This is a genomic window from Streptomyces sp. NPDC046876, from assembly GCF_040645035.1.
Lineage (GTDB): Bacteria > Actinomycetota > Actinomycetes > Streptomycetales > Streptomycetaceae > Streptomyces.
This window is the reverse complement of sequence record NZ_JBEYXK010000004.1, coordinates 1-56,006: the sequence shown is the minus strand read 5'-3', so window position 1 is coordinate 56,006 and position 56,006 is coordinate 1. Positions and strand designations below refer to the sequence as shown.

Here is a 56,006-nt window from a genome sequence, read left to right as displayed (position 1 = left end):
GGCGGGCCTCGGACCCCGCACCTTGTCCACAGGAAACCCCCAGCCCACCGACTTGTCCACAGGCTGTGCGCCGCATCTGTGGACACGGAATGAGATCAATCCCGTTCACCTGGGGGCCGGAACGAATCAGGGTTCAAACCGCCTCCACACACTCATTCGGGTGGGAATGCCTCGCCCCAAAGAGTTCATCGGCGATACGGGGGTGACGCCGTTCACCTTCCGCTCTTCAGCGCGAAACCTGGGTTCCCCGACCGATTTGTCGACCTTGTGAGGGCCAACTGTCGACTAGTCCACAGGTCCGCATCTCGCCCTGTGGATAACTCTGTGGACGGGGGAGAACCGTCGGAGCCGGCTACGGCCGGCCGTCGAGGCAGCGCGTCAGCCAGTCGGAAGCGGCCGTGAAGTCGCCGTCCGACGTCCCCGGCCGCGGAGTCCGGACCTCACTGCGGGTGACGCCCGCCCGCGGATAGGAGCCCAGGAAGCGGACCTGGGGACAGGTCCGCTTCAACCCCATCAGCGCCTCGCTGACCCTGCGGTCCGAGATGTGGCCCTCGGCGTCCACGGCGAAGCAGTAGTTGCCGATGCCCTCCCCCGTCGGCCGCGACTGGATCAGCATCAGATTGACCCCGCGCACGGCGAACTCCTGGAGCAGCTCCAGCAGCGCACCGGGGTGGTCGTCGCCGAGCCACAGCACCACGGAGGTCTTGTCGGCGCCCGTCGGGGCGGCCGGCCGGGCGGGGCGGCCGACGAGCACGAAGCGCGTCTCCGCGTTCTGCGCGTCATGGATCTCCGTGACCAGCGGGACGAGCCCGTAGGTGGCCGCCGCGAACTCACCCGCGAAGGCGGCGTCGAAGCGGCCCTCCTGGACCAGACGGGCCCCGTCGGCGTTCGACGCGGCCGACTCCCACACCGCGTCGGGCAGGTTCGCCCGCAGCCAGTTGCGCACCTGCGGCTGGGCGACCGGGTGCCCGGTGACGGTCTTCACGTCCGACAGTGCGGTGCCCGGCCGCACGAGCAGCGCGAACGCGATCGGCAGCAGCACCTCGCGGTAGATCATCAGAGGTTCGCCGGAGGCCAGCTCGTCCAGCGTGGCGGTGACACCGCCCTCCACCGAGTTCTCGATCGGCACCAGGGCGGCCGCAGCTTCCCCGTTGCGCACGGCGTCCAGGGCGGAGGCCACCGACACCATCGGGACGAGCTCCCGGGTCGCGGCTTCCGGCAGCGTGCGGAGGGCGGCTTCCGTGAAGGTGCCCTCGGGACCGAGATACGTGAAGCGGGTGGCCGACATGCGATCAGCCTAATGCCGGGGCCCCGGCCCGAGGGGTGCTGTTCACCCTTCGAGCAGCCGCTGCCCCACGTACTCCCCCTCGCGCGGACCGGGCGGCACCGCGTACAGGCCGCTGGACTCGTGCCGGATGAACGCCGAAAGCGCGTCCCCGCGGTCGAGCTTGCGCTGCACCGGGACGAAACCACGCAGCGGGTCCGCCTGCCAGCAGATGAACAGCAGCCCCGCGTCGGGGGTGCCGTCCGCTGCTATCCCGTCGTGGAAGGAGAAGGGGCGCCTGAGCATGGCCGCCCCGCCGTTCTGCGCGGGCGCGGAGATCCGGGCGTGCGCATTGGCCGGGATGACCGTCTTCCCGTCGGGGCCCAGCTTGTCGAGATCCATCTTGCTGGTCTCGGTGCCGCCGCTCAGAGGCGCTCCGTTGGCCTTGGTCCGGCCGATGACCTGCTCCTGCTGGGTCTGGCTCTGCTGGTCCCAGGCGTCCAGCAGCATCCGGATGCGCCGCACGACGGCGTACGAGCCCCCGCCCATCCACGCGTGCGCGGCAGGGCCCGGCCCGGCCGCGGGCACGAAGATCCGCTTGTCGAAGTCGGGATCCGCCGGCTTGGGGTTCGCGGTGCCGTCGACCTGCCCCATCAGGTTGCGGGCGGTCATCGGGGAAGAGGTGGCCCCGGGAGAGCGGTTGAAACCGTTCATCTGCCAGCGCACCCGGGCGGCGTCCCCGGCGTCCTTCTGCAGCGCGCGCAGTGCGTGGAAGGCGACGAGACCGTCGTCGGCGCCGATCTGCACCCACAGATCGCCGTTGCTGCGCTGGGGATCGAGCTGGTCGGCGGAGAAGTCCGGCAGCGGGTCCAGCGCCGTGGGCCGACGGTCCGCGAGCCCGGTGCGCTCGAAGAAGGAGTGGCCGAACCCGAAGGTGACGGTGAGCGAGCACGGCCCGGAGTCGAGGGCGATGCCCGAATCCGCCGTCGGCGCGGTCTCACCCGCCATCAGTCGGCGGGCCGTCTCGGACCAGCGGCGCAGCAGGGCCGCGGCCTCCTTGCGGCCGGCGCCGGGCGCCAGGTCGAAGGCGAGGACGTGGCCCTTGGCCTGGAGGGGCGTGGTGATTCCGGCCTGGCGCTCGCCGTGGAAGGCGACCCGGGTCGCGCCCACCGAGGCCAGGCCGCCCGCGGCGCCGGGGGCTCCGGCCGGCGCATCGGCGAGCGCGGACTGCACCAGCGCGCCGCCCGTCGCACCCAGCGCGAGCCCGGCGGCGCCTGCGGCACCCACGGTGCCCAGCAGCCGGCGGCGGGAGATTTCGATGTCGGGATTGCTCTCGGTCACGCTGGTCAGCCGATCTTCACGGTCTTCTGCACGGTCGTCTGGTCGATGTCGGAGGTGCGGACGGTCACGTCGATCCGCCATTCCCCGGTGAGCGGCAACTGCACCCCGGAGGCACTCCAGTGTCCCGGCGTCGCCCGCTCGGGAACGAGCGGGAGGGGGCCGATGTCCTTGGCGGGCAGGGTGAAGGCCACCTTGATCTCCGGGACGTCGAGCGGCCCGCCGTCGGCGGATTCGACCCAGAGGTGGAGGGTGTTGGCGCCGACCCGGCCCGGGTCGAGCTCCAGCCGCACCGATCCCTTGCCGCTGGGGCCGCCGGTGTCGAACGGCAGCGTCACCTTGACGGCACGGTCGGGGACCGCCGTGGAGGCTGCGCCGGATCCGCGCCCCGCCTCCTTTTGCGCGGTACGCCCGGGCTCGGTACTGGTGAGCACGGTGGTCACGGAGAGCAGGACGACGGCCACCGCGGCCTCGGCGAGGACCGAGCGGCGCAGGCCGGCCCGGTTCGGATCGGCGTCACGGGCCTGCCGCTCCCGTGCGTTCTCGCGCGCCGCCCTCTGCCGGGCCAGCTGCGCGGCCCGCTCGGGGTCCTCGGGGGCGGCTCCCTCGGCAGGGGATGTTTCACGTGAAACGTCGGCCGAGTCCGTTTCACGTGAAACATCGGCCCGGGCCGCTTCGCCGGGGGCGCCCCCACTGGCCGCCGGGGAGGAGACGCGGCCCGCCGGTGTGCCGACCTCGGCCGGCCGCGCGGCAGGTGCCTCGGCCAGCCGTGCGGTCCAGCCCCGCGAGACGTAGGCGATGCCGACGAGAACGGCGACGAGGCCGACCTTGATCAGGAGCAGCCGCCCGTAGCCGGTGCCGGTCAGCGCCGACCAGCTGCCGACCTGGCGCCAGGACTGGTAGAGGCCGGTGAGGGTGAGGACGACGACGCTGGTGAAGGCGACCAGGGAGAAGCGCCGGACCGCCTCGCGCTCCATTCCGGGCACCTTGTAGAGGGCGACGAGCAGAGCGGTGAGCCCGCCGAGCCAGGCGGCGACGGCCAGCAGGTGCAGGATGTCGGCCGGCATGGCGACACCGGGCTGGATGCCGGTGGAGGCGTGCTCGGACAGGGCCCAGGTCGCGGCGATGCCGCCGGCGACGACGGCCCCGCCGATCCCGAGCCCGAACTCCAGGTCGCTGGTCTCCTTGTCCTTCTCTGTGTCTTTCTCGTCCTTCGCGGCGGTCCCGACGGTCGCGCTCCCGCCGGGCTGCCGGCGTGCGTACGCGCCGAACAGGACGGCGAGGAACAGTGCGGCGGCGCCGAGCAGCAGCAGCCTCGACACCAGGGAGGCGCCGGTCTTGGTCCCCAGGACGGCCCGCAGGCCGTCGAGGTCGAGTACGTCGGCGAACCTCCCGGACCCGGTGTACGGGGTACGCAGCACCAGCATCGCGAGGGTGGCGGCGGTGAGCGTGACCCAGGCGCGCAGGACGAGCCTCTGCAGCGGCCGCTCGGCAGCGCCCCGACGCCAGCACAGCAGGATGAACGCGGAGGCGCCCACCAGGACGGTGAAGCCGGCGTAGGCGGCGTAGCGGGCGATGCCGTACGCGATGCCGACGGGGCCGCCGCCCGCCTCCCGGGCGGGAAGCGAGACGCTGGTGGCCGAGGGCGCGCCGATGGAGAAGGTGAAGGCACCGGAGACCGGGTGGCTGTCTGCGGAGACGGCCTGCCAGGCGACGGTGTAGGTGCCGTCGGGCAGCCCCGAGTGCAGGGCGGTGCCGTACCGGACGGTGGATCCGCTGCACATGTCGCGCAGTTCGCCGGTGTCCACCCGCTTGCCCTGGGGGTCCAGGACGCGGATGGAGTCGCCGCCCATGGCGACCTGCTCCGAGAAGGACAGGGTCACCTGGGCGGGGGCCGTGGCGACCACCGCCCCCTCCTTGGGGTCGCTCGCGGTGAGTGCGGCGTGCGCCGCGGCCGGGCCGGCCGCGGTGAACAGGGTCGCCAACAGGGCTGCGAGGACCAGCGCGAGCCGCGGCAGGATCGCCGCGGCCCGGTCGCGGGCCGTGGAAGGGGCGGGGGCGGTGGCCGTCATGGCGTGTCAGTCCCTCGGTCCGTCAGTGGGCGTTGTTGTTCTGGGCCTGGTACGTCCGTTCCTTCACGTCCAGTTCGACCTTGACCGGGTCGGCCTTCTCGAAGCGCAGCTCGATGGTGACCTTGTCGCCGACCTTCGGCTTGTCCTTGAGCCCCATGAACATGATGTGGTTGCCGCCGCGTTCCAGCTTCAGTTCGCCGTTCGCCGGCACGTCCATGGACGGGACCTGCTGCATCTTCTGGTCCTTGGTCTCATGGATCTGCAGGTCGTCGGAGAGCGGGCTGGTGACGGCGGTCAGCTTGTCGGCGGTCCCGGAGTCGTTCTTGATGACCATGAAGGCGCCGGCCATCTTGTCGTTGACCGGCTCGGGCATGAACGCGCCGCTGACCGTCGGCTTCGGCTTGTCCGCTGCGGCCTTGCCGCCGGAATCGGAGCCGGAGCCGGAGTCCGAGGAGCAGCCGGATATGGCCAGGGCCGCCATCACGGAGAGGGCGGTGGCCAGGGTGCGGATGGTGCGGCGGTTCACGGGTTCTCCCCCTTGGCGATCTTCGGCAGGTCCTTGGTGTAGTCGTCGACGGTCGTGCCCTCGCCGTAGAGGACGTAGCCCTCGTCGGTCTTGGGCGAGAACGCGATGACCTGGGCACCGTGCATGGAGACGACCTTGCCGTCGGCCTCCTTCTTGGCGGGGTCGATGCCGATGCCGAGCTTGCGCGCGGCGGCCTGGATCGTGGGGAAGTCCCCGGTCAGCCCGACGAAGGACGGGTCCTGGGCCTTGAGCCAGGCACCGAGGGACTCGGGGGTGTCGCGCTCGGGGTCGGTGGTGACGAAGACGACCCGGAGGTTGTCCTGGTCAGCCTTGGGCAGCGCCTTCTTGGCGACGGCGATGTTGCTCATCGTCAGCGGGCAGACGTCGGGGCAGTTGGTGTACCCGAAGTAGATGAGCGTCGGCTTGCCCTTGGTCTGCTCGCGCAGGTTCCACGGCTTGCCCGTGGTGTCCGTGAGGACGAGCTCCGGCTTGTCGAAGGGCCGGTCGAGGACGGTCGCCCGGCCGGGCTCGGACTGGCCGGTGAGCTGGGTGACCGCGGGGGTCTTGGCGGCGGGCTCGCCGCCGCAGGCGGTGAGGGTGAAGGCGGCCGCGGCGAGGAGGGCGGCGACCGCCGTCACACGTGGGGTGCGCATGGTGAGGATGTCCCTGGGATCGGGGGGTGTGTACGGATGCACGGCCGGGCAGGGCGGCGCCGTGGACGCGGGGAGTCCCGCGTCCGGCCGCGCCGAGCCCCCGGCTGTGCGGATGTTTCTGGATACGGCCCCGGAGGGCGCCGGGTCAGGAGGCGCGGCGGCGCGAGGCGATACCGAACGCGAGACCGCCGAGGCCGATGAGGATGCCGGCGATGCCGAGGGCGCGCGCCGTCGTGTCTGAGCCGCTCTTGGCAGCGGCCTCCTCGTGGCCTTCCTTGCCGTGGTCGTCGGACTCGGCCGGCTTCTTGGCGTCGTCGTGGTGGCCGTCGGCGGCCTTGGCGGCCGTCAGCTTCAGGACGGGCGCCGGGTTCTGCGGCTCGGCCGCGCCCTGCTTGGCCTCCTCGATCCACCGGACGACCTCGTTGTTGTCGTACGTCTGGATCGCCTTGAAGACCATCTGGTCGGCGTTGTCCGGCAGCTTGCCCACGGAGACCGGGAACTGCTGGAACTTGCCCGGCTCGATCTTTCCGCCGCTCCAGGTCACCTTGGTGACGGCCTCGTTGATCTGCTTGCCGTGCACGGTTAGAGGCTTGTCGAGCTTGGTCTTCTCGACCGTGACGGTCCAGCCGGGGATGTCCTGCGGCATGACGGACGAGAGCGGCTGGTCGGTCGGGAAGTTGACCTCGAGCTGCGTGGTCGACGCGTTGTCGCGCTCGTTCGGGACCTTGAAGTTCAAGGTGGCGTAGCCGCCCTTCGCGGCCTCACCGGGCTGCACGCTGACGTGCGCGAAGGCGGGGCCGGACAGGACGAGGACGGCGCCGGCGGCGAGGGCGGCGGCAAGGGAGACGCGCGAGGTCTTCGAGGTCTTCATGGCGGAACACTCCAGAGGCAGGGTGACGGTGGCACCGCACGCGGGCGCGCGCGGATTCCGCGGCACCGGTGCCCCGGGTGCTCCGGGGATGAAGGGTGCCGCGTCAGGCTGCGAGGGCGAGGGCCGAGGGCGGCCCGCGCCGCACCACCGTGTGCTGGAGCGTTTCCCTGCCGGTGTACGCGGCCGGCTCGGACGCGGTCCGGGGAGCCTGCGGACCCCGGGCGGGTGCGCCCGCGAGCCCGGCCGCGAGCGCCCGTACGAAAGCCAGCGCGGCGCGCAGCGGGCGCACCGGGTCCACCGCCTCGCTGCCGCGCGACAGCTCGACCAGCCGGAACAGCGCGGCGTCGCCGCGCCCGAGCAGCCAGCCCGCGGCGAGCGCGGCCAGCAGGTGGCCGAGGAGCATGCCGGGGCTGAACAGGCCGGTGGCCGGAGCGGCGGAGGCCTGCGCCATGTGGGCGTGGCCGAGGTGTTCCTGTACCGCCGCCTGGGCGGCGAGGGCCGCCGGGTCGAGTCCGGCGGCCTCCAGGATCTGCCGGGCGTCGGACGGGGTCAGCGGGACCGAGTTGCCCCCGCACACCAGCTGCGCGGCGAGCGCCGCGAGCGAGGTGTCGGACGGGGTGCTCGCCTGCGCGGCCGCGGCGCTGTGCTGGCCGAGGCCGAACACCGCGTGCAGACCCAGCTGTCCGACCGCGAGTCCTGCGGCGATCCCGGGCAGCGAGCGCCGGCGTCCCGCGAGCGGGGCGGCGACGGCGAACACGGCCAGGAAGCCGAGGACGAGGGCCCACCAGGGCACGGTGGCGCAGGACGCCAGGGCGTGCCCGCCCGCCGACAGCACGACGCAGACCGCGGTGAAGACCGCGGCCCGGAGCAGCCGGAGACCGGCTCCGGCGGGCGTCGTGTGGGGGAGAGTCATGGCCGAGCCATCATTGCACTGCGCTCACGCCCTCCCTACGGCAGGTCCGCAAGGCCGTCAGGTTCGCGGGGCCGGAGCGTGCCCGCGTCCGTGAGCGTGCCCGCAACCGGAGCGCCACTGCCGGAGTCTGCCCCCTGCCGGCGTGTGCCCACCGCCGGTGCGCATACAACGCTCCCGCAGAAGCCGCATCGGCCGAATGAGGGCTCCGGAGGCGTTCGGGGGCTTACGGTCCCCCATGGGCGGCAATAGGTACCCGTATGAGCATCTGGTGGTCTCTCCACTTGAGGCGCGAAGCCGCGAGCGTGCCGCTCGCCCGGCGGCTGCTGCTGAGAACCATGGAGACCGCGGGGGTGGACCCGGACATCTCCTTCGAGCTGTCGGTGGCGCTGAGCGAGGCCTGCGCGAACGCGGTGGAGCACGGCGGGCCGGCGCAGCCCGCCGGCCACGGCGGGGAGCCGCTCCCGGAGTCGCACTCCGGCTACCGCGTCACGGCGTACCTCGACGGGGACCGCTGCCGGATCGAGGTGACCGACTCGGGCCCGGGCTTTCCGGAGCCGGAGTCGGAGCGGGGGTCGGCGCCCCGGGACGCCCGGGACGCCCGGGACGCCCGGGACGCCGTGGAGCCGTCCGAGCGCGAGAACGGCCGGGGGATGTGGCTGATCGAGGAGCTCGCGGACCACGTGAGGTTCCGCAACCGGCCGGGCCGCGGTGCGGTGGTCAGCTTCGACAAGATCCTCAAGTGGCGCGAGGGCGCCCTGCTCAAGGCCTCGTAGCGGCGGCGCGGCCGCGGTGGGAACGCCGACGGGCGGGACCTGCGTACGACAGTGCGTACGAGATCCCGCCCGTCCCGGGGCGGAGCGGCCCGCGGCGTCAGCCCTTCAGGCGGGCCATCCAGTCCTCGACCTCGGCCGAGGCGCGCGGCAGGCCGGCCGACAGGTTCCGGTTGCCGTCCTCGGTGACCAGGATGTCGTCCTCGATGCGGACGCCGATGCCCCGGTACTCCTCGGGCACCGTCAGGTCGTCGGCCTGGAAGTACAGGCCGGGCTCGACGGTGAGGCACATGCCCGGCTCCAGCGTGCCGTCGACGTAGGCCTCGGTGCGGGCGGCGGCGCAGTCGTGCACGTCCATGCCGAGCATGTGGCCGGTGCCGTGCAGGGTCCAGCGGCGCTGCAGGCCCAGCTCCAGGACGCGCTCGACCGGGCCCTCCAGCAGGCCCCACTCGACGAGCTTCTCGGCCAGCACGTGCTGGGCGGCGTCGTGGAAGTCGCGGAACTTCGCGCCCGGCTTGACCGCGGCGATGCCCGCCTCCTGAGCCTCGTACACCGCGTCGTAGACCTTGCGCTGGATGTCGGTGTACGTGCCGTTGATCGGCAGCGTGCGGGTGACGTCGGCGGTGTAGAGGGAGTGGGTCTCCACACCGGCGTCGAGCAGCAGCAGGTCGCCGGAGCGGACGGGGCCGTCGTTGCGGACCCAGTGCAGGGTGCAGGCGTGCGGGCCGGCGGCGCAGATGGAGCCGTAGCCGACGTCGTTGCCCTCGACGCGGGCGCGCAGGAAGAAGGTGCCCTCGATGTAGCGCTCGGACGTGGCCTCGGCCTTGTCCAGGACCTTCACGACGTCCTCGAAGCCGCGGACGGTGGAGTCGACGGCCTTCTGCAGCTCGCCGATCTCGAAGTCGTCCTTCACCGCACGCGCCTCGGAGAGGTAGACGCGCAGCTCCTCGTCCCGCTCGGCGGTGACCTTGTCGGTCAGGGCCTTCTCGATGACGGCGTCGTGGCCGCGGACGGCGCGGACCGGGCCGGTGGCCTCGGCGAGGGCGTCGGCGAGCTCGCGGACGTCCTTGGCCGGGATGCCGAGGAGCTGCTCGGCCTCGGCGAGGGAGTGGCGGCGGCCGACCCACAGCTCGCCCTGGCCGGACAGCCAGAACTCGCCGTTCTCGCGGTCGGAGCGGGGCAGGAGGTAGACGGTCGCGGTGTGGCCGTTTTCGCCGGAGGGCTCCAGGACCAGGACGCCGTTCTCGGTCTGGTCGCCGGTCAGGTACGCGTACTCCGTGGAGGCGCGGAAGGGGTACTCGGTGTCGTTCGAGCGGACCTTCAGCCGGCCGGCGGGCACGACGAGGCGTTCGCCGGGGAAGCGGGCGGACAGCGCGGCGCGTCGGGCGGCGGTGTGCTCGGCCTGGGCGATCGGCTCCAGGCCGTGCAGCTCGGTGTCCGCCCAGCCCGTGCGCATGTTCTCGGCGAGTTCGTCGCTGACGCCCGGGTAGAGCCCGTTCTTGCGCTGCTTGTGCGTCTCCTTGGGCTGCTCTTCTTCCGGGGTCTCCGGGGTGAGCTCGTCAGCCACGTCTTCTCCTCAGCTACGACAGACAGGACCGGGTAGGGACCCTGTCCATCGTATGTGCGAGGGGAAGACGCCCGGCAGCGGATGTGACAAATCAGTCAAACCGGGCGGCAAGCAGGACGATGTCCTCCACTCCCTGCCCCATGCGGCCCCCCGCCGCGGTCAGCCCCGGCGCAGTCGGGGCTGCGGGCACCACGGCCGACGCACCCCCCTGGCCGGTCGGACCGGACACGGCCGCCAGTGCCGGGTCGCCCTCGGGCAGCACCGCCCGCAGGACGTGGTCGCACAGCGCCGCCGGATCGTCCCGTACGCCGCGTGGCGCTCCGGCCGCTGCCGCGTGCAGCCGGGCGTAGGCCCGGTCCATCGCGTCCCCGGTGCGCCGCAGCAGCCCGTCGGTGTACAGCAGCACCGTTTCTCCTGGCGCGGCGTCGATCTCCACACTGGGCGCCTCCCAGCAGGACAGCATCCCGAGCGGCGCCGACAGCGAGGTCTCCACGTACTCCGTGCGCCGCTCGCCGACCACCAGCGGCGGGGCGTGCCCGGCCCCGGCCAGGAGGATCTTGCGCTGGGTGGGCTCGCAGTAGGCGAACAGGGCGGTGGCACAGCGCGCGGGCTCGGTCAGCCGCAGCAGCAGTTCGAGGTCGGACAGGACGGCGACGGGGTCCTCGCCCTCCATGACGGCGTACGCCCGCAGCGAGGCCCGCAGCCGGCCCATTGCCGCGACCGCGCTGGGCCCGGCGCCGGTGACGGAGCCGACGGCCAGCCCGAGCGCGCCCTCGGGCAGCGGCAGCGCGTCGTACCAGTCGCCTCCGCCCCGCGGCCCGGTGTGGTGGCGGGCGGCGAGCTGGACCCCCGGGATCCGGGGCAGCCGGCTGGGCAGCAACTCCTCGGCGACGGTGGCCAGGCGGCTGCGGGAGCGTTCCACCTCGAGCATCCGGGCCAGGTGCTCGGCGGCGTGCCGGACGTAGAGGCCGGCGAGGTCGCGCTGGCGGTCGCTCGGTTCGGCCTGCTCGTCATAGAGCCAGACGGCCGCGCCGAGGCGGCCGGTGGCCTCGGCGGTCAGCGGCAGGGCGTAGCTGGCGGCGTAGCCGAGCCGGGCGGCGACTTCCCGGTGCCGGGGGTCGACGGGCGCGCCGTACCCGCCGATGCCGGGGGCGGCGTCGGGTTCGGGGAGCACCTCGGAGCCGCCGTGGGCGTCGGGGAATCCGTCGAGGATGCGGCCGTACGAGGTCGCGGCGCGCGGCACGGTCTCGATGTGCCCGAGGTCCGCGCGGCCGAGGCCGAGGCCGATCGTGGTGGTGGGGCCCAGGCCGTCGGAGGGCTCCAGGGCGATCAGGCCGCGGCGCGCGCCGACGAGGGCGGCTCCGGCGCGCAGGAACTCCTGGAGGGAGGACTCGAGGTCGCAGGCGCGGGCGAGTCGCTCGGTCAGTTCGTGGAGGGTGGTCAGGTCGGAGACCATGCCCGCGAGCCGGTCCTGGATGAGCATGCTCGGGGCGGGCGCAGCGGCCGGTGCGAGCACGGTTCGGGCGGGCGCGGGTGCCGTAGTGTGCGGGACCGCTGTAACTTCCGGATCGATTCCAGCCACTTTCGGCAGATGCGGGGCGCTCATGGCGTCCGCCTTTCCACCTGGTGCGATTCGCCATATAGCATCGCAAACCCCCAGATCGTGCTGCGCCGCCATCAATGAATCCACATCTACACGCACACGAGGATCGATGTCCAGCATTGTCCCGGTGGGAATCCTGGTGTCCGTGAGACAGCAACTCACGGTCCAGCCAAGGCTAGAACTTGGCTGGAAAAAGCCGGAAGCGGACGGTTTTTGCGATCGACTGGTCAGGCGTCGAAGTGGCCCCGGGTACGTAGTCCGTGATGTCCGGGGACAGTTGGCGCAGCCCGGCGTCCGCCGGGAACCGCCCGGCACGGGCCGCCGTCCTCAGCAGCGGCAGCCGGTCCCGGCGCCGGCGCGGGTCGCGTTCCGCCCCCGCCGGGCGTTTCATGAGCCCGTAAGAAAACTGCACGAACCGTGTGAACCTGCTTCTGGCGGACAGTGACGCGAAACGTGTACGTGTGGTGAGACACCGCTCACATGGTGTGATGTGGCCCTCGGCGTTCAACGGAAAGGAACGAGCGCTCATGCGCGAGATCCTCGGAAGGCGTCTCCAGCGGCTCCGCAACCGCCTGAAAACCCTTCGGTCCGCCGCGGTGCAGAGCGGCGACCAGGCTTCCCCCGCCTCGGCTTCCCCCGACCCGGCCTCCCCCGATCCGGCTCTCCTCGACACCGCGCTGACCTGCGCCTCCGTCTGGCAGTGGCCCGTTCTGCCCGGCGTCGGCCAGGTCGGCGGCGGGTCCGACGGTGCGCGGTGCGCCTGTCCCGACCCCGACTGCCCCGTCCCCGGCGCCCACCCCTTCGACCCCGGGCTGCTCGCGGCCACCACCGACCCCCGGATGGTCGCGTGGTGGTGGACCCGCCGGCCCAGTGCCCCCGTGCTGCTCGCCACCGGCGGCTCCGCTCCGTGCGCGGTGAGCCTGCCGGCCGCCGCGGCCGCGCGGGCCGTCGTACGGCTGGACGCGCAGGGCATGCGGCTCGGCCCGATCGCGGCCACGCCCACCCGCTGGTCGCTGCTGGTGGCGCCGTACTCGCTCGAGCGCCTCGGCGAACTCCTCTACACCAAGGACCACGTGCCGTCCGCGCTGCGCTTCCACGGCGAGGGCGGCTACCTGCTGCTGCCGCCCTCGCCCGCGTCCGGCGGCGGACAGGTGCGCTGGGAGCGGGAACCGGCGGACACCGGGAGCCTGTGGCTGCCCGAGGTCGAGGCCGTGGTGCACGCGCTGGTCGAGGCGAGCAGCGGGGCCTCCGGTGGCGGCAGCCGGCTCGCGTACTGAGCGGCCCCGCAGGGCCTGCGCCTTCCGGGTCCACCTGGCGCCCCGGACCCCTGCGGATCACTCGTACGGGTGCCAGCGCGACGCGTTTCCAAGGGAATTGGGCGCGGGGATCTCCGTGCCCCATTCCCGCATCGCTATGTTCGCCGAATGAATCTCCGCTTGATCGGTATCGGCGCCGGTGTGCTGATCATCTTGTCGCTCCCGCTGGCCGGAGCGATCGCCGGACCGGATTTCGTCGGTCAGGATGACGGAAAAGGCGGCGGGTTGCTCTCGTCGCTCGGGTTTGCGGACCCCTCGGGCCGCTCGCGCTCTTCAGGTTCTTCCGGCTCTTCCGGCCCTTCAGGTTCCTCGGGTTCTTCGGGCTCTTCCGGCTCTCAGGACCGTTCCGGTACGCAGGCACCTGCCGCCGCGGCCGACGGCCGCCCGGCCGGAGCGGGGCAGCCCGGCGGTCCCGGTGCCGCCGCGCCCTCGGGTGCTCCGGAGCCGGCCGCACCGGAGCGGGCCGGTCCGCCCGAACAGCCCCGTACCGACTCCCGCTGCGGACCCGAACTCTCCGCCCCGCCGGGGCTGGAGGCGCAGACGTGCGTCCTGGCCGCCGAGGGGCAGACGTGGGGCCGCAGTTACTACCGCAACACGAGCGGCCGCGCCCTGGACGCGGTGCTGACGGTGATGGGGCCGGCCGGACACACGGTCCAGATCCGCTGCACGGTCGGGGCGGGTGACGAACCAGGGCTGTGCGAGACGCCGCGGGAGCCCTCGGCAGGGCCGCAGGACGCGTACTCGGCGGTGGCGGAGTACGCCGCTCCGGACGACGAGGGGCACCTGCTGCTGCGGTCCGGGAGCAACTCACCGGCACCGGCCGACGGTTGACCCGGCCCGGAAATGGAAGGGCCCGGTCGCTGGCGACGGGGGATGCACCAGCGACCGGGCTACAAGAACGGTAACAAGAGATCGCCTGTTCGCAAATTCGATCTCTGATATTCAGACACCGATTTGCAGGCGATTAGCGGGAGTTGTGACTCCGGTCACCGCTCCTGCGGGCCCCTGCGGATCAGCTGAGCGTGATCTGGCGGTTGGTGAGCCCGCCGCGCGCCCGGCGCTCCTCCGCGGTCAGCGGGGCGTCCGAGGCCAGGGCCGTGGCCAGCCGCTCCGCGAACTCCGCGGCCGGCTTCTCCACGTCCTGCGCGGTCATCCCGGTGGGCAGGTCCCACACCGGGACCATCAGGCCGTGCGCCCGGAAGGAGCCCACGAGCCGCGTGCCTTCGCCGAGCGAGGACGTGCCCGCCGCGTGCAGCCGGGCCAGGGCGTCGAGCAGCTTCTCCTCGGGGTGCGGCATGACCCAGCGCAGGTGGTTCTTGTCCGGGGTCTCGCACCAGTAGGCCGCGTCCACACCGGCCAGCTTGACCGTGGGGATGGCGGCGGCGTTGGCGCGCTCCAGGGAGGCGGCGATCTCCGGGGAGGCGTTCTGGGCGGTCTCCGCATCCGGAATCCAGAATTCGAAGCCGCTGTGCACAACCGGCTCGAAACCGCCGTCCGTGTCCAGGAGATCCTGAAGTCGCGGCCCCTCGGCGGGAACCCGGCGGCCCGGAACGGGATTGCCCGGTTCCGTGGCGAGCGCGCGCTCCAGGGTGTCGGCCATGTCGCGGGCGAGGTCCCCGGTGGTGGAGTCGTTCTGCAGGGCGAGCAGGACGGAGCCGTCCTCGCGGCGCAGCGCCGGCCAGGCCATGGGCAGTACGGTCACCAGCGTGACGGAGGGGACGCCCTCGGGCAGGCCGCCCTTGAGCGAGAGCGGGACGGTGGCCGCGGGCACGAGCTCGCGCAGCGCCACCCAGTCGCACTCGTTCGGCAGGCCCTCGAACGGACGCTGCACGTGCGCGGTGGCGGCGTGCGAGGCGGCCGCGCCGTGGCAGGCCTTGTAGCGGCGGCCGGATCCGCAGGGGCAGGGCTCGCGGGCGCCCACCACCGGGATCTCCCCGTTTTCGATCTGCGGCTTTGCAGTCTTGGCTGCGGGGCGCTTCTTCGCCATCGTGCGTGACTCCCGGTTGCGGCGGTACGGCTGTTGCGTCTGGGCGTGAGCCTAGCCGCTCGTACCGCCGCAACCGGTGGGGTGCGGCCGGGAGCACGGTCGGCGTGCGCTCCCGGTCGGCCGCGTGTGCGGACGGCCGTGATCCGGTCAGGGATCCAGGTCGTCGAAGGCCGTGGCGAAGTCGAGGACCGGGGCCGCAACGCGCGTAGCGAAATCGTCGTGACGGGGCCCGCACGCGACGATCACCCATACGGTGACCTCGCCCGCTGCACCGTCGCGCACTCCCCAGTCCTGTGCGAGGGCGCTGATGATGTTCAGCCCCCGGCCGCCGTGCGCGGTGACCGAGGGCGTGGCCGGAACGGGCCGGGTGGGTCCGCCCCCGTCCGTCACCTCGACCGTCAGCCGTCCCGCCTGGTCGACGCGCCATGCGGCGTGAATCTCCCCGTCCCCGATCTCGCCCGCGCCCAGCGGTCTGCCGTGCCGGCAGGCATTGCTGAGCAGTTCGGAAAGGATCAGTACGGCGTCGTCCACGACCGATTCGGACACCCCGCTGATGCGCAGCTGCTCGCGCATCCGGTGTCTCGCCTCGCCCACGCCCGCAGGACCATGGCGTACGTCCATGCACGACGACGTGGGCACTTCCTGTGCCACCACCAACGCCACCCCCGGAACCTCCTTAGTCCCACGCCATGGTCTGGATGCCCCCGTGGCCTGGACCGGAAACCGGTGGAGCGGAGCCCTCTGACGCATTCATGACCAGCGATTGCGGAGCGGATGCGCCGGGGCACACCCTGTCACGCACGGGTCGGGCGAGGCGGGTGGGCAAACCGGGACGTCAGCGTCCGAGCTGGGACAGAACCTGGCGTGGCCGGTTCGTGATGATCGCTTCTACACCCAGATCAGCGCAGAGCTGAACGTCGTCCGGCTCGTTCACGGTCCATACGTGGACGGAGTGGCCGGCGTTCTGGAGCCTGCGGACGAAGCCCGGGTTGTTGCGCACGATCCGCATGCCCGGGCCGGCGATCCGCACCCCGGCCGGCAGCCGGCCGTCGCGCATGCGCGGGGAGACGAACTGCATGAGGTAGACGGTCGGGACGGTCGGCGCCACGGCCCGGACCCGGTGCAGGGAGCGGGCGGAGAAGCTCATGACGCGGACCGGGTGGGGGCCGTCGGACGGCGGGGCGTCCAGCCCGAACCGCTTGAGGAGGAAGAGGAGGCGCTCCTCCACCTGTCCGGCCCAGCGGGTGGGGTGCTTCGTCTCGATGGCGAGCTGTACCGGCCGCCCGGCGTCGGCGACCAGCTCCAGCAGCCGCTCCAGGGTCAGCACGGAAGTGCGCTCGGGGTCGGAGTCCCAGTCCGGGGCCTCCTCGCGGTCCTTCCAGGAGCCGAAGTCGAGTGCGGCGAGGTCCGCCAGCTCCAGGGCGGAGACGGCGCCGCGGCCATTGGAGGTGCGGTTGACCCTGCGGTCGTGGACCAGGACCAGATGGCCGTCGGCCGTGAGCCGGACATCGCATTCGAGGGCGTCGGCGCCGTCCTCGATGGCCTTGCGGTACGCGGCCAGCGTGTGCTCGGGGGCGTCCTCCGAAGCGCCGCGGTGGGCGACGACCTGGATGGGGGGCGGCGTTGCAGGGGTCACCGGGTCATGGTGCCACCGCGGGGGCCCCGGACGGCGGGTCCCGCCTGCGGATGCGACCGAAATGCCGGAGATGAAGGATGGGGGAGACGCACAGGTCCGGCTTACAGTGCTCTGACGGGTGATGGGGAACGCTTTCCCTGGAACTTGTGAGGCTCGTCGAACGTTCAGTCGGGCCGAAACGTTGGTTGTACGAAGCCGTGTGTGACGAGGAGAGAGCGCTGTGAGCACCGAGAACGAGGGCAACGCGGCCCCGACGCCCCCCGCGGCCCCGTCCGCGCACCCGGTGGCCGCTCCCGCTTCCGCGACGCCTGCGCCGGCCGCGCCCGCCGAGCCCCCGGCGGCTTCGGCCCCGGCGGCCCCGGCCCCGGCGGCCCCGGCCGCCCAGGCCCCGGGTCACGCCGCGCCGGCCGCCGAGCCCGCGACCCAGCAGCTGCCGCCGACGCCTGTGCCCGGCACTGAGCAGACGCAGCAGATCCCGCCGGCCCCAGCCCAGGCCCCGGCCCCGGGCTACGCCGAGGCACCCGCACCGCAGCCGCAGCCATACCCCGCCCAGGTCGCTGCCCCCGCCGCGCACGGGGCCGAGGGCTGGCCGCCCCCGCCGCCGGCGGCCCCGGCGTACGGGGCGGGCGGCGGCCACGGCGGCTGGGGCGCGCCCCTGGCCGACGGGGTCCCCCCGGCCAAGCCGAAGGGCCGGGGCGGTCTGATCGCCGCCGTGCTCGTCGCGGCCCTCCTCGCGGGCGGCGTCGGCGGCGGGGTCGGCTACTGGGCCGCCGAGCAGAACGACAACAACGGCTACGGCTCGACGACGATCACCGCCGGGAACACCCCCAAGGACCTCAAGCGCGAGCCCGGCTCCATCGCGGGTCTCGCCGCCTCCGCGCTGCCCAGCGTCGTCACCATCCAGGCCTCCGCGGGCGACGGCGAGGGCGGCACCGGCACCGGCTTCGTCTACGACCAGGAAGGCCGCATCCTCACCAACAACCACGTGGTCGCCTCCGCGGCGAACGGCGGCAAGCTCTCCGCGACCTTCCCCGACGGCAAGAAGTACGACGCCGAGGTCGTCGGCCGGGCCCAGGGCTACGACGTGGCCGTGATCAAGCTGAAGAACCCGCCGTCCGGGCTCAAGCCCCTGCCGCTCGGCGACTCCGACAAGGTCGCGGTCGGCGATCCGACCATCGCCATCGGCGCGCCGTTCGGCCTGTCCAACACCGTGACCACCGGCATCGTCAGCGCCAAGGACCGCCCGGTGGCCTCCGGCGACGGCTCCGGCGGCAAGAGCTCGTACATGAGCGCCCTGCAGACGGACGCCTCGATCAACCCCGGCAACTCCGGCGGCCCCTTGATCGACGGGCGCGGCGCGGTCATCGGCATCAACTCCGCGATCCAGTCCGCCGGCAGCAGCGGCCTCGGCGGCGGCCAGGCCGGTTCGATCGGCCTCGGCTTCGCCATCCCGATCAACCAGGCCAAGAACGTGGCCGAGTCGCTGATCAAGACCGGCAAGCCGGTCTACCCCGTCATCTCGGTCTCCGTGGACCTCCAGTCGAAGGTCGACGGCGCCAAGATCTCCGAGCAGGGCGCGCCCGCCGAGGAGCTGGTCGACCCCAACGGCCCGGCCGGCAAGGCGGGCCTGAAGCCCGGTGACATCATCACCCGGTTCGGTGACCGGCCGATCGACAGCGGCCCGACCCTCATCAGCGAGATCTGGACGCACAAGCCGGGCGACGTGGTGAAGCTGACGTACGTGCGCGACGGCAAGCCGAGCACCGTGGACATCACGCTCGGCTCGCGCGTCGGCGACAAGTAGCCGGTAGCCGGTAGCCGGTAGCCGGAGCGGCCGGATGGTGGCCGGATGGTGAGGGGCCGTGGGCGGGATTCCGCCTACGGCCCCTCCCAACGTCCGCTTATGCTTCCCGTGTGTTCGATTCGCGGCACATCCGTACATTCCACGAAGTGGTCGCCTCCGGTTCGTACTCGGCGGCCGCCCGTGTCCTCGGCTACACCCAACCCGCGATCACCCAGCAGATGAAGGCGCTGGAACGCGCCGTCGGCACCCCGCTGTTCACCCGAGTCGGCCGCAGGATGCAGCTCACCGAGGCCGGGCAGTCCCTGGCCCGGCACGCCGAGTCCATCCTCGGCAGCCTCACTGCCGCCGAGGCCCAGCTGAAGGCGTACGCCCGCCTGCGGACCGGCCGGGTACGGCTGTGCGGCTTCCCCAGCGCCAACGCCACCCTCGTCCCGGAGGCCCTCAGCAGCCTCGCCAAGGACCACCCGGGCATCCAGGTCGAGCTGCTGGAGGGGGAGCCGCCGGAGTCGCTGCGCCGGCTCGAGCGCGGCCAGTGCGACATCACCCTGGCCTTCACCTATCCCGGGCTCCACGAGGAGATCCCCGAGGAGGTCGCCGAGGTCAGGCTGCTGGAGGACCAGCTCACGGTGCTCCTGCCGACCGGCCACCCCCTGGCCCGGCGCCGGGCCGTGCACCTGGCCGACCTCGCGGAGGAGCGGTGGATCGCCGGCTGCCCGCGCTGCCGCGCCAACCTGCTGCACGAGTGCGCCGAGCTGGGCTTCGTCCCCGACATCCGGTTCGCCACGGACGACAACCTGGTGGTGCAGAGCATGGTCGGGCAGGGGCTCGGTGTGGCGATGATGCCCGCCCTCGTGCTGCCTTCGCTCTCGCTGAGCCGGGTGTGCGGGCGGGCGCTCCAGCCGGCCGCCCGCCGCCACATCGCCGCCTACGTCTACCGCGATCATCTGCGGATACCGGCGACGGCGGTGGTGCTCGAGGCGCTCAGGGCGGTGGCCTCGAACCGCATAGGGTGCTGACCGCGCACTCCCTGACCGCGCAACGCCCGAATCCATAAGCCCTGCTTGGGATTTCAGGTGAGAACTGTCGTTGGACGTGATGGGTCGGCTCCTCGACGCTGCCCTTATGACCACCACGACCACGACTCCGACACCGTCACGGACGACCGCGAGGATGTCCGCCCTCGTCCGTGAGATCCGCACGGTCGTGGACCGGGGGCTGGCCCCGGACCTGACCGCCTACCTGGTGGGCGAGCGCCTCGCCCCGCACCTGGCCGCCACCGACCTGCTCACGCCCGAGCAGTGCGTGGGCAGCCCCGACCGGTACCGGCAGCACGTCCTGCACGCCGAGGCGGACGGCAGCTTCTCGGTCGTGGCGCTGGTGTGGCTGCCCGGCCAGGAGACCGCCATCCACGACCACGTCTCCTGGTGCGTGGCCGGGGTGCACGAGGGCGAGGAGAGCGAGCTGCGCTACCGGCTCGCCCCCGCCGCGGGAGACGTCGGGGCCCGCTTGGTGGCCACCGAGCAGGTCGTCAACGGTGTCGGCGAGGTCTGCGGCTTCGCCCCTCCCGGGGACATCCACAAGGTGCGCAACTCCTGTGGCACCAAGGCGATCTCGATCCACGTCTACGGGGCGGACGTCAGCCGCCTGGGCAGCAGCGTTCGCCGCGTCTACACCCTCCCCGCCGACTGATGGCGCTGCTCAACCGCCCGGTGCGCGGGGCCGGAAGCGCGGCCGCCGGCGCGGTTTCACGTGAAACATCCTCCCCCTGGCCCGGGTTGGGCATGGCGGCCGCCGGTGTGGCCGTCGCATGGGGAGTGCACCGGCTGGTTCCGGGGATCCCGATGCTGACCGCCTCGGTGGTCCTCGGCATCACCGCCGCCCACCTGCCCGGGGTACGGGCGACCGTGCGGGGCGCCGGCCGCCCGGGCCTGTCACTGGCCGGCCGGCGGCTGATGCGCATCGGCATCGTCCTGCTCGGCCTCGGCCTGGGCCTGGACCAGGTGCTGCGGCTGGGCTGGGCCACGGTGGCCATGGTCGCGGCCGTGGTCGCGGCGACCTTCCTCGGCACGCTCTGGCTGGGCCGCCGGCTCGGGCTGCCGGGCGACCAGCCGCTGCTGATCGCCACCGGCTACTCGATCTGCGGGGCCTCGGCCATCGGGGCCGTCAGCCAAGTGTCGGGCAGCGACGAGGAGGACGTGGCCGCCTCGGTGGCGCTCGTGACCCTGTGCGGGACGCTGGCCATCGCGGTCCTCCCGCTGCTCCAGGACCCGCTCGGGCTCTCGGACGCCGCCTTCGGGCGGTGGGTCGGTGCGAGCGTCCACGACGTCGGCCAGGTGGTGGCGACCGCCCAGACCGCCGGCCCGGACGCGCTCGGCGAGGCGGTACTGGTCAAGCTGATGCGGGTGGCCCTGCTGGCCCCGCTGGTGGCTGCCGTCGCCTTCTCCGTCCGGGCCCGCCGCACCGGCGTGCGCACGCCGTCGGGGCGCCGCCCGGCACCGGTGCCGCTGTTCGTGGCCGGGTTCCTGGCCGCGGCCGCCCTGCGCGCCACGGGAGCGCTGCCCGGCGCGGCCCTGGACTGGGCGCACACCGCTCAGGAACTCCTGCTCGCTGCAGCCCTGTTCGGTCTCGGCAGTGCGGTCGACCTCCCGTCCATGGCGCGGACCGGCGGCCGGGCCGCGCTCCTCGGGCTGGGGGCGTGGATCGTGGTGGCCGGGGTCTCGTATGCCGGGGTGCTGCTGACCGTATGACAGCCCCACGGACGGGACTTGGCCAATTCCTGGCCGGAACCGAGCGAACGTTCCGACCGTCTCCTGACTTCTCGTGCCGCGCGTGGGACCCTGCGGCCGATCCGCACCGACAGCTCTTCACCCCCACCCTGCCCGGTCCGACGGGACCGGGCACGGCAGAAGGAGTCATGCGTGAATCGTCATCGCACGGCAGCATCGGTCCTCCTGGCCGCGGGCGCCCTGATCGCGGGCGCGCTTTCGACGGCCGGTCCTGCGGCCGCCGCCGACGCCCCCGCCTCGTTCCGGCCGCAGCACACCCAGGGCTTCTGGACCGCAGAGCGGATGCGGGGCGCCACCCCGCTGGACGTGGTGGCGGCGCCTGGCACCGGGCGCGCCCCCGTCGCGAGCTCGGCGCAGGCCACGCGGATCGCGCCGACGGCGCCGTCCGCGGCCGCCTCTCCGACGGCGTTCCCGCAGGCGGGCGGCGCCTGGACCGGCGGCGGTGCGGTGGTGAAGACCTCGGGCCGGGTGTTCTTCACCTTCGGCGACCGGACCGCTTCGTGCTCGGGTGACTCCATCACCAGCGCCAACGGCAGCACCGTGATCACCGCCGGCCACTGCGTCAAGTACCAGGGCACCTGGCACACCAACTGGATCTTCGTCCCGGGCTACGACGACGGCAACGCGCCGTACGGCCAGTGGCCGGCCACCAAGACCTTCGCGACGGACCAGTGGGCCGCGAGCGAGGACATGAACATGGACGTCGGCCTCGCCGTCGTCGCCCCGCTGAACGGCCAGAAGCTCAGCCAGGCCGTCGGCGCCCAGGGCATCCTGTTCAACGGCGGCTACAACAAGAAGATGTACTCGTTCGGCTTCCCGGCGGCGGCGCCCTACGACGGCAAGAAGCTGATCTACTGCAGCGGCAGCACGGGCAAGGACTTCCTGCTGACCAAGGACCACAGCCTGGCCTGCAACATGACCGGCGGCTCCAGCGGCGGCCCCTGGTTCCAGGACTTCAACGAGGCCACCGGCCTCGGCACCCAGGTCTCGGTGAACAGCTTCGGCTACAACTTCCTGCCGAACCGGATGTTCGGCCCGTACTTCGGCAACGAGGCGAAGGCCGCCTACGACAAGGCACAGAATTCCTGACCCCACCGCCTCCCACCTCCCGGTACTCTGTACCGGCCAGGTGGGTTGCCCGAGCGGCCTAAGGGAACGGTCTTGAAAACCGTCGTGGCGCAAGCCACCGTGGGTTCAAATCCCACACCCACCGCACCGTGTCGGCGCAGACGCCGACTGACAGGGGCGCCCCGCACGGGGCGCCCCTTCGTCGTTCCACCGGGGGCGTTCGGCGGTCAGTACGCCTTGAGGGTGATTGCCCTGGCGGCCTTCTGGACCGGCTCCATCACCTTGGCCATGTAGCCGAGGTCGCGGGTGAACTGCTCCTCGGGGCCGAAGGCCAGCGCGCGGGTGTTCGAGTGCAGCCCGTCGGCGCCGATGACCAGGTCGAAGATGCGGGTCTGCCCGCCCGAGAGGACCACCTCCACACCGGCGTCGGTCTCGGTGGCCGCGGTGACGGACTCGCCGAAGAGGTACTCGGCGCCGGTGCACGGCGGTTGGCCGTCGGGGCGCCGGCGTGGCGGTGGGGTCGGGGTCGGCCGGGAGGCCGCCCGGGGCCGGGCTCGGCCTTTCGGGTGGTGTTTGTCGGAAGATCGGCGCGCGTGGTGGGAGCGCTCCGGTTGCGGACACATCATGACGAATGTATGCAGATCCGCCCGTCGGAACATCGCGAATCGAGGCACCCCGCCATGGCTCAGCGCATCACCCTCACCTCGCTCCGGACCGCAGTGGTCGCCGCGCTGATGGCGCTCCTCGCCGTTCTCGGGTTCCGCGGCCGGGCCGCTGCCCCGGCGGTCGCCGCTGCGGTGCCGGGCGCCGGCTCGGTCGGTGCTGCCGTCCGGCCCGCCGCCGGCTCCGTGCGCCGGCCCGTCGCTCGGAGGACCTGGCGGGCGATGGTGCGGGGTGGCTCGCTCCCGCCGACGATCAAGCAGCGGATCGGTGCCGAGGCGCACGGTGCCTCGCCCTCGGTCCGGCGTTCCGCCGCTCCTGCTGCCTTCGCTGCCGCTGACCCGGTTTCCCCGGCTGCGGCTGCCCCGGCCCCTTCCGGTGGCCCTGTCGCCACCTCCGCCGTGGCCGCCGCTCCCGTCCCTGCTCGCGCCCTCGGTCGCGACGGGGTCGCGCTCGTCGCGTAGTGCTCGTACCGCGTACGCGGCGGGCGCCGGGGCGCACAGGGGGCGCACAGGGGGCGTGAAGCTTGGCATTGCAGGGTCGCAGGCCCGGGAGACGGTGGGGTTCCCGGAGGCAGCGGCCCTTTTCGGCATGCCGAAAGAGATCATTCCGGAGGAACGTTTCTCCTCTTGCCCGGCGGTGGTTTCAACCGCCGTAGGCCCGCTGACCTGGGACATCGGGATGCAAAGGAGGTTTATCCGATGTTGCTCATGCTTGCGGGGGAATCAAGGACTCCGGGCTGGTTCGCCGGGGATTCGGTGGGCAACTCTGGTCTCGCGACGTCGTCACCACAGAAAACGCCGAGGCGGTCGGCCAACTGCCTTGGGAACACCCCACTTCGGTTTCCTGGAGGATCCACGAACATGGCAAGCATCCGTACCGCCCGCGTCCTCGCCGCCGTCGCCGCCCTCCCCCTCGCCGCCGCGCTCTTCGGCGGAGTGGCCTCGGCCGACAACGGCTCCTTCGCGAACGACGGATCGAATGCGAGCGTCGCCGGCGTCGTCGGCAGCGGCGTGGGCGGGAACAACCTCGGCAACTCGTCCACCTCCCAGCAGGTCGCCACCGGCTCCGGCGCGTCGAACCAGAACAACACCGCGCAGGTCAACGGCTCCGCCCTGACGGCGATCAACCAGGGGAACGTCGCGGTCAACTTCCACCCGTGGTGGTAGGTGCTCCGCGTGCTCCGCTCGCTGCGCGGTGGATGCAGCGGGGGCAGGAGCGATGACAGCGCCGACTCCGAGCACTGAGGGCGCCCGTGCGACCGGACCGGCTGGGGTCCGGTAGCGCGGGCGCCCTCGCCCGTTCGTGCGGCGGCACCCCGCGGCGCAGCGCCCGCGTCGGACAGTGGCCTTTCGTGAGCGGCTCCCGGCCTACGGCTTGACACTCGCAGCAGATCTGACGGACAGTCAGATCCACTCGCCGATGCGACGCGACGCCGGGAGGCCAACCGCCGTGCACCTCGCCCCGACCGAAGGCCAGTTGCGGCTCCGCGCCGAACTGCGCGCGTACTTCCACGACCTCCTCCCGGACGGCGCCCCCGAGGACCCGGCCGCCCAGCGCGCCCTGCTGCGCCGCATGGGGGCCGACGGCCTGCTCGGCCTCGGCTGGCCCGCCGAGTACGGCGGCCGGGGCCGCGGTGCCGAGGAGCAGTTCGTGTTCTTCGACGAGGCCTACCGGGCCGGCGCCCCCGTCTCCATGGTCACCCTCAACACCGTCGGCCCCACGCTGATGAAGTACGGGACCCAGGAGCAGAAGGACCGGTTCCTGCCCCGCATCCTCAGCGGCGAGATCGTCTTCGCGATCGGCTACTCCGAGCCCGGCGCCGGCACCGACCTGGCCGCCCTGCGCACCCGGGCCGTACGCGACGGAGCCGACTGGCTGGTCGACGGGCAGAAGGTCTTCACCTCCAACGCCCAGAACGCGGACTGGATCTGGCTCGCCTGCCGCACCGATCCCGCGGCCCCCAAGCACCGGGGCATCTCGATCATCCTCGTCCCCACCGACGCACCCGGGTTCTCGTGGACCCCGATCGAGACGGTCGGCGGCCTGACGACCACGGCCACCTACTACGACGCGATCCGCGTGCCCGCAGCGAACCTCGTCGGACCCGAGCACGGCGGCTGGGGCCTGATCACCAACCAGCTCAACCACGAGCGCGTCGCCCTCGCCGCCATCGGCATGCAGGCCGAGGACTTCCACGCGGCCGCCCTGCGCCACGCCCGCACCCCCGACCCGGCCACCGGCGAACGCCCCGCCGACCGCCCCTGGGTACAGGCCCGGCTCGCAGAGGCGCACGCCCGGCTGGCCGCCGTACGCCTCCTCAACTGGCGCCTGGTCCAGGACGTGGGCGCCGGCACCCTGGCCCCCGGCGACGCCAGCGGCGTGAAGTTCCTCGGCACCGAGTCCGCCGTCGAGGTGTACCGGATCTGCCAGGAGGTGGTGGGCGAGGAGGCCCTCGTACGGGGCCCAGGGCCCGGGGCCTTCGCGGGCGGCGAGCTGGAGCGGATGAACCGGGCCGCCCAGATCAACACCTTCGGCGGAGGGGTCAGCGAGGTCCAGCGGGAGATCGTCGCCATGATGCGGCTCGGCATGAAGGGACGGAAGCGATGACCGCCACGGCGTCCGGCACTGCGGACGGGGCCGGGGAGGAGGAGGCGGCGTCCCGTTTCCACGAGCTCCTCCGCGCCTTCGAGGGCCGGCCCGCCGCCATCGGCGGCCGGGGCAAGGACCCGGTCAACGGGCCGATGATCCGCCACTGGTGCGAGGCCATGGGCGACACCAGCCCCGCCTACACCGGCCCGGACGCCGTCGCCCCGGCCACCATGCTCCAGGCCTGGACGATGGGCGGGCTCTCGGGCCACGGCGACCGCTCCTCGGCGTACGACGAACTCCTCGCCCTCCTCGACGGCGCCGGCTGCACCTCAGTGGTGGCCACCGACTGCGAGCAGGAGTACCTGCGGCCGCTCCGTCCCGGCGACGAGATCACCTTCGACGCCGTCATCGAGTCGGTGTCGCCGCGCAAGACGACCAAGCTGGGCACGGGCCACTTCGTGACCACCCGCATGGACGTCCGTGCCGGCGGCGAGCCCGCCGGCACCCACCGCTTCCGCATCCTCAAGTACGCGCCGGCCGCCCGCCCCCGGCGGCCGCAGCCCGCGCCACAGCAGACGCCGCAGCAAGAGCCGAGGCCGCAGCCCGCGCCCCGCCGCCCGCGCCCCGTCGTCAACCGCGACAACCAGGGCTTCTGGGACGGCGTCCGCGACCACAAGCTGCTGATCCAGCGCTGCACCGCCTGCTCGACCCTCCGCTTCCCCTGGCTGCCCGGCTGCAACGCCTGCGCCTGCCTCGACTGGGACACCGTCGAGGCCTGCGGCGAGGGCACCGTCTTCAGTCATGTCGTCATGCACCATCCGCCGTTCCCCGCCTTCGACCCTCCGTACGCCGTCGCCCTCGTCGAACTCGCCGAGGGGGTCCGCATGGTCACCAACATCACCGGTGTCCCCCATGACCGGGTGCGCATCGGGCTGCCCGTCCGGCTGGAGTTCCTCCGCGTGGACGAGGAGCTGGAACTGCCGGTCTTCCGAGGGAGCGAGTGCTGATGGACTTCCGCCCCACCGAGGAGCAGGCCGCCGCGGCGGCACTCGCCGCCCGCATCTTCGGCGACCTCGCCACCCACGACCGCCTCGCCGCGGCCGGCACCGGCAGTGACGCCGAACTGTGGAAGGCCCTCGCCGGCTCCGGTCTGATCGCCGCGGTCGAGGACATCGGTCTGCTCGGCCTGGTCCTGCTGCTGGAGGAGCAGGGCCGCACCACCGCCCAGGTCCCCTACGCCGCCACCTGCGCGTACGGGGTTCTGCCCGTCGCCGCACACGGCACCGCCGACCAGCGCTCCCGGCTGCTGCCCGCCCTCGGCAGCGGCGAGGCGGTCGTCACCGGCGCCTTCCCGGTCCGCGGCCGGATCAGCGCCCGAGCCGACGGCCGGCTCATCGGCACCGCCCCCGCCGTGCCCTGGCTGCGCGACGCCACCCACGTGCTGGTCCCGGACGCCGACCGGGCCCTGTGGCTCGTACGGACGGACGCGCCCGGTGTGGCGACGGCCGCCGTGGAGACCACCGCCCCCTGGTCCGCGGGGCGCCTGACCCTGACCGGGGCCGAAGGCGAGCGCCTGGGCGGCCCGCGGGCGTACGCCGAGGTCCTGGCAGTGGCCCGTACCGCCTTCGCCGGGCTCCAGGCGGGGGTCTGCGCCGGGTCGGTGGCCCGGGCCGCCGCCTACACCTCCACCCGTGAGCAGTTCGGGCGGCCGCTCTCCACGAACCAGGGGGTCATGCTGCGCGCGGCCGATGCACACATGGACACGGAGGCGATCCGGGTCACCGCGTACGAGGCGGCCTGGCGCATCGACGAGGGGCTCCCGGCGCGCGAGCACGCTCTGACCGCGGCCTGGTGGGCCTCGGAAGCGGGCAAGCGGGTCGTCCACGCGGGCCAGCACTTGCACGGCGGCATGGGCGCCGACCTGGACCATCCCGTCCACCGGCACTTCCTGTGGGGACGCCAGCTGGACGCCTACCTGGGCTGCGGCAGCGAACTGCTCGCCGAACTGGGCGCACTCATATCCGAGGGGGACGACGCATGAACGTCGGCGACGCGCTGCCGCCGCTGGAGATCCCGATCACCCGCACGCTGATCGTCGCGGGGGCGATCGCCTCCCGCGACTACCAGGACGTGCACCACGACGCCCTCCTCGCACGCGAGAAGGGCTCCCCGGACATCTTCATGAACATCCTGACCACCAACGGCCTGGTCGGCCGCTACGTCACCGACCACCTCGGCCCGCGCGCCGTGCTGCGCGCCGTGTCCATCCGGCTGGGCGCCCCGAACTACCCCGGCGACACGATGACCCTCACCGGGACCGTCACGGCCCTCGACGGGGACACCGCCGAGATCCGCGTCGTCGGTGCCAACGGGATCGGCCACCACGTCACCGGAACCGTCAGGGTCACCGTCCCGCCGGCCGCTGCAGAGCCCGCGAGAGGTGCGGCATGAGCGTACGGGCCCGCGACACCCTCGGCGGGCGCGCCGCCATCGCCGGCATCGGCGCGACCGAGTTCTCCAAGGACTCCGGCCACAGCGAGCTGCGGCTCGCCGTCGAGGCCGTGCACGCCGCCCTCGACGATGCCGGCCTCACCCCCGCGGACGTCGACGGCATGGTCACCTTCACCATGGACACCAGCCCCGAGATCACGGTGGCCCAGGCCGCCGGCATCGGGGACCTCTCCTTCTTCTCCCGCATCCACTACGGCGGCGGCGCGGCGTGCGCCACCGTCCAACAGGCCGCCCTCGCGGTCGCCACCGGGATCGCGGAGGTCGTGGTCTGCTACCGGGCCTTCAACGAGCGCTCCGGCCGCCGCTTCGGCTCCGGCGTTCAGCAGCGCGAGCCCTCGGCCGAGGGCGCGGCACTCGGCTGGTCGCTGCCGTGGGGGCTGCTCACCCCGGCCTCCTGGGTGGCCATGGCCGCCCAGCGCTACCTGTACACCCACCACCTCACCCCCGAGGCGTTCGGCCACGTCGCCGTCACCGCCCGCCGGCACGCGGCGAACAACCCCGCCGCCTGGTTCCGCGGCAAGCCCATCACCCTCGCCGACCACGCCGCCTCCCGCTGGATCGTCGAACCGCTGCGGCTGCTGGACTGCTGCCAGGAGACCGACGGCGGCCAGGCGCTCGTCGTCACCAGCACCGAGCGGGCCCGTGACCTGCGGCACGCACCTGCGGTGATCACGGCTGCCGCGCAGGGCGCGGGCCGCCGCCAGGAGGCCATGACCTCCTTCTACCGCGACGACCTCACCGGCCTGCCCGAGATGGACGTGGTCGCCCGGCAGCTGTGGCGGACCAGCGGACTGCGGCCCTCGGACATCGACGTGGGCATCCTCTACGACCACTTCACGCCGTTCGTGCTGATGCAGCTGGAGGAGTTCGGCTTCTGCAAGCCGGGCGAGGCCGCCGACTTCGTGGCCGCCGGGGCCCTGCCGCTCAACACGCACGGCGGCCAGCTCGGGGAGGCGTACCTGCACGGCATGAACGGCATCGCCGAAGCCGTCCGCCAGCTGCGCGGCACCTCCGTCAACCAGGTCCGCGGCGCCGCCCACGCCCTGGTCACGGCGGGGACGGGAGTGCCGACCTCGGGGCTCATCCTCGGAGCCGACGGCTGAGGCCAGCACCCTGGCCACCCCGCCTCCTCCACCTTCAGGAGGTGGGGCGGCCCCCACCCCTACAACCTGAGACGGACCCCGCTTCGGCACTTGCGGCCGATCCCCCGTAGGCCCCGCGCTCCTAGCGTGGAGTCATGACCACGCCCGTGTGCACGCTCGCCTCGCAACCGACGCCGTACCCGTCGTTCTCGGCGTACGTCCGGACCCGCGGCACGACGCTGCTGCGCACCGCCCGCTCCCTCACCGCCAACCCGTGCGACGCCGAGGACCTGCTGCAGACGGCGCTGGCCAAGACGTACGCCGCCTGGGACCGCATCGAGGACCACCGGGCCCTGGACGGGTACGTCCGCCGGGCCCTGGTCAACACCCGCACCTCCCAGTGGCGCAAGCGCAAGGTCGAGGAGTTCGCCTGTGACGAGCTCCCGGAGACCGAGGAGCCGCCGGGTACCGACCCGGCCGAGGCACAGGCACTGCGCGACGCGATGTGGCGCGCGGTCACCCGGCTCCCCGACCGCCAGCGCGCCATGGTCGTCCTGCGCTACTACGAGGATCTGACCGAGGCGCAGACCGCCGAGCTCCTCGGAGTCTCGATCGGCACGGTCAAGAGCGCAGTCTCCCGCGCCTTGGTCAAGCTCCGCGAGGACCCGGAGCTCACCCCGGTCCGCTGAGCCGGCCGACCTCGTGGTTTCACGTGAAACACCCGGTTTCACGTGAAACATCGCCACCGTTTCACGTGAAACGTCCGTGCAGGCTCCGGGCCCGGCTTGTGCACGATGCCCGGTTCACGCACCCCCGGCCTGTGCCCGGTGCCAGGTCGAGTTCCCCCACAGCGATTCCCCGCCGCGTTTGTACCTCCGGGTAGTGACATGCCGACCGGTACGTGCGCAGAATCGGCAGCAATCCAAGCCGCCGCAGCGCCGCAGCGCCCACCGGGAGGACGCTTTGCTGAGCACCATGCAGGACGTACCGCTCCTCGTCAGCCGGATCCTCCGGCACGGGACGACGATCCACGGGAGTTCCCAGGTCACGACGTGGACGGGGGAGGCGGAGCCGCACCGCCGCAGCTTCGCCGAGATCGGCACCCGCGCCGCGCGCCTCGCGCACGCCCTGCGCGACGAGCTCGGTGTCCGGCAGGACGAGCGGGTGGCCACCCTGATGTGGAACAACGCGGAGCACGTCGAGGCGTACTTCGCGATCCCCTCCATGGGCGCGGTCCTGCACACGCTCAACCTGAGGCTGCCTCCCGAGCAGCTGGTCTTCATCGTCAACCACGCCGCCGACCGGGTCGTGCTGGTCAACGGGACCCTGCTGCCGCTGCTCGCCCCGCTCCTGCCGCACCTGTCCACCGTCGAACACGTGGTCGTCACCGGCATCGGCGACCGCTCGGTCCTCGACGGGCTCGGCGTGGCCGTCCACGAGTACGAGGAGCTCCTCGAGGGCCGTCCGGACGGCTACGACTGGCCGGAGCTGGACGAGCGCCAGGCCGCGGCCATGTGCTACACCTCCGGCACCACCGGTGACCCGAAGGGCGTCGTCTACTCGCACCGCTCGATCTACCTGCACTCCATGCAGGTCAACATGACCGAGTCGATGGGCCTGACGGACAAGGACACGACCCTCGTCGTCGTCCCGCAGTTCCACGTCAACGCCTGGGGCCTGCCGCACGCCACCTTCATGACCGGCATCAACATGCTGATGCCCGACCGGTTCCTCCAGCCCGCCCCGCTCGCGGAGATGATCGAGCAGGAGAAGCCGACGCACGCCGCGGCCGTCCCCACCATCTGGCAGGGGCTGCTCGCGGAGGTCACCGCCCGCCCGCGCGACCTGTCCTCCATGCGGCAGGTCACCATCGGCGGCGCGGCCTGCCCGCCGTCCCTGATGGAGGCGTACGACAAACTCGGCGTCCGCGTCTGCCACGCCTGGGGCATGACCGAGACCTCCCCGCTGGGCACCATGGCGCACCCGCCGGCCGGCCTGAGCGCCGAGGAGGAGTGGCCGTACCGGATCACCCAGGGCCGCTTCCCGGCGGGCGTCGAGCCCCGCCTCGTCGGCCCCGGCGGCGACGTACTGCCCTGGGACGGGGAGTCGGCCGGCGAGCTGGAGGTGCGCGGCACCTGGATCGCGGGCGCCTACTACGGCGGTGCGTCCGGCGAACCGCTGCGCCCCGAGGACAAGTTCAGCCCGGACGGCTGGCTCAGGACCGGTGACGTCGGTGTGATCAGCCCCGACGGGTTCCTCACGCTGACCGACCGGGCCAAGGACGTCATCAAGTCCGGCGGCGAGTGGATCTCCAGCGTGGAGCTGGAGAACGCGCTCATGGCGCACCCCGAGGTCGCCGAGGCCGCGGTCGTCGCCGTCCCGGACGAGAAGTGGGGCGAGCGCCCCCTGGCCACCGTGGTCCTCAAGGAGGGCGCGACGGTGAACTACGCGGGACTGCGGGCGTTCCTCTCCCAGTCCATCGCCAAGTGGCAGCTGCCCGAGCGCTGGACCTTCATCGAGGCCGTCCCCAAGACCAGCGTCGGCAAGTTCGACAAGAAGGTGATCCGCAGGCAGTACGCCGAAGGAGAGCTCGACGTGACCCGCCTCGACTGAGGCCCTCTCAGGGCGGAGGCGGAGGAGTATGCGTACGCGTCAGCCGCGCGTGAGCCATGGCCGCAGCAGCCTGCTGACGGCGGGCATGGCCACGTAGGTCATCAGGGTGCTGAAGACGGCCGCGAAGGCGGCCGTCCGCACCACGAAGTGCACGTCCACCAGGTACGGCCCGAGCACCGCGTTGCCGAGCAGCGAGATCGGGAAGATGGCCAGCCCCGAGCTGATCGCCATCTTCCACCGCGGCGGCGCGGGCCGGGTCGTGCCCGGCTTGGCGAACCAGGTCTCCATGCCGTGCAGTTCGCGCCGGGCTATCTCGGTGTGGTGGTGGCCCTCGCAGTGCGCGAAGAACGCGGCCCGCTCCGGGGAGTCCTGCCACCGCTCGAAGGCGGCCTGGTTGCGGAAGCGGTGCACCAGGAACCAGGGCGCCCCCGGCGCCGCCGGGCGGAACAGCCCGTACCCGAGGTGGTCCGGGAAGGTCGCGGCGGTCTCCAGGATCCCGCGCGCCCACGTCTCGAACGCGTCCTCGTAGCCCGGCTCCACCTGCCGGGCGATGAGCAGGCTCACCTCCCCGTTGTCGGCGGGGACGGTGTGCTCGGACGTGTCGGTGATGGCCATCGGGCCAGGATGGCTAGTTGGCGCCGATCTTGGCCAGCAGGTCCACGATGCGGCCCTGGACGTCCGCCGTGTTGGCCCGCTCGGCAAGGAACAGCACGCTCTCGCCGGAGGCCAGCCGGGGCAGCGCCTCCGCCTCGATGCCGGTGGCCGTGTAGACGACCAGCGGGGTGCGGTTCAGCTGCCCGTGGGCGCGCAGCCAGTCCACGATCCCGGCCCGTCGGCGGCGGACCTGCATGAGGTCCATGACCACCAGGTTGGGCCGCATCCGGGAGGCCAGCTCCACTGCGTCGGTGTCGGCTCCCGCGCGGGCCACCTGCAGGCCCCGCCGCTCCAGCGCGGCCGTCAGCGCGGTCGCGATCTCGTCGCGCTCCTCGATGAGCAGGACCCGGGAGGGGTGCTGCTCGCTGTCGCGCGGCGCGAGCGCCTTGAGGAGCACGGCCGGATCGGCGCCGTACGCCGCCTCGCGTGAGGCATGGCCCAGCCCGGCGGTGACCAGCACGGGCACCTCCGCGGCCACCGCGGCGGTCCGCAGGGACTGCAGGGCGGTCCGGGTGATCGGCCCGGTGAGCGGGTCCACGAACAGTGCGGCGGGGAACGCGGCGATCTGCGCGTCCACCTCCTCGCGGGAGTGCACGACCACCGGGCGGTAGCCGCGGTCGCTGAGTGCCTGCTGCGTCTGCACGTCGGGCGCGGGCCACACCAGGAGCCGGCGCGGGTTGTCCAGCGGCTCCGGCGGCAGTTCGTCGTCCACGGGCGGCGGCACGGGCCGGGTGACCACCTCGACGGCTCCTCCCGGACCGTCCAGCGGCTCGGGACCCTCGGCGGCGCCCGCCTCCGGGGCTCCTATCGCGAAGGTCCGGCCCTGCGGTGCGGGCTCGGAGAGGCGCCGGCGGCGGCCGGACCCGCCTGCGGCCCCCGCCCCGGCTCCGGCGGCGGGGTCGGCGGCCGCGGGGTCGACGGAGATGCCCTGGCCGATGGTGCCGAGGGCGCGGACGCTGATCGGCCGGCCGGGCTCCGCCTGGGCGTCCTGCGGCTGCCGGGCTCCGGGCAGGGCGACCTGCCCGGTGGCGCCGTCGTCCTCGGGAGCGGTCCGGGCCGCAGGAACCGGCCAGGCCGGGGTGGCGGGCAGCGCCCGGCGCCGCCCGGTCGGGGCCGCGGACTCCTCCGCGGCCGCGGCGGGCTGTGCGGGGGTCGCGGGGTCGGTGCCCGGCGTACCCAGCGCACGGCGCGCCCGGCGTCCGGCGGGGGGCTCGCCCTCGGCGGGGACGGGGGCCTGCGCGGCACCCGGAGCAGGAACCGGTCCGACGGCCGGGCCGGAGCCCGCAGCGGGAACTCCGGCAGCAGGGACGGGTCCGCCAGCAGGGATGGGTCCGGCAGCGGGAACGGGAACGGGGCCGCCGGCCGGACCGGGGGCCGGGGCTCCGGGCGCGGCCGGGCCCTGGCCGGCGGAGGGGGCCGGAGTCGGGCCGGCGGGCAGGGCGAAGCCACCCTCGGGGGCGACGGGCCGCGGCGGCACCGGGCCGGGGCCGCCGACGGGGGCCGGGCCGAGGCCCGTCGCGGGCACGGGGCCGCCGGGCCGCACCGGGCCCGCCTGGCCCAGGGCGCGCCGCCGTGCGGCCGGGTGCTCGGCCACCGGGACCGGGGGTACGGAGGGAACGGGCGGGAGCGCGGGCATGGCGGTGCCCTGCGGAGGCACGGGCCGACCGGGCCCGCCTTCACCGGTGCCGGTGCCGGTGCCGGTGCCGTCGCCGTCCCTGCCCCGGCGGCGGCCGGTGCCCAGGCCGGCCGGGTTCACCGGCGACTGCGCGAGTGCGGGGGCCGCTCCGGCCGCGTCCGCCGGTACGGCCTCGCCGGCCCGCCGCCGCCCCGACGGCAGCGCGAGCGCGCCCCCGCCCTGGGCCTCGCCGGCCGGGGCCGCCAGTTCCGAGGAGTCCTCCAGGAACGCGTCCACCCCGCGGCGGCCGCGCCGCCCCGGCCCCTTCGCGGCCCCGGCGCCGGGCTGCCCGGGCCGCGGCTGCTGCGCGAGCTCCGGCTCCGGTTCGGGTTCCGGTTCGGGCTCGGGCAGGGTCACCGTCCCGGCGCCCGTGCCGAGCGGCAGCTCCAGCACGTACGCGCCGCCGGGCGCGCCCGGGACCTCGACCGTCTGCAGGACGCCCCCGTGCGCGGTGACGATGCCCCGCACGATCGGCTCGTGGACCGGGTTGCCGCCCTCGTACGGGCCCCGCACCTCGATCCGTACGACCTCGCCGCGCTGGGCGGCGGCGACCACGATGGTGGAGTCGGAGTACCCGCTGCCCTGCGGGGTCTTGCCGGTGGCGTCGACCCCGGCGACGTCCGCGACCAGGTGCGCGAGCGCGGTCGCGACCCGCTCCGCGTCCACCTCGGCCTCGATGGTCGGTGCGTGCACCGCGAACTGGGCGCGGCCCGGGCCGATCAGGTCGACGGCGCCGTCGACGCCCGCCTTGACCACGCCGTCCATCAGGACGTTCTTCTTCTTCAGCTTCTCGCTGCCCGCGTCGAGGCGCTGGAAGCCGAGCACGTTGTCCACCAGCGTGGTCATCCGGGCGTACCCGGCGGCCAGGTGGTGCAGCAGCTGGTTCGCCTCGGGCCACAGCTGGCCGCCGTCGTCGGCGGCGAGGGTGGCCAGCTCGCCGCGCAGCTCCTCCAACGGGCCGCGCAGTGAATCGCCGAGGACCGCCACGAGCTGGGCGTGGCGCGCGGCCAGGGCGTCGAAGGGCCGCCGGTCGGTGAAGGTCATGACGGCGCCGACGAGCATGTCCCCGTCGCGCACGGGGGAGGTGGTCAGGTCGACGGAGACCGGCTGGCCGGCCTTGTTCCACAGGACCTGCCCGCGCACCCGGTGCTTGCGGCCGCTGCGCAGCGTGTCGGCGAGCGGGGACTCCTCGAAGGGGAACGGGGAGCCGTCGGCGCGGGAATGCTGGATCAGGGCGTGCAGCTCGCGGTTGCCGAGGTCGGTGGCGCGGTAGCCGAGGATCTGGGCGGCCGCCGGGTTGACGAGGACGACCCGCCCGTCGGTGTCCGTGCCGACGACGCCCTCGGCGGCGGCGCGCAGGATCATCTCGGTCTGCCGCTGCGAGCGGGCGAGCTCGGCCTCGGTGTCCACGGTCTCGGACAGGTCACGTACGACGAGCATGAGCAGCTCGTCCCCGGTGTACGAGTTCTGCGGCTCGCGGTAGGCGTCGCGGCCGTCGAGGTGCGCGTGGGTGACCTCTACGGGGAACTCGCTGCCGTCGGTGCGGCGCGCGACCATCCGCTTGGGCTTGGCCCGGCCGCCGTCGTCGTCGCCGGGCCGGCGCATCGAGCCGGGGATCAGCTTGGAGTCGAACTCGGGGAAGAGGTCGAGCACGCCGCGGCCGACGAGTCCGGTGCCGGGGCTCTCCATGGCCTCGAGCGCGATCGAATTCGCGTTGACGACCGTGCCGTTGGCGTTGACGAGGAGCAGTGCGTCCGGAAGCGCGTCGAGTATTGCTGCGAGGCGAGCAGCGCCTCGGGATGGCCTGCTGCTCACGACGAGCTTCCTCCCTGACCACGACTACCGGCATGTCACGGGAGGAGTCTAAGGGCACGTCCCCGGCCCGAGGTGGCCGATGTTGCGCGGATGCGGTGCGCCGGCCGCATCCGCCCAGGTCAGGACCGTCCGGGCGGAAGCACAGGTTCCAACTTGTTCCACCGGGCGATCTCACATCCGTTCGTTCGCCGGAACGTGGCGTCCACCTTCTGTCCCCGCCAGGTTCCGGTGATGCGCGCGACGGCCGGACCGCCGTGCTGCAGGCTGCACACCCGTCGGTCGTCCGTGGGCGCGAACGGGTCCTCGGCGTCCCGCTCCAGGCGGTCGAGGCGGGCGCACGCCGCCTCGCGCTCGGGATGGTCCCCGCCGACCGGGTTGCACTCCAGTACGTACGTGCCGTTGGCCAGGGGATTGGGAGCCTTGGACACGGCGACGGTGAGGTGGTCGGGCCCGCCCAGCAGCCGGCCGAGCGGGAGCGGGGGCAGGGGACCCGCAGCCGTGGCGGCCAGGGCTGAGGTGACGGCGAAGGCGGCGAGTCGCAGCATGGGGCACTCCAGGTCGTCCGTACGTCGTACGCCGGGACCAACGACATTCGCGTGCCCCGCGTGACGGCTCCGCCCGACCCGTGTGCCGGGAGTGATTAAGGCTTTGCCCTGTGGCCAGCTGTCCTAGTACCGTGGGAGCGGATTGGTGACCGGCCCCGCGGCTGTGTCATCATCTGCACGCACCTTCGTACGCGAGGGTGTGCTGGAGGCGTCGCCTAGTCCGGTCTATGGCGCCGCACTGCTAATGCGGTTTGGGGCTTACCCCCCATCGAGGGTTCAAATCCCTCCGCCTCCGCAGTTCACGAAGCCCCGGTCCCACGGACCGGGGCTTCGCTGCGTCCGCGCACATCTCGTCCGCCGATTGCTGCCGACCCCCTGCCGACGTCTGCGACCCCTGCCGCCCCGTGCCGCCACTTCTTGTCGACTTCTGCGGCCGCCCCTTGGCGGAGACCTGCCGCCGGGCCGAACAGCCGGACGATCATGGTCCGAGGCGTTTCCGCAGGTCAGAGCCGGTCTGGCTAATGGATTTCGCGTCCCGGCAAGGTCCATGTATTGTTGTTCTCGCAAGGCCAACGGGGCGAAAAACCCCGGGAAGCCCAAGCACTCGTAGCTTAACGGATAGAGCATCTGACTACGGATCAGAAGGTTGCAGGTTCGAATCCTGCCGAGTGCACAGCCGAAGAGGCCCCCCGGTTCGCCGGGGGGCCTCTTGCGTTGCGCCGTTTTTCAGCGGACGCGCGGGAGGCCCGTTACCGACAGCACCAGCGAGTAGAGCGACGTGGTGGCGGTGATGAAGAGGCGGTTGTTCTTGGGGCCGCCGAAGGCGATGTTCGAGACGGGTTCGGGGACGCGGATGCGGCCGATCAGGGTGCCGTCCCGGTCGTAGCAGTGGACGCCGTCCTCCATGGCCGCCGCCCAGAGCCGGCCCTCGACGTCGAAGCGGATGTTGTCCACCGAGGGGCAGGTCGTGAAGATCCGGTCGTCGCTCAGGGTGCCGTCGTCCCCGACCTTGAAGGCGCGGATGTGGCCCGCCCGGGTGTCCGCCGCGTACAGCTCCGTCTCGTCGGGGGAGAAGACCACGCCGTTCGGGCCGAGGAACCCGTCCGCCACGCGCCGCACTCCGCCGGTGTGCGGGTCGGCGCGGTAGAGGTTGCACGAGCCGATCTCGGAGGGGGCGCGCCGGCCCTCGTAGTCGCTGGTGATGCCGAAGTCCGGGTCGGAGAACCAGATCGAGCCGTCCGAGCGGACCACCGCGTCGTTCGGGCTGTTGAGCCGCTTGTCCTCGAAGCGGTCCGCGATGACGGTCAGGGTGCCGTCCGGCTCGGTGCGGGTGATGCGGCGGTTGCCCTGCTCGCAGGTGATCAGGCGGCCCTCGCGGTCCAGGGTGTTGCCGTTGGGGTGGCCGGCCGGGGAGCGGAAGACGGAGACCGTGCCGCTCGCCTCGTCCCAGCGCAGCATCCGGTCGTTGGGGATGTCGCTCCACACGAGCTGCCGCCAGGCGGGCAGGTACAGCGGGCCCTCCGCCCAGCGGCAGTCGTCGTGGAGCCGTTCCAGGCGGGCGTCGCCGTAGGCGCAGCGGCCGGTGCGGAAGCGCTCGTCCAGGATCTCGTACAGGTTCGGGTCCGCTATGGATGACACAGTTCCCCCTTGTGGTCGTTGCGCCGAATTCTGTTCGGTGCAAGGGTGAGATTGCAGGATCAGGTACTGTCTGCGCAAGGGATTGCCGTGGAGGGAGACCGCGTGGACGACATCGACCGGGCGCTCGTGCTGCGCCTGCAGCAGGACGCGGGCCAGTCGTACGCCGCCCTCGGCGCCGCCGTCGGGCTGTCCGCCGGCGCGACGCACGAACGCGTACGCAAGCTGCGCGAGCGCGGGGTGATCCGGCGGACCACGGTCGACGTGGACCCGGCTGCCGTCGGCAGCGGGGTGCTGGCCTACGTGATGGTCGACGCCAACGCCTGGATGGGGGACTCGGCCGCCGCCTTCGAGGCGATCGCGGAGATCCAGGAGGCGCACGTCATCGCGGGCAGCGCCTCGGTCCTGGTCAAGGTGCGCACGTCCACCACCGAGCAGCTCCAGGACGTCCTGCGCCGCCTGTACGCGATCGAGGGCGTCAGCGGGACCCATGCGACGGTCGTGCTGGAGACCTTCTTCGAGCGGCCGCTGCCGCTGTGACCTGGCGGTGCACCGGCATCCGGTGGAGCAGCGGCGGCGGCCCGGCCGTCGGGTGGTGGGCCGAGGGGCGCGGCGAGCGGACCAGCCCGCTCGCGTACGGACAGCCCCTCGCCTTCGCCGCCCGGGGCGAGCGGCGCTGCCTCGGCGTCCGCCGGGCCGGGAAGCGGACCCCGTGCCCCACCGCCGCCGCCGTGCCCGCCCGCAGCGGGAACGCCCAGTGCCCCGCGTGCGCACGCCTCGACCGCTCGTTCTCCGTGGCCGCCGACACCCACGCCGCCGACCCGCGGACCTACCGGGTCTATCTGGCCTGGTTCGGGCCCGGCCTGGTCAAGGTCGGCATCACCGCCGAGGAGCGCGGCCCCGTCCGGCTCCTGGAGCAGGGCGCGGTGGCCTGGGCCTGGCTCGGCCGGGGCCCGCTGATGGCGGCCCGCCGCACGGAGGAGCTGCTGCGCGCCGCCCTCGGGGTGCCCGACCGGATCCCGTACGCCCGCAAGCGCGCCCTACGCGGCCTGCTGCCCGCCGCGGCGGACCGGGCCCGGGAGGTCGGCGAGCTGCACGGGCGGGCCGCCGCCCTGCCGGGGTGGCCGCAGTCGCTGGAGCCGCTGGCGGGCGAAGTCGTCGACCATGCCGCCGCGTTCGCGCTGGACGCCCTGCCCGCGCCCGTCCGGGTGGTCACGGCCATGGTCCCCGACGCGGCCGTCGTCGGCCGGCTCGCGGGCGCGGCGGGGCCCGATCTGCACCTCGCCGACGGTCTCGTGGTCGACACCCGCCTGCTGGCCGGCTGGGAGCTCGTCACCCCGGACGCCGGCCGGACGACCGACGCGGCGACCGCCCCGGCTGCGCCGCCCGGCACCGCCGGCGGGCAGGACGGCCTCTTCTGAGCGGCCGGCCGCTTCCGCGCAGCTGCTGCCGCTTCCAAGGTCAAAACTTGGATCCCTTTGGGCTCGCGGGCCGCTTTTCCGTGGACATTCCGCGGGTCGGCGCAGAGATTGGTGGCCATGACCATCAAGTCCGCCAAGCCCGTTCCCGCCTTCGAACCGCCGTACGTCATGGCGGTGTTCACCTCCGTCCGCACCGCCGACGACAGCGGGTATCCCGAGGCCCTCGCCCGCATGCAGGAGATCGTCGCCGCCAACCCCGGCTTCCTCGGCTACGAGTCCGCCCGCACCCCCGGCGGCCTCGGGATCACCGTCGCCTATTTCCGCGACCACGACTCCCTCGCCCTGTGGCGGCAGGACCTGGAGCACCAGGCCGCCATGAAGCAGGGCCGCGCCGACTGGTACGAGAGCTACAGCCTGCACGTCGGCACCGTGGAGCGGAGCCACGGCTTTGACCGCAACGGCTGACGCGGTCCGCGCCTTCCGGGAACGGCTCGGCCTGCCCGGACTGGTCGACGTCCACACGCACTTCATGCCCGAGCGGGTCCTGGCCAAGGTGTGGGACCACTTCGACTCCGTCGGCCCGCTCACCGGCGTCCCCTGGCCGATCACCTACCGGCACGAGGAGGAGCAGCGGGTCGCCCTGCTGCGGGAGTTCGGGGTGCGCGCCTTCACCTCGATGCTCTACCCGCACAAGCCGCAGATGGCCGCCTGGCTCAACTCCTGGGCCGCGGACTTCGCCGCCCGGACCCCGGACTGCCTGCACACCGCGACCTTCTTCCCCGAGGAATCCGCGGGGGCCTATGTCCGCCGCGCCGTCGAGGCGGGAGCGGGGGTGTTCAAGGCCCACCTCCAGGTCGGTGCCTACGACCCGAACGACGCGGCGCTCGAACCGGTCTGGGGGCTGCTCGCCGAGGCCGGCATCCCGATCGTGATCCACTGCGGGTCCGGGCCCGTCCCGGGCAAGCACACCGGGCCCGGGCCGGTCGCCGCCCTGCTGGCCCGCCATCCCCGGCTGGCGCTGGTCGTCGCGCACATGGGCATGCCCGAGTACGCGGACTTCCTCGACCTGGCCGAGCGGTACGAGCGGGTGCACCTGGACACCACCATGGCCTTCACCGACTTCGCCGAGCAGTTCAGCACCTTCCCGGAGGCCGAGCTCGGGCGGCTCGCCGACCTCGGCGACCGGATCCTGCTGGGCACGGACTTCCCGAACATCCCCTACCCGTACGATCACCAGCTCGCCTCCCTGGAACGGCTCGGCCTCGGCGACGGCTGGCTGCGGGCGGTCTGCCACGACAACGGGGCCCGTCTGTTCGGTCTGGCCTGAGTCTGTTCGGCCTGGCCTGAGCCGGGCCGGCCCGGCCTGGGCAGGGCCTGGCCCGGCCCGGCCCGGGCAGGGCCGACGGCGGCGGGAAGCCCCCGCGGCCGTTTCTCAGGAAATTCACAGACAGGCACAAGAACGCTCTCAGAGGCGGCCGCCAGCGTGGTCGCATGACTGCGACGACCACCTCCCATGCGTCCACGTCCACCGCAACCCCCGCCGCCCTCGTCCGGCCCGACGGCGGGCCCTGCCGCGTGCTCGTCGTCGACGACGAGGCACCGCTGTCCGAGCTGCTGTCCATGGCCCTGCGCTACGAGGGCTGCGAGGTGCGCAGCGCGGGCGACGGGGCCGGCGCGGTCCGCGCCGCCCGGGAGTTCCGCCCCGACGTGGTGGTCCTCGACGTCATGCTCCCGGACATGGACGGCCTCGCCGTCCTCGGCCGGCTGCGCCGCGAGATCCCGCAGATCCCGGTCCTGTTCCTGACCGCCAGGGACTCCGTCGAGGACCGCATCGCGGGCCTGACCGCGGGCGGCGACGACTACGTCACCAAGCCGTTCAGCCTGGAGGAGGTCGTGGCCCGGCTGCGCGGCCTGGTCCGCCGCTCCGGCGCGGCGCAGGCCGCCCGCGGAGGCTCCGTCCTGGCCGTCGGCGACCTCCGGCTCGACGAGGACAGCCACGAGGTGTCCCGGGCCGGCCGGGAGATCCACCTGACCGCCACCGAGTTCGAGCTGCTGCGCTACCTGATGCGCAACCCGCGGCGCGTGCTGAGCAAGGCGCAGATCCTGGACCGGGTGTGGTCGTACGACTTCGGCGGCCAGGCCAACGTGGTCGAGCTCTACATCTCCTACCTGCGGCGGAAGCTGGAGAGCGGCCCCGGCCTGCCGTCGATGATCCACACCCGGCGCGGCGCCGGCTACCTGATCAAGCCGGCGGAGTAGTCGTCGTAGTGGCCGCGTCAGCCCTCCGCCCGCCGCGGTTCTCCCGCCTGCGCGACGCCCTCCGCCCCCGCCGCCCCCGGACCCGGCGGGGGCGGCGCCGCCTGCTGCCGCGGCCGGCCCGCCCGTGGTCCCTGCGGGCCCGGCTCGTCGTCTCCGCGGTCTCGCTGATCGCCGTCGTGGGCGCCGCGATCGGGACCGTCACCACCCTGGCGCTGCGCTCGTACCTGGTCGAAAAGCTCGACCAGCAGCTCCGGGTGGCCGTCGACATGGCCACCCCCCGCGGCCCCGGGGCGGGGAAGGCCGGACGCGAAGGACTGTGGTTCGTCAGCGCCCCGGGCACCCCCGTGGGAGCGGCGGGCATCCGGTCGGAGTCGGACGGCACCACCGAGGGCGCCCGCCTCGCCGCCATCGGCGGTCCCGGCCTCGAGACCCGCCGCCCGCTCACCCCGGCCCAGTCCCGCGCCCTGGAGGAGGTCGCCCACCGAGCCTCCGCCGGCCGCGGCCGGCCCGTGCCCGTGGACGTGGAGCTGCCCGGGCTCGGCGCGTACCGGGTCACCGCCTCCCCCGACGGCTCCGTGGCGCTCGGCTACCCGCTCGCCGAGGTCGACTCCATCGTGGGCACGCTGATCGCCGTCGAGGTCTGCGTCACCCTGGCCGGGCTGATCGCGGCCTCCCTCGCCGGCCAGGCCCTGGTCGGTGTCGCCCTGCGCCCGCTGCGCCGGGTCGCGGCCACCGCCACCCGGGTCTCCGAACTGCCCCTGCACAGCGGTGAGCCCGTCCTGCACGAGCGGGTCCCGGACACCGAGGCCGATCCCCGCACCGAGGTCGGCCAGGTCGGCGCCGCGCTCAACCGGATGCTCGGGCACGTCTCCTCCGCCCTCACCGCCCGCCAGCAGAGCGAGATGCGGGTCAGGCAGTTCGTCGCCGACGCCAGCCACGAGCTGCGCACCCCCCTCGCCTCCATCCGCGGGTACGCCGAACTCACCCGCCGCGGACGGGAGGAGCCCGGCCCCGACACCCGGCACGCCCTCGGCCGCATCGAGTCCGAGGCGACCCGGATGACCGGCCTCGTCGAGGACCTGCTGCTGCTCGCCCGGCTCGACGCCGGCCGCCCGCTGTCCCTGGTGGACACCGACCTCGCCCCGCTCGTCGTCGACGCCGTCAGCGACGCCCGCGCCGCCGGCCCCGGCCACCACTGGCGGCTCGAACTTCCCGATGAGCCCGCGCCCGTCCGCGCCGATGCCGCCCGGATCCAGCAGGTGCTGGTCAACCTGCTCGCCAACGCCCGCACCCACACCCCGCCCGGCACCACCGTCACGGCCCGTGTTTCACGTGAAACATCCGCGGTCCGGCTGGCGATCACCGACGACGGCCCGGGCATCCCGCCCGCGCTGCTCCCCCATGTCTTCGAGCGGTTCGCCCGCGGCGACGCCTCCCGCTCCCGGGCCGCGGGCTCCACCGGCCTCGGGCTCGCCATCGTGGAGGCGGTCGTCGGCGCCCACGGGGGACACGTCGGCGTGGAGAGCGCGCCGGGACACACCTGCTTCGACGTGCTACTTCCCCTCGCCCCCGAGACGCCGGGCCCAGCTGCGGTCACGGCTGCGGTCATGGACTCACAGACGGGACACAGCCTCAGCACACAGCGGTGACAGCCCGCCCGGCCAGGCTCGGTCCATGCGAACCGACACCTCCACCGGAGCCCTCCCGGCCCGGGCGCACCTCGCGCCCGTGCCCGGCGAGCCCGTACTCGACGTGGTGATCCCGGTCTTCAACGAGGAGAAGGACCTGGGCCCGTGCGTACGCCGGCTCCACGACCACCTCACCCGCACCTTCCCGTACCCCTTCCGCATCACCATCGCCGACAACGCGAGCACCGACCGGACCACCGAGGTCGCGGCCGGCCTCGCCGCCGCCATCGAGGGCGTACGCAGCACCCGGCTGGAGGAGAAGGGGCGCGGCCGCGCCCTGCGGACCGTCTGGTCCCGGTCCGAGGCGCCCGTCCTCGCGTACATGGACGTCGACCTGTCCACCGACCTCAACGCGGTCCTGCCGCTGGTGGCCCCGCTCATCTCCGGCCACTCCGACCTCGCCATCGGCACCCGCCTGGCCCGCTCCTCGCGCGTGGTGCGCGGCACGAAGCGCGAGTTCATCTCCCGCGCCTACAACCTGCTGCTGCGCTCCTCGCTCTCCGCCCGCTTCAGCGACGCCCAGTGCGGGTTCAAGGCCATCCGCCGGGAGGTTGCCGAGCGGCTGCTGCCCCTGGTGGAGGACACCGGCTGGTTCTTCGACACCGAGATGCTGGTGCTCGCCGAGCGCGCGGGGCTGCGGATCCACGAGGTGCCGGTCGACTGGGTCGACGACCCGGACTCCACCGTCCACCTCGTGCGCACCGCGGTGGAGGACCTCAAGGGCGTCTGGCGGGTGGGCCGGGCCCTGGCCGTCGGCGCGCTGCCGCTCGACCGGCTCGCCCGACCCTTCGGCGACGACCCGCGCGACCGCAGCGCGCTGCCCGGGGTGCCCCGCGGGCTGGCCCGCCAGCTCCTGGGCTTCTGCACCATCGGCGTGCTGTCCACCCTGGCCTACCTCGCCCTGTACTCCCTGTTCCGGCTGGGGGCCGGCCCCCAGCTCGCCAACGCCGCCGCCCTGCTGGTGTCCGCCGTCGCGAACACCGCCGCCAACCGCCGGCTCACCTTCGGCGTACGCGGCCGCGACCGGGCCGTGCGCCACCAGGCCCAGGGGCTCGTCGTGTTCGCCGTCGGGCTGGCCCTGACCAGCGGCTCCCTCGCCGCCCTCGGCGCGGCCACCCCTGCCCCCGCCCACAGCACCGAACTGGCCGTGCTGATCACGGCCAACCTCGCGGCGACCGTGCTGCGGTTCCTGCTCTTCCGCGCCTGGGTCTTCCCCGAACGGCGCACCCCGCTCACCAAGGACGACATGCGATGACCACGGCCGTACCGCCCATGGACTCCCCGTTCCCCGAACGGGCCCCCGCCCCGCACCCCGCCTCCCCGGCGGCGGGCTCCGCCACCGACGCCAACGCCACCGCCGCCGCCGGCGCACGGCGGCCCCGCTGGGAGCGCCCCGCCCTCGCGGCCCTGCTGCTGGCCACCGCCGCCCTGCTGCTGTGGAACCTCAGCGCCTCCGGCTACGCCAACTCCTTCTACTCGGCGGCCGTCCAGGCCGGCAGCGAGAGCTGGAAGGCCTTCTTCTTCGGCTCCTCCGACGCCGGGAACTCCATCACCGTGGACAAGCCGCCGGCCGCCCTGTGGCCGATGGCGCTGTCCGTGCGGCTCTTCGGGCTCGGCAGCTGGCAGATCCTGGTCCCGCAGGCCCTGATGGGGGTCGCCGCCACGGCCGTGCTGTACGCCGCCGTGCGCCGCCACTTCGGCCCGGCCGCCGCCCTGATCAGCGGCGCGGCCTTCGCGCTCACCCCGGTCGCCGCGCTGATGTTCCGCTTCAACAACCCGGACGCGCTGCTGGCCCTGCTGATGACCGTCACCGTGTACTGCGTGCTGCGCGCCCTCGACGGCGCCCACACCAAGTGGCTGGTGTGGGCGGGCGTCGCGATCGGCTTCGCCTTCCTGACGAAGACCCTCCAGGCCTTCCTGATCCTGCCGCCGCTCGCCCTCGTGTACGCCGTCTGCGCGCCGACCCGGCTGCGCCGCCGGCTGGGCCAGCTGGTGCTGGCCGGCGCCGTGGCTGTGGTGGCCGGCGGCTGGTGGGTGGCGATCGTGGAGCTCTGGCCCGCGTCCTCGCGCCCGTACATCGGCGGCTCCCAGACCAACTCCTTCCTGGAGCTGACCCTCGGCTACAACGGCCTCGGGCGCATCAACGGCAACGAGGTCGGCAGCGTCGGCGGCCGGCCCGGCGGCGGCGGCAACGGCGGCGGAGGCGGCGGCTGGGGCGAGACCGGCATCGACCGGCTGTTCTCGGGGAACGTCGGCGGCCAGATCTCCTGGCTGCTCCCGGCCGCCCTGGTCCTGCTGGTCGCCGGCCTGGTGGTCACCTGGCGGGCCCGCCGGGCCGCCGACTCCCTGGAGGGCATGGCCCGTGCGGCCTTCCTGGTGTGGGGCGGCGCGCTGCTGGTCACCGCGCTCGTCTTCAGCTACATGCAGGGCATTTTCCACGAGTACTACACGGTGGCGCTGGCGCCGTTCGTGGCCGCGCTGGTCGGCATGGGCGTGTCCGTGCTGTGGGAGGAGCGGGGCAGCACGGCCGCCGCGCTCACCCTGTCCGGCACCCTGGCCCTGACCGCCTGGTGGTCGTACGTCCTGCTCGGGCGCTCGCCCGGATACCTGCCGTGGCTGCGCTGGACCGTGCTCGCGGCCGGGCTGCTCGCGGCGGCCGGGCTGTTCCTCGGTGCCCGGTTCGGCCGGCGCTTCGGCGGCCGGTTCGCGCTGGGCGCGGCGGCGCTGGGCCTGGGCGCCGCCCTGGCCGGACCGCTGGCGTACTGCCTGACCACGGTGAACTCCGCGAGCGTCGGCTCCATCGTGACGGCCGGTCCGGCGGTCTCCGGCGGCCGGATGGGCGGCGGCGGACGCTTCTTCGCCGGCGGTGAACTCCCGCCGGGCATGAACCCGCAGGGCGGCCTCCCGGGCGGCGCGCAGGGCGGGCCGCAGGGCGGCCTCCCCGGGGCTCCGCAGGGCGGCCCCCGGCAGGGCGGGGCAGGGCAGCAGCAGGGCGGTCGCCAGGCGTGGCCCGGCCGCGGCCAGGCGGGCCAGGCGTTCCCCGGCGGCCCGGGCGGCCGGACCGGTGCGGCCGGCTCCTCCGGGCGGCGCGGCCAGGCCGGCGGCCCCGGCGGCCTGCTGAACGGAACGAAGGTGAGCGCGGAGGCCAAGGCGGCCCTGCGCCAGGACGCGGCCCGGTACACCTGGGCCGCGGCCACCATCGGCGCCCAGAACGCGGCCGGCTACCAACTCGCCTCGGGTGAGCCGGTGATGCCGATCGGCGGCTTCAACGGCAGCGACCCCTCGCCCACGCTCGCGCAGTTCCAGGAGTACGTCCGGGCCGGCAGGATCCACTACTTCATCGGCGGCGAACAGGGTCCGGGCGGCGAAGGGCCGGGCATGCGCGGCCCGGGCGGCAACACCAGCAACGAGATCACCACGTGGGTCACGGCCAACTTCCGTACGGTGACCGTCGGCAGCGCCACCTTCTACGACCTGACCGCCCCCGTGAGCGCCACATCCGCATCGTCCTGAACCTGCCGAAACGCGAGAGGCACCCTCTAGCATCAAGGGGGCGGACCGGGCATTCCGGGCCGACCCCTGGTGCGAGGAGGGTGCCTCCATGGTGACCGCGGCCGATCCCGACAACACCCGGACCAGCGTGTGGCTGGCCGCCGGGCCCGCCGCACCGGCCAGACGCCGCAGCGAGGGCGCCTTCGGACTCGACCGGGAGCGGATCACCAAGGCCACGGTGCGGCTGCTCGACGCCGAGGGGCTCGCCCGGTTCTCGATGCGGCGCCTCGCGGCCGCGCTCGGCGTCACCGCGATGTCCCTCTACTGGTACGTGGACACCAAGCACGACTTGCTCGAACTGGCCCTGGACCGGGCCCTGGGCGAGATCCCGCTCCCGCCCGCCGGACCGGCCCGGGCGGCGGCCGCGGACCGCGGCCGCGAGGGCTGGCCCGGCCGGCTGCGCCTGCTGGCCTGCGGCTACCGCCGCCTGCTGGCCGACCACCCCTGGGTGGCGGCGCTGACGGCCGCCTACCCCAACATCGGCCCGCACGCCCGGGCCTTCGACTCGGCCCTGCAGCGGCTGCTGGACGCCACCGGGCTGGCGGACGCCGGCCGCACCGGCGCCCACCTGGCCGTCTCGCAGTTCCTGCACGGCTGCGGGGCCACGGCCCGGCGGGTGCCCGACGGGGACTTCGGCCTGGCCCTCGACGTCCTGATCGCCGGCATCCAGGCGAAGGCCGCGGTCCCGGAGACCCCGTAGCGGCCGCCCGCGCCGGCCCGGCTCCGCGGCCGCGGCGGACTACTCCTGCGAGGAGGCGGCCGGGGCGTGCACCGCCGGCTTCGACTGCAGCGCGACCTCCTTGATGAACACCACCAGGACGAGCCCGAGGAGCGCCGCGGGGGCGGCGTACAGGAAGACGTCGCCGACGCCGTGCCCGTACGCCGACTCGATCAGCTCGCGCAGCGGTGCCGGCAGCCTGTCGAGGTCGGGGATCCCGCCGCCGGAGGTGCCGCCGTGGCCCAGGGCCGCGGCCTTCGGGCCGAGCGCGGCCAACCCCTCCTTCACGTAGTGGGTGACCCGGTGGGCCATGACCGCGCCGAGCGCCGAGACGCCCATGGCGCCGCCGAGCGAGCGGAAGAAGGTGACGACCGAGCTGGCCGCGCCGAGGTCCTCGGGGGCCACCTGGTTCTGGGTGGCGAGCACCAGGTTCTGCATCATCATGCCGAGGCCGAGCCCGGTCAGCGCCATGTAGAGGGCGGTGTGCCAGTACGGGGTGTCGTACCGCAGGGTGCCCAGCAGTCCGAGGCCGGCCGTGAGCAGGACGCCGCCGGAGACGAGCCAGGCCTTCCACTTACCGGTCTTGGTGATCACCTGACCGGAAACGGTGGAGGAGACGAAGAGCCCCCCGATCATCGGAATCGTGAGGATTCCGGACATCGTGGGGGACTCGCCGCGGGCCAACTGGAAGAACTGGCTGAAAAACACGGTGCCCGAGAACATCGCGACGCCGACGAACAGGGAGGCCGCCGAGGCGAGGGCGATGGTCTTGTTGCGGAACAGGCGCAGCGGGATGATCGGGTCGCTCGCCCGGGACTCGACGAGCAGGAAGAGCAGGCCGAGCACGACGGCGCCGCCGGTCATGGCCAGGGTCGTCCAGGAGATCCAGTCGTAGGAGTCGCCGGCCTGGGTGACCCAGATCAGCAGCAGCGAGACGGCGCCGCTGATCAGGAAGGCGCCGAGCCAGTCGACCTTGACGTCGCGGCGGACGACCGGGAGGCGGAGCGTCTTCTGCAGCACGATCAGGGCGATGACGGCGAACGGGACGCCGACGTAGAAGCACCAGCGCCAGCCGAGCCACTCGGTGTCGGTGATGACGCCGCCGAGCAGCGGGCCGCCGACGGTGCCGACGGCGAAGACCGCGCCGAGGTAGCCGCTGTACCGGCCGCGTTCGCGCGGGGAGATCATGGCGGCCATCACGATCTGGGCGAGGGCCGACAGGCCGCCGACGCCGATGCCCTGGACCACGCGGCAGGCGATGAGCATGCCGGTGTTCTGCGACAGGCCGGCGACGACGGATCCGAGGACGTAGACGACCAGGGCCAGCTGGACCAGCAGCTTCTTGCTGAAGAGGTCGGCCAGCTTGCCCCACAGCGGGGTCGCCGCCGTCATCGACAGCAGGGCGGCGGTGACGACCCAGGTGTACGAGGACTGCGTGCCGCCGAGGTCGCTGATGATCCGGGGGAGGGCGTTGGAGACGATCGTGGACGACAGGATCGCCACGAACATGCCGAGCATCAGCCCGGACAGCGCCTTCATGATCTGCGGGTGGGTCATGGGCGCGTGCGCGGGCGCGTGGTCGGAATAGGTCTGCGACGGGGCGCCTCCCCGCACACCGGAGGGTGTGGTGGTGGTCATGCGGGTCCTTTGTCTTGAAGCTGGAAGCTCGACCGGAGCCGGGCCAGCAGGGTGTTGAGTACGTCGATGTCGTGGGCGGACCAGTCGGCGAGGGCCCGTTCCAGCGCGCCGGTGTGGCGGGCGCCGATCTCGGCCAGGAGCGCCCGGCCGGCGGGGGTGAGCCGCAGGATGCGGCAGCGGCCGTCGCCGGGGTCCGCGTCGCGGGTGATCCAGCCGCGGTCGACGAGGTGCGCGACGTGCCGACTGGTCACGGAGATGTCGATGGCCATGAGGTCGGCGAGCCGGCTGAGCCGCATCTCGCCGTGGCGGTCGAGCAGCGTCATGACGGCGCCCGCAGCGGGCGGGCAGTCCGCGGGGAGGAGGCGGGCGAGGTCGCGCTTGACCGCGCCGATGCCGGTGAGCTGGCGGGCCAGCTCCTCGTGGCGGGTGGGCGGCCGGGCGGCGACCGGGGCCGGTGCGTCCACCCCGTCCACCTTGTCCACCCCGTCCAGCGCGTCTTGGGCGTCTTGGGTGTCTTGGGTGTCCTGCGCGTCCACCGTGCTCGCTGTGGGCACCGAGCTCCCCCCATCTTGTTGCTTAGGGCAACCATAGAAGCGGATGGTTGCTACAGGCAAATGAATCATGGGGGAGAGGCGGTAAAGGAATCGGAAAACCCGCTAGGGTCCTGGCCATGGCTTCGAACCACAACTCCCCGGGCGCTGACGACTCCTACGACCCGGCCGGCAGCACGCAGATGTTCCGCGCCTTCGTCGAGGAGGCCGCCCCGGCCCGCCCGGAGGCCGGAACGCCCGGATCCCGGCGGAAGCAGCCCGAGGGCAACAAGGCGGGCGCCCGGGTCGCCGTCGCGATCGCGCTGGCCGCGATGTTCGGCATCGCCATCTGGATGGTGGTCCTGCGCTAGCGGGCGCCGGAGGGGCCAGCTCCGGAGGGGTCAGCTCCGGAGGGGTCAGCTCCGGAGGGGTCAGCTCCAGGCGGCGGTGACCTTGCGGGTCTCCACGTGCATGCCGAGCGGGACCCGCCAGGATTCGACGCAGACGGTGTAGGTCTGCGACCGCGTCGTGCCGCCGGGCAGTGGCGCCGGGAGGGGCTGGGCCGTGGTGATCGTGGCCCAGTCGATGCCGAGGGCGCCGATGATGTGCGTTTCGAAGGTGGCCGTGCCCGAACGGGCGGCCGTGGTGCCGCTGTTGGTGAACGCCACCGTCACGTGCTCGCACCAGCGGTCGGGAGCGGGGGTACGGGTCGGCGTGCTCAGCGTCAGCTTCGCCGGGGTGGACGGCGGCGGGGGCGTGGTTCCGGTTCCGGTGCCTGAACCCGGGCCGCCGGGTCCGCCGGAGCCTCCGGAGCTGCCCGGGCCGGCGGAGCCGCCGGGTGGTGTGGGTGTGCCCGGGGTGGTGGGGGTGCCGGGTGGGGTGGTGGCTCCGCTGTCCTGCGGGGTGGCCGGGCCTGCCGCCGTGCCGCCGGGCGGGGGCGCCATGGCTGCGCTCCCGGCGGAGCCAGCGGAGGTCTGCGCATCCGGGGTACCGGGCGTCGTACCGGCGGAAGAAGCGGATCCGCCCGTCGCGGACGGGCCGCCGAGCTGCTGGAACTCCACCGGTGCCTGCGGGGCCACGTTGTCGCCGGCGCGCCGCTCGGGGCCGGGGGCCACCGCGCCCGCGGCCGCGTAGCCGCCCGGCGCCGGACCGCCGCAGCCGGTCAGGGACAGGCATGCGGCGGCCGTGCACAGGGGCAGGGTGAGCAGGGCGGCCCTGCGGCGGAGTCCCGTTCGCATCGCCGCAGTGTTGCTGACGCGACGTCAAATGGGAACCCTGTCGCCGGGTCGCCGGACGAGCCGGAGGGGCGGGGCGCCCCGGGGCGCCCCGGGCCGGCGGCCCTATTCGCCGATCAGGCCGACCCGCAGCTGCGCCAGCGTGCGCGTCAGCAGCCGGGAGACGTGCATCTGCGAGATGCCGACCTCCTCGCCGATCTGCGACTGCGTCATGTTGGCGAAAAACCGCAGCATGATGATCTGCCGTTCGCGGGCCGGGAGCTTGGCGAGCAGCGGCTTCAGCGACTCGCGGTACTCGACGCCCTCGAGCGCGCTGTCCTCGTAGCCGAGGCGGTCCGCGAGCGAGCCGTCGCCGCCCTCGTCCTCCGGTGAGGGCGAGTCGAGCGAGGAGGCGGTGTAGGCGTTGCCCACGGCCAGGCCGTCGACCACGTCCTCCTCCGACACCCCGAGCACGGCGGCCAGTTCGGGCACCGTCGGCGAGCGGTCGAGCTTCTGGGCGAGCTCGTCGCTGGCCTTGGTGAGCGCCAGGCGCAGCTCCTGGAGGCGGCGCGGGACGCGCACGGACCAGGAGGTGTCCCTGAAGAAGCGTTTGATCTCGCCCACGACGGTCGGCATGGCGAACGTCGGGAACTCCACCCCGCGTTCGCAGTCGAACCGGTCGATCGCCTTGATCAGGCCGATCGTGCCGACCTGGACGATGTCCTCCATCGGCTCGTTGCGGCTGCGGAAGCGGGCGGCGGCGTACCGCACCAGGGGCAGGTTCAGCTCGATCAGGGTGTCGCGTACGTACGCCCGTTCGGGGCTGTCCGCGTCCAGGGCGGCGAGTCGCTGGAAGAGGGAGCGGGAGAGGGTGCGGGTGTCGATGGCTTCCGAGCGGTCTGGTGCCGCGGGTGCTGTGGGCGCCTCGCTCTTGACGAGCGTGAGCACCTTGGAGCTGCCCTGGTCTTCGGACATGCCACCCCCTTGAGGTCGCGGACGGTCGCGTACGGCGCGTCCGTCGGACGAACGCAGCCTCCACCTGAATACCGGCGTCGGGGCTGCTGCAAACGCGGTTTCTGCAGAATGTCACATGTCGGCAACACGCTGTAGCGCCAAGTCGACATATAACTGCAGCGATAGAGCGGAATCAGCCGGTTCTGTCGGGAAACGCGCCAGGGATCTCCACCCGATCCGGTTACGCCTCGATCCTGTTTGCGGATCGGAGTCGGGCGAAGCTGCGGGCGAGCAGGCGCGACACGTGCATCTGGGAGACGCCGAGCTCCGCGCTGATCTGCGACTGCGTCAGATTGCTGTAGTACCGCAGCAGGAGGATCCGCTGTTCGCGCTCGGGCAGTTGTACGAGGAGATGGCGTACGAGGTCGCGGTGCTCGACCCCGGCCAGCTCGGGGTCCTCGTAGCCGAGCCGGTCCAGCAGCCCGGGCAGGCCGTCGCCCTCCTGGGCGGCCTCCAGGGAGGTCGCGTGGTAGCTGCGCCCCGCCTCGATGCAGGACAGCACCTCCTCCTCGCTGATCCGCAGCCGCTCGGCGATCTCGGGCGTGGTCGGGGTGCGCCCGTGCAGGGTGGTGAGGTCCTCGGTCGCCGCGTTCACCTGGACCCACAGCTCGTGCAGCCGGCGCGGCACGTGCACGGTGCGGACGTTGTCGCGGAAGTACCGCTTGATCTCGCCCACGACGGTCGGCATGGCGAAGGTGGGGAACTGCACGCCGCGGTCCGGGTCGAACCGGTCGATCGCGTTGATCAGGCCGATCGTGCCGACCTGGACCACGTCCTCCATGGGCTCGTTGCGGCTGCGGAAGCGGGCGGCCGCGTAGCGCACGAGCGGGAGGTTGGCCTCGATGAGGGCCCCGCGCACCCGCGCATGCTCGCTGCTGCCCGGCTGGAGGCCCTTCAGCTGGCCGAACAGCACCTGGGTGAGGGCCCGGGTGTCCGCGCCCCGGCTCTGCGGTCTCGGGGCCGCGGGGGGCTCCTCGGGGGAGTCCTGTTGGAGCGGGACGGGAGCGTCCGGCTGGGGCGTGCGCGGGGTGGAGTGCGCGGGCGCGGGCGGGGCGGTTGCGTGTGGCGTGGCTGCGTGTGGGGCGGGTGCATGTGGGGCGGTGTCCTGCCCCGAGCCATGTGGGGGGTCCTGCTGGGGTGGCACCTGAGGCGCAGTACTGGCCGGCACGTCACGCCACCCCTTCATGTCAACTCATCCCACTCATCCGTCAAAAGCGGTCATAGCATCACAAGAGATGTGCACTGTGTGCAAGCACCGTATATCGCCGTGTTGAGGGCAAGTTGGGAATAATGGGGTGTTCTGCATGGAGGCGCCACGAGGGCGGGGAACACAAAACCCCCCACCCGTCGGAGTGGGGGGCCGGTCAGTCCGGAAACCGCATCAGCGAACGGATTCAGCGCACCAGTTCGGTCATGAACGCGCCGATGCCGTGGGCCGCGTCCGAGATGCCCTGGAAGCCTATTCGGACGATGTCGGCCGCCTTTACCGGCTGGGTGATGATCACGAAGAGCACGAACACCACGAGCCCTCCCGTGATCATCTTCTTGGTCTCCATGAGCGGCTTCGGCCTCCCCCAACCGGTCCTGCGAAGTCGGGTGAGTCTAACCGGTCGTGTTCGGACACTCACCGGACCTTTAAGGACCAATGACCCGGACCCACGGGTCCTTCGCCGCTGGGCGCCCGGTCGTGGGCGGCGCAGGATGGAAGCAGCCCTCCGGTTCTGGCAGGAAACCGGAGGGTGAGGGACCGGGCCTCACTGCGGGGTCCGAGCCGCGCTTCCCCCTGACTGCGGCTCGGGCTTGCGGGCTCGTCCTCGTCGGGGGAAGCGGCTCGTCCCTCCGACGGCCGCTTCCCCCGCCCCGCGTGCGAAGGCCCCGACCCGGTCGGGGCCTTCCGCGTGCCCTGCGCCGCCGGGGCGCCCTACTGGATGGCGCCGAGCAGGCCCAGGACGGGCGCCGCCGGGGCGACGACGGGCTCCAGCTGGTTCGGCAGGTTGTTGAGCTGGTCGAGCTGGTTCAGTGCGTTGAGGTTCCGGCCGATGTCCTCGACGGAACGCGGCATCGCGCCCTCCGGCATGCCCGGGGCGGCCTGCGGCAGGTCCGGCAGGGTGATCGGGGCTGCGGGGGCGGCGGACGCGGCGGGTGCGGCGAGGCCCGCGGCGGCCCCCGCGAGGGCGAGGGCGGCGAGCATGCGCTGGGTCTTGGTCATGCCGTGACAACGTCCCCTGCGGGCGGCCGGTCACGCCGGAGGCCGCCTGTGCTCACCGGTGCGGAGTAGACGCGGGGCGGGGCGGGGGCGGCGCGGGCCTGCGGGTGGGCGTCCGGCCGGCCCGGGGGCAGGCCCGAAAACCGCCGAAAGCCCCGACCCTTGCGGGGCGGGGCTTTCGGTCGAAGCGGTAGTGGAGGGATTTGAACCCCCGATGGGTTGCCCCATACTCGCTTTCGAGGCGAGCTCCTTCGGCCACTCGGACACACTACCGAGATGGATCCTAGCCTACGGATCGGCATCTGATGAAATCGGTGGTCCCCGACCGCCTCAGAGGGTGCGGAAGAAGTCCGTCAACTGCTGCGCGCACTCCTCGGCGAGCACGCCGCGGATCACCTCCGGCCGGTGGTTGAGCCGGCGGTCCCGTACGAGGTCCCAGAGCGACCCCGCGGCGCCCGCCTTCTCGTCCGCGGCGCCGTAGACGACCCGTGCCACGCGCGACTGCACGAGCGCGCCCGCGCACATCACGCACGGCTCCAGGGTCACCACGAGGGTGCACCCCGGAAGCCGCCATTCCCCGAGTCGGGCGGCCGCGCGGCGCAGCGCCAGCACCTCGGCGTGTGCCGTCGGGTCGCCCGTGGCCTCCCGCTCGTTGTGCCCGGTGGCGAGGAGCTCCCCGTCCGGGCCCAGCACGACGGCGCCGACCGGCACGTCGCCGGCCGGCACCGCCCGGGCGGCCTCCTGGAGCGCCAGGCGCATGGAGTCCCGCCACGGGTCCCGTACGGGATCGGGGCCGTGCGTGGGGTGGTGCGCGGTGATCACTAGCGGACGGCCTCCAGCACCTCGGTGGCGCCGAGCGAGTCGGCGATCTCCGAGAGGGCGTCCCCGTCGAGGGTCATCAGCTGCTTGTGGCTCACCCCGAGGTCGTCCAGCAGGCGGGGATCGCCGAGCGGGCCGGCCGGCACCCGTTCCGCGCCGCCCGGTCCGGCCTCGTGGTCCGCATCTTCGTCGTCGGCATCGGCGAACGCGGCGATCGACTCCTCCTCGCCGTCCTCCGTGCCGTCCAGGTCCAGTACGTCGAGTTCGTCCTCCTCCTCGTCGCTGCCCAGCAGCTCGTCGGTCAGCATCGAGCCGTAGGAGCTGCGGGCGGCCGCGGAGGCGTTCGAGACGAAGTACCGCGGGTCCTCCTCGCCGTCCACGCGGACGACGCCGAACCAGGCGTCCTCCTGCTCGATGAGGGCGACCACCGTGTCGTCGTCGACAGCGGCGGCACGGGCGAGATCGATCAGATCACTGAGGGACTCGACGTCGTCGAGTTCCATGTCGCTCGCTTCCCACCCGTCTTCGGTGCGCGCGAGCAGTGCGGCGAAGTACACCGTGACTCTCCCACTGGTCATAGGCGTGCCGGTTGGAGGTCCCCCCGGCCGGAGGTGGGGAGGGTTGGAACGGCTGTGCTGCTCGCCGTTTCGTGCCCCGCCCAATCGGCATCGTGGCAGAAACAGCGGCTTTGCGAGAGGTCTTCCGCGCTTGCGTCGTGCCGTGCCGTGTCGCTGCGCGGCCGGAACCGACCCGGCCGGGGGCCTTGTACGGGGCCTGCGGGCCCCGCCCCGCGAACGGTCGGGCCGGGCCCCGTCGCCACCCGTGCGGCCCGGGCCCCTTTGGCGGACCCCCGCCCCTCCGGCTGCGCCGCCGGTGGGGGCGCGGCCCCGCCTGAGCCGGGGGCTGGTCCTGCGCGGCTCCGGCAACCCCAGCCCCGCCGGCGTTTGAGGCGCGGGGGCGGGCGCCCCCGCCCCCCGACCAGCGGCGCGCC

The 56,006-nt window shown here is 73.2% G+C and carries 53 protein-coding genes and 4 tRNA genes; 30 read left to right on the top strand and 27 right to left on the bottom strand.

Translation table 11 applies throughout. From position 1 onward, the window contains the following. Positions 1–352: 352 nt before the first annotated feature. From pheA to ABZ924_RS03945, 7 genes are all read right to left on the bottom strand, one after another. On the bottom strand, positions 353–1,288 hold the full coding sequence (gene pheA / locus ABZ924_RS03975) for a prephenate dehydratase (RefSeq protein ID WP_361903676.1): 936 nt from the start codon (positions 1,286–1,288) through the stop codon (positions 353–355). A gap of 42 nt (positions 1,289–1,330) precedes the next feature. After that, positions 1,331–2,605: an iron uptake transporter deferrochelatase/peroxidase subunit gene (gene efeB, locus ABZ924_RS03970; RefSeq protein WP_361903673.1), complete on the bottom strand. Its 1,275-nt coding sequence runs from the start codon at positions 2,603–2,605 to the stop codon at positions 1,331–1,333. Between the two features lie 5 nt (positions 2,606–2,610). After that, a complete protein-coding gene (locus ABZ924_RS03965) occupies positions 2,611–4,674 on the bottom strand; it encodes a copper resistance protein CopC (RefSeq protein ID WP_361903670.1) in 2,064 nt (687 codons plus the stop codon). Between the two features lie 22 nt (positions 4,675–4,696). Next, complete coding sequence (locus ABZ924_RS03960; RefSeq protein ID WP_361903667.1) at positions 4,697–5,200, bottom strand: copper chaperone PCu(A)C; 504 nt, start codon at positions 5,198–5,200, stop codon at positions 4,697–4,699. Then, positions 5,197–5,853: an SCO family protein gene (locus ABZ924_RS03955; protein WP_361903664.1), complete on the bottom strand. Its 657-nt coding sequence runs from the start codon at positions 5,851–5,853 to the stop codon at positions 5,197–5,199. The genes ABZ924_RS03960 and ABZ924_RS03955 overlap by 4 nt, the downstream gene beginning before the upstream one ends. Positions 5,854–5,998: 145 nt before the next feature. Further along, positions 5,999–6,724: a YcnI family protein gene (locus ABZ924_RS03950; protein ID WP_361903661.1), complete on the bottom strand. Its 726-nt coding sequence runs from the start codon at positions 6,722–6,724 to the stop codon at positions 5,999–6,001. 103 nt (positions 6,725–6,827) lie between these two features. Next, a complete protein-coding gene (locus ABZ924_RS03945; RefSeq protein WP_361903658.1) occupies positions 6,828–7,637 on the bottom strand; it encodes a hypothetical protein in 810 nt (269 codons plus the stop codon). Between the two features lie 257 nt (positions 7,638–7,894). Here ABZ924_RS03945 and ABZ924_RS03940 point away from each other — a divergent pair, with 257 nt between their 5' ends. After that, positions 7,895–8,410: an ATP-binding protein gene (locus ABZ924_RS03940; RefSeq protein ID WP_361903655.1), complete on the top strand. Its 516-nt coding sequence runs from the start codon at positions 7,895–7,897 to the stop codon at positions 8,408–8,410. 97 nt (positions 8,411–8,507) lie between these two features. Here ABZ924_RS03940 and ABZ924_RS03935 read toward each other — a convergent pair whose 3' ends face one another. Then, positions 8,508–9,974: an aminopeptidase P family protein gene (locus tag ABZ924_RS03935; protein ID WP_361903652.1), complete on the bottom strand. Its 1,467-nt coding sequence runs from the start codon at positions 9,972–9,974 to the stop codon at positions 8,508–8,510. 91 nt (positions 9,975–10,065) lie between these two features. After that, on the bottom strand, positions 10,066–11,697 hold the full coding sequence (locus ABZ924_RS03930; RefSeq protein WP_361903649.1) for a PP2C family protein-serine/threonine phosphatase: 1,632 nt from the start codon (positions 11,695–11,697) through the stop codon (positions 10,066–10,068). 407 nt (positions 11,698–12,104) lie between these two features. Between ABZ924_RS03930 and ABZ924_RS03925 the strand changes: the two genes are divergently transcribed. After that, on the top strand, positions 12,105–12,854 hold the full coding sequence (locus tag ABZ924_RS03925) for a bifunctional DNA primase/polymerase (protein WP_361903647.1): 750 nt from the start codon (positions 12,105–12,107) through the stop codon (positions 12,852–12,854). Positions 12,855–13,001: 147 nt separating this feature from the next. Continuing rightward, the gene (locus ABZ924_RS03920; protein ID WP_361903644.1) at positions 13,002–13,724 is read left to right on the top strand and encodes a hypothetical protein; all 723 of its coding nucleotides are present in this window, start codon (positions 13,002–13,004) and stop codon (positions 13,722–13,724) included. A 181-nt stretch (positions 13,725–13,905) separates the two neighbouring features. On the opposite strand, the gene ABZ924_RS03915 is transcribed toward ABZ924_RS03920, so the two are convergent. The 3 genes from ABZ924_RS03915 to ABZ924_RS03905 form a co-directional block, all read right to left on the bottom strand. Then, the gene (locus ABZ924_RS03915) at positions 13,906–14,880 is read right to left on the bottom strand and encodes a DUF5926 family protein (RefSeq protein ID WP_361903641.1); all 975 of its coding nucleotides are present in this window, start codon (positions 14,878–14,880) and stop codon (positions 13,906–13,908) included. Between the two features lie 147 nt (positions 14,881–15,027). Beyond that, on the bottom strand, positions 15,028–15,630 hold the full coding sequence (locus tag ABZ924_RS03910) for an ATP-binding protein (protein WP_361903638.1): 603 nt from the start codon (positions 15,628–15,630) through the stop codon (positions 15,028–15,030). An 85-nt stretch (positions 15,631–15,715) separates the two neighbouring features. Beyond that, the gene (locus ABZ924_RS03905; RefSeq protein WP_361903635.1) at positions 15,716–16,516 is read right to left on the bottom strand and encodes a glycerophosphodiester phosphodiesterase; all 801 of its coding nucleotides are present in this window, start codon (positions 16,514–16,516) and stop codon (positions 15,716–15,718) included. A gap of 220 nt (positions 16,517–16,736) precedes the next feature. Here ABZ924_RS03905 and ABZ924_RS03900 point away from each other — a divergent pair, with 220 nt between their 5' ends. The 6 genes from ABZ924_RS03900 to ABZ924_RS03875 all read left to right on the top strand — a co-directional run bounded on the left by ABZ924_RS03900 (position 16,737) and on the right by ABZ924_RS03875 (position 22,319). After that, the gene (locus ABZ924_RS03900; RefSeq protein ID WP_361903632.1) at positions 16,737–18,320 is read left to right on the top strand and encodes a trypsin-like peptidase domain-containing protein; all 1,584 of its coding nucleotides are present in this window, start codon (positions 16,737–16,739) and stop codon (positions 18,318–18,320) included. A 110-nt stretch (positions 18,321–18,430) separates the two neighbouring features. Next, positions 18,431–19,336 (top strand): LysR family transcriptional regulator, encoded by a 906-nt coding sequence (locus tag ABZ924_RS03895; protein ID WP_361903630.1) that lies wholly within the window; start codon positions 18,431–18,433, stop codon positions 19,334–19,336. Between the two features lie 106 nt (positions 19,337–19,442). Further along, on the top strand, positions 19,443–20,009 hold the full coding sequence (locus ABZ924_RS03890) for a cysteine dioxygenase family protein (RefSeq protein WP_361903628.1): 567 nt from the start codon (positions 19,443–19,445) through the stop codon (positions 20,007–20,009). Further along, on the top strand, positions 20,009–21,067 hold the full coding sequence (locus tag ABZ924_RS03885; protein ID WP_361903625.1) for a putative sulfate exporter family transporter: 1,059 nt from the start codon (positions 20,009–20,011) through the stop codon (positions 21,065–21,067). Before ABZ924_RS03890 ends, ABZ924_RS03885 begins: the two co-directional genes overlap by 1 nt. Positions 21,068–21,238: 171 nt before the next feature. Beyond that, positions 21,239–22,195: a peptidase gene (locus ABZ924_RS03880; RefSeq protein ID WP_361903622.1), complete on the top strand. Its 957-nt coding sequence runs from the start codon at positions 21,239–21,241 to the stop codon at positions 22,193–22,195. A gap of 39 nt (positions 22,196–22,234) precedes the next feature. After that, positions 22,235–22,319, top strand: a tRNA-Ser gene (locus ABZ924_RS03875). Positions 22,320–22,401: 82 nt separating this feature from the next. Here ABZ924_RS03875 and ABZ924_RS03870 read toward each other — a convergent pair. Continuing rightward, a complete protein-coding gene (locus ABZ924_RS03870; RefSeq protein ID WP_361903619.1) occupies positions 22,402–22,797 on the bottom strand; it encodes a hypothetical protein in 396 nt (131 codons plus the stop codon). 57 nt (positions 22,798–22,854) lie between these two features. Here ABZ924_RS03870 and ABZ924_RS03865 point away from each other — a divergent pair, with 57 nt between their 5' ends. The 9 genes from ABZ924_RS03865 to ABZ924_RS03825 all read left to right on the top strand — a co-directional run bounded on the left by ABZ924_RS03865 (position 22,855) and on the right by ABZ924_RS03825 (position 31,632). Next, positions 22,855–23,298: a DUF6344 domain-containing protein gene (locus ABZ924_RS03865; protein ID WP_361903616.1), complete on the top strand. Its 444-nt coding sequence runs from the start codon at positions 22,855–22,857 to the stop codon at positions 23,296–23,298. A gap of 399 nt (positions 23,299–23,697) precedes the next feature. After that, positions 23,698–24,003, top strand: coding sequence for a hypothetical protein (locus tag ABZ924_RS03860; protein ID WP_361903613.1), 306 nt, complete (start codon positions 23,698–23,700; stop codon positions 24,001–24,003). A gap of 283 nt (positions 24,004–24,286) precedes the next feature. Then, entirely contained in the window at positions 24,287–25,444 is a 1,158-nt protein-coding gene (locus ABZ924_RS03855; protein WP_361903610.1) for an acyl-CoA dehydrogenase family protein, read from the top strand. After that, positions 25,441–26,433 (top strand): OB-fold domain-containing protein, encoded by a 993-nt coding sequence (locus tag ABZ924_RS03850; protein ID WP_361903607.1) that lies wholly within the window; start codon positions 25,441–25,443, stop codon positions 26,431–26,433. The genes ABZ924_RS03855 and ABZ924_RS03850 overlap by 4 nt, the downstream gene beginning before the upstream one ends. Beyond that, on the top strand, positions 26,433–27,467 hold the full coding sequence (locus tag ABZ924_RS03845; RefSeq protein ID WP_361903604.1) for an acyl-CoA dehydrogenase family protein: 1,035 nt from the start codon (positions 26,433–26,435) through the stop codon (positions 27,465–27,467). The genes ABZ924_RS03850 and ABZ924_RS03845 overlap by 1 nt, the downstream gene beginning before the upstream one ends. Beyond that, the gene (locus ABZ924_RS03840) at positions 27,464–27,877 is read left to right on the top strand and encodes a MaoC family dehydratase (protein WP_361903601.1); all 414 of its coding nucleotides are present in this window, start codon (positions 27,464–27,466) and stop codon (positions 27,875–27,877) included. Before ABZ924_RS03845 ends, ABZ924_RS03840 begins: the two co-directional genes overlap by 4 nt. Next, entirely contained in the window at positions 27,874–29,040 is a 1,167-nt protein-coding gene (locus tag ABZ924_RS03835) for a lipid-transfer protein (protein ID WP_361903598.1), read from the top strand. The genes ABZ924_RS03840 and ABZ924_RS03835 overlap by 4 nt, the downstream gene beginning before the upstream one ends. Before the next feature lie 134 nt (positions 29,041–29,174). Then, complete coding sequence (locus ABZ924_RS03830) at positions 29,175–29,708, top strand: SigE family RNA polymerase sigma factor (RefSeq protein WP_361903595.1); 534 nt, start codon at positions 29,175–29,177, stop codon at positions 29,706–29,708. A 274-nt stretch (positions 29,709–29,982) separates the two neighbouring features. Beyond that, positions 29,983–31,632: a long-chain fatty acid--CoA ligase gene (locus tag ABZ924_RS03825; RefSeq protein WP_361903592.1), complete on the top strand. Its 1,650-nt coding sequence runs from the start codon at positions 29,983–29,985 to the stop codon at positions 31,630–31,632. Positions 31,633–31,671: 39 nt separating this feature from the next. Here the strand turns inward: ABZ924_RS03825 and ABZ924_RS03820 are convergent, their stop codons facing one another. From ABZ924_RS03820 to ABZ924_RS03810, 3 genes are all read right to left on the bottom strand, one after another. Beyond that, positions 31,672–32,247, bottom strand: a complete 576-nt coding sequence (locus tag ABZ924_RS03820) for an antibiotic biosynthesis monooxygenase (RefSeq protein ID WP_361903589.1) — start codon at positions 32,245–32,247, stop codon at positions 31,672–31,674. Positions 32,248–32,260: 13 nt separating this feature from the next. After that, positions 32,261–35,776: a PAS domain-containing protein gene (locus tag ABZ924_RS03815; RefSeq protein WP_361903587.1), complete on the bottom strand. Its 3,516-nt coding sequence runs from the start codon at positions 35,774–35,776 to the stop codon at positions 32,261–32,263. Between the two features lie 119 nt (positions 35,777–35,895). Next, positions 35,896–36,321 (bottom strand): SSI family serine proteinase inhibitor, encoded by a 426-nt coding sequence (locus tag ABZ924_RS03810; protein ID WP_361903584.1) that lies wholly within the window; start codon positions 36,319–36,321, stop codon positions 35,896–35,898. A 204-nt stretch (positions 36,322–36,525) separates the two neighbouring features. On the opposite strand from ABZ924_RS03810, the gene ABZ924_RS03805 reads away from it, so the two are divergent. Further along, a tRNA-Ser gene (locus ABZ924_RS03805) sits at positions 36,526–36,616 on the top strand. A gap of 305 nt (positions 36,617–36,921) precedes the next feature. Further along, a tRNA-Arg gene (locus ABZ924_RS03800) sits at positions 36,922–36,994 on the top strand. A gap of 53 nt (positions 36,995–37,047) precedes the next feature. On the opposite strand, the gene ABZ924_RS03795 is transcribed toward ABZ924_RS03800, so the two are convergent. Next, positions 37,048–37,959: an SMP-30/gluconolactonase/LRE family protein gene (locus tag ABZ924_RS03795; protein ID WP_361903580.1), complete on the bottom strand. Its 912-nt coding sequence runs from the start codon at positions 37,957–37,959 to the stop codon at positions 37,048–37,050. A gap of 102 nt (positions 37,960–38,061) precedes the next feature. Between ABZ924_RS03795 and ABZ924_RS03790 the strand changes: the two genes are divergently transcribed. From ABZ924_RS03790 to ABZ924_RS03750, 9 genes are all read left to right on the top strand, one after another. Then, on the top strand, positions 38,062–38,496 hold the full coding sequence (locus tag ABZ924_RS03790; RefSeq protein WP_361903577.1) for an Lrp/AsnC family transcriptional regulator: 435 nt from the start codon (positions 38,062–38,064) through the stop codon (positions 38,494–38,496). Further along, positions 38,493–39,377 (top strand): DUF2797 domain-containing protein, encoded by an 885-nt coding sequence (locus ABZ924_RS03785; protein ID WP_361903574.1) that lies wholly within the window; start codon positions 38,493–38,495, stop codon positions 39,375–39,377. Before ABZ924_RS03790 ends, ABZ924_RS03785 begins: the two co-directional genes overlap by 4 nt. A 117-nt stretch (positions 39,378–39,494) precedes the next feature. Next, entirely contained in the window at positions 39,495–39,842 is a 348-nt protein-coding gene (locus ABZ924_RS03780; protein ID WP_361903571.1) for an antibiotic biosynthesis monooxygenase, read from the top strand. Further along, a complete protein-coding gene (locus ABZ924_RS03775) occupies positions 39,826–40,704 on the top strand; it encodes an amidohydrolase family protein (protein WP_361903568.1) in 879 nt (292 codons plus the stop codon). Before ABZ924_RS03780 ends, ABZ924_RS03775 begins: the two co-directional genes overlap by 17 nt. Positions 40,705–40,868: 164 nt before the next feature. Continuing rightward, the gene (locus ABZ924_RS03770; protein WP_361903565.1) at positions 40,869–41,636 is read left to right on the top strand and encodes a response regulator transcription factor; all 768 of its coding nucleotides are present in this window, start codon (positions 40,869–40,871) and stop codon (positions 41,634–41,636) included. Positions 41,637–41,737: 101 nt separating this feature from the next. After that, positions 41,738–43,285 carry a HAMP domain-containing sensor histidine kinase gene (locus ABZ924_RS03765; RefSeq protein WP_361904048.1) on the top strand — a complete coding sequence of 516 codons (1,548 nt, stop codon included), beginning with the start codon at positions 41,738–41,740 and terminating at the stop codon, positions 43,283–43,285. Positions 43,286–43,310: 25 nt separating this feature from the next. Beyond that, positions 43,311–44,579, top strand: a complete 1,269-nt coding sequence (locus ABZ924_RS03760; RefSeq protein ID WP_361903560.1) for a bifunctional glycosyltransferase family 2/GtrA family protein — start codon at positions 43,311–43,313, stop codon at positions 44,577–44,579. Next, the gene (locus ABZ924_RS03755; protein WP_361903557.1) at positions 44,576–46,837 is read left to right on the top strand and encodes a glycosyltransferase family 39 protein; all 2,262 of its coding nucleotides are present in this window, start codon (positions 44,576–44,578) and stop codon (positions 46,835–46,837) included. The genes ABZ924_RS03760 and ABZ924_RS03755 overlap by 4 nt, the downstream gene beginning before the upstream one ends. An 88-nt stretch (positions 46,838–46,925) precedes the next feature. Next, the gene (locus ABZ924_RS03750; protein WP_361903554.1) at positions 46,926–47,576 is read left to right on the top strand and encodes a TetR/AcrR family transcriptional regulator; all 651 of its coding nucleotides are present in this window, start codon (positions 46,926–46,928) and stop codon (positions 47,574–47,576) included. A gap of 39 nt (positions 47,577–47,615) precedes the next feature. Here ABZ924_RS03750 and ABZ924_RS03745 read toward each other — a convergent pair whose 3' ends face one another. Then, complete coding sequence (locus tag ABZ924_RS03745; protein ID WP_361903551.1) at positions 47,616–49,232, bottom strand: MDR family MFS transporter; 1,617 nt, start codon at positions 49,230–49,232, stop codon at positions 47,616–47,618. Further along, a complete protein-coding gene (locus ABZ924_RS03740) occupies positions 49,229–49,696 on the bottom strand; it encodes a MarR family transcriptional regulator (RefSeq protein WP_361904046.1) in 468 nt (155 codons plus the stop codon). The genes ABZ924_RS03745 and ABZ924_RS03740 overlap by 4 nt, the downstream gene beginning before the upstream one ends. Before the next feature lie 206 nt (positions 49,697–49,902). On the opposite strand from ABZ924_RS03740, the gene ABZ924_RS03735 reads away from it, so the two are divergent. Next, a complete protein-coding gene (locus tag ABZ924_RS03735; protein ID WP_361903548.1) occupies positions 49,903–50,133 on the top strand; it encodes a hypothetical protein in 231 nt (76 codons plus the stop codon). Between the two features lie 60 nt (positions 50,134–50,193). Here the strand turns inward: ABZ924_RS03735 and ABZ924_RS03730 are convergent, their stop codons facing one another. The 8 genes from ABZ924_RS03730 to ABZ924_RS03695 all read right to left on the bottom strand — a co-directional run bounded on the left by ABZ924_RS03730 (position 50,194) and on the right by ABZ924_RS03695 (position 55,572). Continuing rightward, complete coding sequence (locus ABZ924_RS03730; RefSeq protein WP_361903545.1) at positions 50,194–51,000, bottom strand: hypothetical protein; 807 nt, start codon at positions 50,998–51,000, stop codon at positions 50,194–50,196. Positions 51,001–51,102: 102 nt separating this feature from the next. Beyond that, a complete protein-coding gene (locus ABZ924_RS03725; protein WP_361903542.1) occupies positions 51,103–51,951 on the bottom strand; it encodes an RNA polymerase sigma factor SigF in 849 nt (282 codons plus the stop codon). 220 nt (positions 51,952–52,171) lie between these two features. Next, positions 52,172–53,158: an RNA polymerase sigma factor SigF gene (locus tag ABZ924_RS03720; RefSeq protein WP_361903539.1), complete on the bottom strand. Its 987-nt coding sequence runs from the start codon at positions 53,156–53,158 to the stop codon at positions 52,172–52,174. 226 nt (positions 53,159–53,384) lie between these two features. Next, positions 53,385–53,546: a hypothetical protein gene (locus ABZ924_RS03715; RefSeq protein ID WP_361903536.1), complete on the bottom strand. Its 162-nt coding sequence runs from the start codon at positions 53,544–53,546 to the stop codon at positions 53,385–53,387. A 365-nt stretch (positions 53,547–53,911) separates the two neighbouring features. Next, on the bottom strand, positions 53,912–54,199 hold the full coding sequence (locus tag ABZ924_RS03710) for a hypothetical protein (protein WP_361903533.1): 288 nt from the start codon (positions 54,197–54,199) through the stop codon (positions 53,912–53,914). Between the two features lie 185 nt (positions 54,200–54,384). After that, positions 54,385–54,469, bottom strand: a tRNA-Ser gene (locus ABZ924_RS03705). A gap of 57 nt (positions 54,470–54,526) precedes the next feature. After that, positions 54,527–54,955: a tRNA adenosine(34) deaminase TadA gene (gene tadA, locus ABZ924_RS03700; RefSeq protein ID WP_361904044.1), complete on the bottom strand. Its 429-nt coding sequence runs from the start codon at positions 54,953–54,955 to the stop codon at positions 54,527–54,529. 62 nt (positions 54,956–55,017) lie between these two features. Next, positions 55,018–55,572, bottom strand: coding sequence for a hypothetical protein (locus tag ABZ924_RS03695; protein WP_361904041.1), 555 nt, complete (start codon positions 55,570–55,572; stop codon positions 55,018–55,020). Between the last annotated feature and the right edge of the window lie 434 nt (positions 55,573–56,006).

Coding starts and splice junctions, on each gene's coding strand:
- pheA (WP_361903676.1), bottom strand. CDS start 1,288: ATGTCGGCCACCCGCTTCACGTATCTCGGTCCCGAGGGCACCTTCACG.
- ABZ924_RS03965 (WP_361903670.1), bottom strand. CDS start 4,674: ATGACGGCCACCGCCCCCGCCCCTTCCACGGCCCGCGACCGGGCCGCG.
- ABZ924_RS03955 (WP_361903664.1), bottom strand. CDS start 5,853: ATGCGCACCCCACGTGTGACGGCGGTCGCCGCCCTCCTCGCCGCGGCC.
- ABZ924_RS03950 (WP_361903661.1), bottom strand. CDS start 6,724: ATGAAGACCTCGAAGACCTCGCGCGTCTCCCTTGCCGCCGCCCTCGCC.
- ABZ924_RS03945 (WP_361903658.1), bottom strand. CDS start 7,637: ATGACTCTCCCCCACACGACGCCCGCCGGAGCCGGTCTCCGGCTGCTC.
- ABZ924_RS03940 (WP_361903655.1), top strand. CDS start 7,895: ATGAGCATCTGGTGGTCTCTCCACTTGAGGCGCGAAGCCGCGAGCGTG.
- ABZ924_RS03930 (WP_361903649.1), bottom strand. CDS start 11,697: ATGCTGGACATCGATCCTCGTGTGCGTGTAGATGTGGATTCATTGATG.
- ABZ924_RS03925 (WP_361903647.1), top strand. CDS start 12,105: ATGCGCGAGATCCTCGGAAGGCGTCTCCAGCGGCTCCGCAACCGCCTG.
- ABZ924_RS03920 (WP_361903644.1), top strand. CDS start 13,002: ATGAATCTCCGCTTGATCGGTATCGGCGCCGGTGTGCTGATCATCTTG.
- ABZ924_RS03915 (WP_361903641.1), bottom strand. CDS start 14,880: ATGGCGAAGAAGCGCCCCGCAGCCAAGACTGCAAAGCCGCAGATCGAA.
- ABZ924_RS03910 (WP_361903638.1), bottom strand. CDS start 15,630: ATGCGTCAGAGGGCTCCGCTCCACCGGTTTCCGGTCCAGGCCACGGGG.
- ABZ924_RS03890 (WP_361903628.1), top strand. CDS start 19,443: ATGACCACCACGACCACGACTCCGACACCGTCACGGACGACCGCGAGG.
- ABZ924_RS03885 (WP_361903625.1), top strand. CDS start 20,009: ATGGCGCTGCTCAACCGCCCGGTGCGCGGGGCCGGAAGCGCGGCCGCC.
- ABZ924_RS03870 (WP_361903619.1), bottom strand. CDS start 22,797: ATGTGTCCGCAACCGGAGCGCTCCCACCACGCGCGCCGATCTTCCGAC.
- ABZ924_RS03865 (WP_361903616.1), top strand. CDS start 22,855: ATGGCTCAGCGCATCACCCTCACCTCGCTCCGGACCGCAGTGGTCGCC.
- ABZ924_RS03860 (WP_361903613.1), top strand. CDS start 23,698: ATGGCAAGCATCCGTACCGCCCGCGTCCTCGCCGCCGTCGCCGCCCTC.
- ABZ924_RS03850 (WP_361903607.1), top strand. CDS start 25,441: ATGACCGCCACGGCGTCCGGCACTGCGGACGGGGCCGGGGAGGAGGAG.
- ABZ924_RS03845 (WP_361903604.1), top strand. CDS start 26,433: ATGGACTTCCGCCCCACCGAGGAGCAGGCCGCCGCGGCGGCACTCGCC.
- ABZ924_RS03840 (WP_361903601.1), top strand. CDS start 27,464: ATGAACGTCGGCGACGCGCTGCCGCCGCTGGAGATCCCGATCACCCGC.
- ABZ924_RS03835 (WP_361903598.1), top strand. CDS start 27,874: ATGAGCGTACGGGCCCGCGACACCCTCGGCGGGCGCGCCGCCATCGCC.
- ABZ924_RS03830 (WP_361903595.1), top strand. CDS start 29,175: ATGACCACGCCCGTGTGCACGCTCGCCTCGCAACCGACGCCGTACCCG.
- ABZ924_RS03820 (WP_361903589.1), bottom strand. CDS start 32,247: ATGGCCATCACCGACACGTCCGAGCACACCGTCCCCGCCGACAACGGG.
- ABZ924_RS03810 (WP_361903584.1), bottom strand. CDS start 36,321: ATGCTGCGACTCGCCGCCTTCGCCGTCACCTCAGCCCTGGCCGCCACG.
- ABZ924_RS03780 (WP_361903571.1), top strand. CDS start 39,495: ATGACCATCAAGTCCGCCAAGCCCGTTCCCGCCTTCGAACCGCCGTAC.
- ABZ924_RS03770 (WP_361903565.1), top strand. CDS start 40,869: ATGACTGCGACGACCACCTCCCATGCGTCCACGTCCACCGCAACCCCC.
- ABZ924_RS03760 (WP_361903560.1), top strand. CDS start 43,311: ATGCGAACCGACACCTCCACCGGAGCCCTCCCGGCCCGGGCGCACCTC.
- ABZ924_RS03755 (WP_361903557.1), top strand. CDS start 44,576: ATGACCACGGCCGTACCGCCCATGGACTCCCCGTTCCCCGAACGGGCC.
- ABZ924_RS03750 (WP_361903554.1), top strand. CDS start 46,926: ATGGTGACCGCGGCCGATCCCGACAACACCCGGACCAGCGTGTGGCTG.
- ABZ924_RS03745 (WP_361903551.1), bottom strand. CDS start 49,232: ATGACCACCACCACACCCTCCGGTGTGCGGGGAGGCGCCCCGTCGCAG.
- ABZ924_RS03735 (WP_361903548.1), top strand. CDS start 49,903: ATGGCTTCGAACCACAACTCCCCGGGCGCTGACGACTCCTACGACCCG.
- ABZ924_RS03730 (WP_361903545.1), bottom strand. CDS start 51,000: ATGCGAACGGGACTCCGCCGCAGGGCCGCCCTGCTCACCCTGCCCCTG.
- ABZ924_RS03725 (WP_361903542.1), bottom strand. CDS start 51,951: ATGTCCGAAGACCAGGGCAGCTCCAAGGTGCTCACGCTCGTCAAGAGC.
- ABZ924_RS03715 (WP_361903536.1), bottom strand. CDS start 53,546: ATGGAGACCAAGAAGATGATCACGGGAGGGCTCGTGGTGTTCGTGCTC.
- ABZ924_RS03710 (WP_361903533.1), bottom strand. CDS start 54,199: ATGACCAAGACCCAGCGCATGCTCGCCGCCCTCGCCCTCGCGGGGGCC.
- tadA (WP_361904044.1), bottom strand. CDS start 54,955: ATGCGCCTGGCGCTCCAGGAGGCCGCCCGGGCGGTGCCGGCCGGCGAC.